This is a genomic window from Lachnospiraceae bacterium (genome assembly GCA_025758065.1).
Taxonomy (GTDB): Bacteria; Bacillota; Clostridia; order Lachnospirales; family Lachnospiraceae; genus Enterocloster.
Genome location: CP107199.1, coordinates 1,797,501 through 1,855,171, shown reverse-complemented (window position 1 = coordinate 1,855,171; position 57,671 = coordinate 1,797,501). Strand labels below are relative to the sequence as shown.

41 protein-coding genes, 9 tRNA genes, 1 rRNA gene and 3 pseudogenes (2 of these 54 cut by a window edge) are annotated in these 57,671 nt (G+C 42.0%); 9 read left to right on the top strand and 45 right to left on the bottom strand.

Annotated features, from left to right (window positions below; all coding sequences use genetic code 11):
- Both OGM16_08690 and OGM16_08685 read left to right on the top strand, forming a co-directional pair.
- On the top strand, positions 1–56 hold the 3' end of the coding sequence (locus OGM16_08690; GenBank protein ID UYJ48271.1) for a transglycosylase domain-containing protein. 2,761 nt of this gene lie to the left of the window's left edge; 56 of the gene's 2,817 nt are visible here — the last part of the coding sequence; its start codon lies off the left edge, out of view; it ends in the stop codon at positions 54–56.
- Positions 46–426: a hypothetical protein gene (locus OGM16_08685; GenBank protein ID UYJ48270.1), complete on the top strand. Its 381-nt coding sequence runs from the start codon at positions 46–48 to the stop codon at positions 424–426. Before OGM16_08690 ends, OGM16_08685 begins: the two co-directional genes overlap by 11 nt.
- A 710-nt stretch (positions 427–1,136) precedes the next feature.
- Here the strand turns inward: OGM16_08685 and OGM16_08680 are convergent.
- The 6 genes from OGM16_08680 to OGM16_08655 all read right to left on the bottom strand — a co-directional run bounded on the left by OGM16_08680 (position 1,137) and on the right by OGM16_08655 (position 8,657).
- On the bottom strand, positions 1,137–1,772 hold the full coding sequence (locus OGM16_08680; protein ID UYJ48269.1) for a shikimate kinase: 636 nt from the start codon (positions 1,770–1,772) through the stop codon (positions 1,137–1,139).
- Positions 1,769–2,365, bottom strand: a complete 597-nt coding sequence (locus tag OGM16_08675; GenBank protein ID UYJ48268.1) for a flavin reductase family protein — start codon at positions 2,363–2,365, stop codon at positions 1,769–1,771. The genes OGM16_08680 and OGM16_08675 overlap by 4 nt, the downstream gene beginning before the upstream one ends.
- Before the next feature lie 57 nt (positions 2,366–2,422).
- Positions 2,423–4,099, bottom strand: a complete 1,677-nt coding sequence (locus OGM16_08670; protein ID UYJ48267.1) for a putative manganese-dependent inorganic diphosphatase — start codon at positions 4,097–4,099, stop codon at positions 2,423–2,425.
- Positions 4,100–4,466: 367 nt separating this feature from the next.
- Complete coding sequence (locus OGM16_08665) at positions 4,467–5,954, bottom strand: cell wall-binding protein (GenBank protein UYJ48266.1); 1,488 nt, start codon at positions 5,952–5,954, stop codon at positions 4,467–4,469.
- A gap of 166 nt (positions 5,955–6,120) precedes the next feature.
- Complete coding sequence (malQ, locus tag OGM16_08660) at positions 6,121–7,668, bottom strand: 4-alpha-glucanotransferase (protein ID UYJ48265.1); 1,548 nt, start codon at positions 7,666–7,668, stop codon at positions 6,121–6,123.
- Between the two features lie 47 nt (positions 7,669–7,715).
- Entirely contained in the window at positions 7,716–8,657 is a 942-nt protein-coding gene (locus OGM16_08655) for an AraC family transcriptional regulator (GenBank protein ID UYJ48419.1), read from the bottom strand.
- A gap of 232 nt (positions 8,658–8,889) precedes the next feature.
- Between OGM16_08655 and glgP the strand changes: the two genes are divergently transcribed.
- The gene (glgP, locus tag OGM16_08650; GenBank protein ID UYJ48418.1) at positions 8,890–11,163 is read left to right on the top strand and encodes a glycogen/starch/alpha-glucan family phosphorylase; all 2,274 of its coding nucleotides are present in this window, start codon (positions 8,890–8,892) and stop codon (positions 11,161–11,163) included.
- Between the two features lie 336 nt (positions 11,164–11,499).
- Here the strand turns inward: glgP and OGM16_08645 are convergent, their stop codons facing one another.
- From OGM16_08645 to OGM16_08600, 10 genes and pseudogenes are all read right to left on the bottom strand, one after another.
- Positions 11,500–14,439, bottom strand: a complete 2,940-nt coding sequence (locus OGM16_08645) for a response regulator (GenBank protein ID UYJ48264.1) — start codon at positions 14,437–14,439, stop codon at positions 11,500–11,502.
- 5 nt (positions 14,440–14,444) lie between these two features.
- Positions 14,445–16,295, bottom strand: coding sequence for an ABC transporter substrate-binding protein (locus tag OGM16_08640; protein ID UYJ48263.1), 1,851 nt, complete (start codon positions 16,293–16,295; stop codon positions 14,445–14,447).
- The gene (locus OGM16_08635) at positions 16,273–18,483 is read right to left on the bottom strand and encodes a response regulator (GenBank protein UYJ48262.1); all 2,211 of its coding nucleotides are present in this window, start codon (positions 18,481–18,483) and stop codon (positions 16,273–16,275) included. Before OGM16_08635 ends, OGM16_08640 begins: the two co-directional genes overlap by 23 nt.
- Entirely contained in the window at positions 18,470–19,252 is a 783-nt protein-coding gene (locus tag OGM16_08630; GenBank protein UYJ48417.1) for an ABC transporter substrate-binding protein, read from the bottom strand. Before OGM16_08630 ends, OGM16_08635 begins: the two co-directional genes overlap by 14 nt.
- A 44-nt stretch (positions 19,253–19,296) precedes the next feature.
- Positions 19,297–19,782: pseudogene (locus OGM16_08625) on the bottom strand (response regulator).
- A complete protein-coding gene (locus OGM16_08620; protein UYJ48416.1) occupies positions 19,773–20,327 on the bottom strand; it encodes an extracellular solute-binding protein in 555 nt (184 codons plus the stop codon). Before OGM16_08620 ends, OGM16_08625 begins: the two are co-directional and overlap by 10 nt.
- A 13-nt stretch (positions 20,328–20,340) precedes the next feature.
- The gene (locus OGM16_08615; GenBank protein ID UYJ48261.1) at positions 20,341–20,712 is read right to left on the bottom strand and encodes a hypothetical protein; all 372 of its coding nucleotides are present in this window, start codon (positions 20,710–20,712) and stop codon (positions 20,341–20,343) included.
- A 369-nt stretch (positions 20,713–21,081) separates the two neighbouring features.
- Positions 21,082–21,393, bottom strand: a pseudogene (locus OGM16_08610) (transposase).
- 1,344 nt (positions 21,394–22,737) lie between these two features.
- On the bottom strand, positions 22,738–23,193 hold the full coding sequence (tnpA, locus tag OGM16_08605) for an IS200/IS605 family transposase (protein ID UYJ48260.1): 456 nt from the start codon (positions 23,191–23,193) through the stop codon (positions 22,738–22,740).
- Positions 23,194–23,711: 518 nt separating this feature from the next.
- Positions 23,712–24,095, bottom strand: coding sequence for a DUF1344 domain-containing protein (locus OGM16_08600; protein ID UYJ48259.1), 384 nt, complete (start codon positions 24,093–24,095; stop codon positions 23,712–23,714).
- Positions 24,096–24,367: 272 nt separating this feature from the next.
- On the opposite strand from OGM16_08600, the gene OGM16_08595 reads away from it, so the two are divergent.
- Positions 24,368–25,684, top strand: a complete 1,317-nt coding sequence (locus OGM16_08595; protein ID UYJ48258.1) for an IS4 family transposase — start codon at positions 24,368–24,370, stop codon at positions 25,682–25,684.
- A 226-nt stretch (positions 25,685–25,910) separates the two neighbouring features.
- Complete coding sequence (locus tag OGM16_08590) at positions 25,911–27,125, top strand: IS256 family transposase (GenBank protein UYJ48257.1); 1,215 nt, start codon at positions 25,911–25,913, stop codon at positions 27,123–27,125.
- A 466-nt stretch (positions 27,126–27,591) separates the two neighbouring features.
- Here the strand turns inward: OGM16_08590 and rlmD are convergent, their stop codons facing one another.
- On the bottom strand, positions 27,592–29,049 hold the full coding sequence (rlmD, locus tag OGM16_08585) for a 23S rRNA (uracil(1939)-C(5))-methyltransferase RlmD (protein UYJ48256.1): 1,458 nt from the start codon (positions 29,047–29,049) through the stop codon (positions 27,592–27,594).
- Between the two features lie 93 nt (positions 29,050–29,142).
- On the opposite strand from rlmD, the gene OGM16_08580 reads away from it, so the two are divergent.
- Complete coding sequence (locus tag OGM16_08580) at positions 29,143–29,748, top strand: prolyl-tRNA synthetase associated domain-containing protein (protein UYJ48255.1); 606 nt, start codon at positions 29,143–29,145, stop codon at positions 29,746–29,748.
- Positions 29,749–29,824: 76 nt separating this feature from the next.
- On the opposite strand, the gene OGM16_08575 is transcribed toward OGM16_08580, so the two are convergent.
- Positions 29,825–31,675, bottom strand: a complete 1,851-nt coding sequence (locus OGM16_08575; protein UYJ48415.1) for an aminopeptidase P family protein — start codon at positions 31,673–31,675, stop codon at positions 29,825–29,827.
- A 53-nt stretch (positions 31,676–31,728) separates the two neighbouring features.
- On the bottom strand, positions 31,729–32,541 hold the full coding sequence (locus OGM16_08570) for an HAD family hydrolase (GenBank protein UYJ48254.1): 813 nt from the start codon (positions 32,539–32,541) through the stop codon (positions 31,729–31,731).
- A gap of 243 nt (positions 32,542–32,784) precedes the next feature.
- On the opposite strand from OGM16_08570, the gene OGM16_08565 reads away from it, so the two are divergent.
- Positions 32,785–32,858, top strand: a tRNA-Pro gene (locus OGM16_08565).
- 478 nt (positions 32,859–33,336) lie between these two features.
- Here OGM16_08565 and OGM16_08560 read toward each other — a convergent pair.
- The 3 genes from OGM16_08560 to tnpA (OGM16_08550) form a co-directional block, all read right to left on the bottom strand.
- A complete protein-coding gene (locus OGM16_08560) occupies positions 33,337–34,692 on the bottom strand; it encodes an MATE family efflux transporter (GenBank protein ID UYJ48253.1) in 1,356 nt (451 codons plus the stop codon).
- 205 nt (positions 34,693–34,897) lie between these two features.
- Entirely contained in the window at positions 34,898–36,154 is a 1,257-nt protein-coding gene (locus OGM16_08555) for a transposase (GenBank protein UYJ48252.1), read from the bottom strand.
- Between the two features lie 13 nt (positions 36,155–36,167).
- The gene (gene tnpA / locus OGM16_08550; protein UYJ48251.1) at positions 36,168–36,584 is read right to left on the bottom strand and encodes an IS200/IS605 family transposase; all 417 of its coding nucleotides are present in this window, start codon (positions 36,582–36,584) and stop codon (positions 36,168–36,170) included.
- Between the two features lie 259 nt (positions 36,585–36,843).
- Here tnpA (OGM16_08550) and OGM16_08545 point away from each other — a divergent pair.
- Positions 36,844–37,278: pseudogene (locus tag OGM16_08545) on the top strand (Rrf2 family transcriptional regulator).
- 358 nt (positions 37,279–37,636) lie between these two features.
- Here the strand turns inward: OGM16_08545 and OGM16_08540 are convergent.
- The 13 genes from OGM16_08540 to OGM16_08480 all read right to left on the bottom strand — a co-directional run bounded on the left by OGM16_08540 (position 37,637) and on the right by OGM16_08480 (position 52,504).
- Positions 37,637–38,452 (bottom strand): NPCBM/NEW2 domain-containing protein, encoded by an 816-nt coding sequence (locus OGM16_08540; GenBank protein ID UYJ48250.1) that lies wholly within the window; start codon positions 38,450–38,452, stop codon positions 37,637–37,639.
- 192 nt (positions 38,453–38,644) lie between these two features.
- Positions 38,645–39,157: an anaerobic ribonucleoside-triphosphate reductase activating protein gene (nrdG, locus tag OGM16_08535; GenBank protein UYJ48249.1), complete on the bottom strand. Its 513-nt coding sequence runs from the start codon at positions 39,155–39,157 to the stop codon at positions 38,645–38,647.
- A gap of 271 nt (positions 39,158–39,428) precedes the next feature.
- Complete coding sequence (locus OGM16_08530; GenBank protein UYJ48248.1) at positions 39,429–41,123, bottom strand: [FeFe] hydrogenase, group A; 1,695 nt, start codon at positions 41,121–41,123, stop codon at positions 39,429–39,431.
- Between the two features lie 15 nt (positions 41,124–41,138).
- A complete protein-coding gene (gene nuoF / locus OGM16_08525; GenBank protein UYJ48247.1) occupies positions 41,139–43,007 on the bottom strand; it encodes an NADH-quinone oxidoreductase subunit NuoF in 1,869 nt (622 codons plus the stop codon).
- On the bottom strand, positions 43,004–43,486 hold the full coding sequence (locus OGM16_08520) for an NAD(P)H-dependent oxidoreductase subunit E (GenBank protein UYJ48246.1): 483 nt from the start codon (positions 43,484–43,486) through the stop codon (positions 43,004–43,006). Before OGM16_08520 ends, nuoF begins: the two co-directional genes overlap by 4 nt.
- A gap of 246 nt (positions 43,487–43,732) precedes the next feature.
- Complete coding sequence (nrdD, locus tag OGM16_08515) at positions 43,733–45,922, bottom strand: anaerobic ribonucleoside-triphosphate reductase (protein UYJ48245.1); 2,190 nt, start codon at positions 45,920–45,922, stop codon at positions 43,733–43,735.
- 404 nt (positions 45,923–46,326) lie between these two features.
- Complete coding sequence (locus tag OGM16_08510) at positions 46,327–46,740, bottom strand: PTS sugar transporter subunit IIA (GenBank protein ID UYJ48244.1); 414 nt, start codon at positions 46,738–46,740, stop codon at positions 46,327–46,329.
- Between the two features lie 4 nt (positions 46,741–46,744).
- On the bottom strand, positions 46,745–47,521 hold the full coding sequence (locus OGM16_08505; protein ID UYJ48243.1) for a ChbG/HpnK family deacetylase: 777 nt from the start codon (positions 47,519–47,521) through the stop codon (positions 46,745–46,747).
- 18 nt (positions 47,522–47,539) lie between these two features.
- On the bottom strand, positions 47,540–48,031 hold the full coding sequence (locus OGM16_08500; GenBank protein ID UYJ48242.1) for a PTS sugar transporter subunit IIB: 492 nt from the start codon (positions 48,029–48,031) through the stop codon (positions 47,540–47,542).
- Positions 48,032–48,052: 21 nt separating this feature from the next.
- Entirely contained in the window at positions 48,053–49,237 is a 1,185-nt protein-coding gene (locus OGM16_08495) for an amidohydrolase family protein (protein UYJ48241.1), read from the bottom strand.
- A 21-nt stretch (positions 49,238–49,258) separates the two neighbouring features.
- Positions 49,259–50,077, bottom strand: coding sequence for a PTS system mannose/fructose/sorbose family transporter subunit IID (locus OGM16_08490; protein UYJ48240.1), 819 nt, complete (start codon positions 50,075–50,077; stop codon positions 49,259–49,261).
- Entirely contained in the window at positions 50,077–50,874 is a 798-nt protein-coding gene (locus OGM16_08485) for a PTS sugar transporter subunit IIC (GenBank protein ID UYJ48239.1), read from the bottom strand. The genes OGM16_08490 and OGM16_08485 overlap by 1 nt, the downstream gene beginning before the upstream one ends.
- A 127-nt stretch (positions 50,875–51,001) precedes the next feature.
- Positions 51,002–52,504, bottom strand: a complete 1,503-nt coding sequence (locus OGM16_08480; GenBank protein UYJ48238.1) for a hypothetical protein — start codon at positions 52,502–52,504, stop codon at positions 51,002–51,004.
- A 425-nt stretch (positions 52,505–52,929) separates the two neighbouring features.
- On the opposite strand from OGM16_08480, the gene OGM16_08475 reads away from it, so the two are divergent.
- Positions 52,930–54,246 (top strand): IS4 family transposase, encoded by a 1,317-nt coding sequence (locus OGM16_08475; protein UYJ48237.1) that lies wholly within the window; start codon positions 52,930–52,932, stop codon positions 54,244–54,246.
- A gap of 136 nt (positions 54,247–54,382) precedes the next feature.
- Here OGM16_08475 and OGM16_08470 read toward each other — a convergent pair whose 3' ends face one another.
- The 10 genes from OGM16_08470 to OGM16_08425 all read right to left on the bottom strand — a co-directional run.
- Entirely contained in the window at positions 54,383–54,676 is a 294-nt protein-coding gene (locus tag OGM16_08470) for a helix-turn-helix domain-containing protein (protein UYJ48236.1), read from the bottom strand.
- A gap of 97 nt (positions 54,677–54,773) precedes the next feature.
- Positions 54,774–54,853, bottom strand: a tRNA-Leu gene (locus OGM16_08465).
- Between the two features lie 53 nt (positions 54,854–54,906).
- Positions 54,907–54,991, bottom strand: a tRNA-Leu gene (locus OGM16_08460).
- A 10-nt stretch (positions 54,992–55,001) separates the two neighbouring features.
- Positions 55,002–55,074 (bottom strand) — tRNA-Val (locus OGM16_08455).
- Between the two features lie 34 nt (positions 55,075–55,108).
- A tRNA-Asp gene (locus tag OGM16_08450) sits at positions 55,109–55,182 on the bottom strand.
- A gap of 42 nt (positions 55,183–55,224) precedes the next feature.
- A tRNA-Ile gene (locus OGM16_08445) sits at positions 55,225–55,298 on the bottom strand.
- A gap of 32 nt (positions 55,299–55,330) precedes the next feature.
- Positions 55,331–55,403, bottom strand: a tRNA-Thr gene (locus tag OGM16_08440).
- Between the two features lie 24 nt (positions 55,404–55,427).
- A tRNA-Glu gene (locus OGM16_08435) sits at positions 55,428–55,499 on the bottom strand.
- Between the two features lie 34 nt (positions 55,500–55,533).
- Positions 55,534–55,606: transfer RNA gene (locus OGM16_08430), tRNA-Asn, on the bottom strand.
- 279 nt (positions 55,607–55,885) lie between these two features.
- Positions 55,886–57,671 (bottom strand): 23S ribosomal RNA (locus tag OGM16_08425) (it continues 1,102 nt past the right edge of the window).

Below are 57,671 nucleotides of genomic sequence, written 5' to 3'. Positions count from 1 at the left end.
ACAAATGGAACAATGCAGAAATCTATGGACCAGGAGGCAGAGGCGATGAAAACTAAGAAAATGCTTTGGCCGTGGGCTAAGCGAATGGTAATGGGTGAAACCAAAGCTTCCAGACGGCATACTGCCGGATCAGAAAATACTGACTCCGGTTTTAGGGATGATACAGAACCTTCCTATGATTCCCGCCCCATTGAGATCAATGAATGGTTCCACACCTTCATGTGCATGAATATTCCCATTTACGGCTGGTTCTATCTGAAAAAGCTGGCCCACCAGCATTCGCACAACAAAATGCAGGACTTTGCAAGAGCTTATCTGTACTATAAAATGGTCTTTCTTGCAATATCACTGGTAATTGTGATCTTGCTGCTGATCATAGGTATTTTCAGCATTAATAAATTATTTGCATATATGGAATTACTATGATACCAGTGTACCGGCAAATTGATTTCTAAAGCAATATATTTCCAAGTCTGATCCATTTTTATGAGTCAAACTTTGGATTTAGTTCAATAGGGTCCGAAAGGGCTCCTCCATGTATAAACGCATTCACGGCAATTTTGTTCATTTTGCTCCGCCGCCGATTAGGCAGGTCTCCGGCAAACTCGCTCACTGCGTTCGCTCAAACAGTGCCTCCAACCTGCCAGCTATGCTCACAAAATGAACAAAATTGCCTACCAAATGCTTATTATACATGGGTGAGCCCTTTCTACTGTATTGGATAGGTCACATAAAAAATGCCGTACTTAAATACAATCCCCCACCTACATGAAAACTGCTTATTGGTTTGCTCCTACATTTTTTATTGCCAATAACGTAGAAAGCCGCCGGTACACATGACAGAATAAGCATTTGTTTGAAAATCCGTGAGTGGGCGCGCATAGCGTCAGAACGGAGAACCACTGTTTGAGCACGCAACGCGTGCGAGTTTGGTTCGCAGTTCTGACAATAGGCGACGCAAGCCCACAAACAAAGGATTTTCTCCCAAATGCGCATCTGTCATGTGTACCGGTGGCTTTCGGACCTTAGTCAACAATACATTTTTTGAAGAAAAATGAGCGGATTACGAATGTTTTTAGAATTGTTATAAAAAAAAATAGCCTCTCTGTTTTTCAGGCAGAGGGGCTTATTTTTTATTATCTTCCTTCTAATTCTGCAACCCGCGCTTTCAGCTTACGGATCTCTTCATCTTTTTCCATTAACAGCCGGTCTCTTTCTTCCAGCTTACGCTTCTGTTCATCAATGAACATCTGGATCATTTTCTGGTCCATCATGCCTTCGATGATATTTCTAAGCTCATCTACCGTTTCTCCAGCTGTTTTTCCTTCTTCATCAATGACAATATCTGCATATTTCTCATAATAAGGAACACGTTCATTGTACAGGTCACGCAAGGTAAATCCCGGTTTTAATGCAACACCACGGTCTACTACGTTTCCAATACGCTTTTCCATTTCCTCATAACTCATTTTCAGGTAAACGATCTCACTGATCTCCTTTAAATGAGCCATAGCCTCTTTGCCGTAAATAACACTGCCGCCTGGGGCGATAACGGACATCTTAGCTTCCAGGCCTGCATTAATGCGGTTCTCCACTTCCAGAAAGCCGTCCATGCCTTCATCAGCAATAATTTCCTTTAACAGTCTTCCTTCTTTTTCCTGGATCACAATATCCACGTCAATAAAAGAAAATCCCAGTCTCTTTGCAAGAAGCACGCCTACGGTACTTTTACCAGATGAAGGCATGCCGATCATAGTAATATTCGGCTTCATTTTTTCTTTCCTCCTCTCTTTTTCTTCTTTGCAGGCTTGCGTACAGAATATCCGAAGCTTCCCAGCTTCTTTCCCAGTTCAAAATATTCCCCATGGGAATAAGCAGTCAGTCCGGAAGCATTCAGGTTAAACTTGCCTTTATCATCCATATACTGGTTATCAATGGTCACGCCTACCACCTTTGCCAGGAACATATCATGGCTTCCCAGTTCTTTTACCTCAGTTACCTTACACTCAATATTTACAGGACTTTCCTCAATCCCCGGTGCCTTTACATAGCGGGATGCCTGAGGTGTTAAACGTGTTTCGGCAAATTTATCTACATCACGGCCGGACTTTACACCACAATAGTCCGTAGCCCGCACCAGCCTCTTATTTACCAGATTGATAACAAATTCCCCTGTTTCCTTGATAATATCGTGGGAATAACGCTCTTTCCTTACAGAAATAGAAACCATCGCCGGATCAGAACAGATGGTTCCGGCCCATGCAACAGTAATAATATTCGGTTTTTCCCCTTCTCTTCCACAGCTTACCATAACTGCCGGAACAGGATACAGCATATTTCCCGGCTTCCAGTATTCTTTGCTCATTTTCTCTATCCTTTCTGCCCTCTTTGTAAAATGCATGAGAGACCCCAGGCCTGAACCTTACTCCTGTTCAGCTAACATCAGTTCCGGGATCAGCTGCTTCTTTCTGGAAACAACTCCCGGCAGACAAAGTACCGGCTTCTTTAAACCTTCCTCTTCCAGCAGCTCAATATCCTTGTGGAATGCCTTTCCAGCCAGCTGCAGTGCTCCCTGTCCTTCACAGACCAGATCCGTGGTCTCTGTTAATATGTTGGTCAGCATAAAGAATATCATATCAAGACCATTGTTTTCCAGTGCTTTTTCCATAAATGCTTCCATACGTCCTTTTAACCTGTCCAGTTCATCCCCATTTAAGGAAGTGATCTGTCCCACGCCAATGGTCACTTTTCCAGAAGTAAAGCGCTTGAAATCCTGATAAAAGATCTCTTCGTCACTCTTGTCCTTTAAATTGCTTCCTGCACTGAACATTTCCATTGCATATTTTTCAATATCGATCCCTGCAATATCAGCCAGTGCTCTTGCAGCCATTTCATCCACAGCTGTACAGGTTGGGGAACGGAACAGCAACGTATCAGATACGATGGCGCTGCATAACAATCCGGCGATCTTCGGCTCTACCTTCACTCCTGCTTCCTGATACATCTGATAGATAATGGTGGCAGTACAGCCTAAAGGCTGGTTGCGGAAAAATACCGGTGACATAGTCTGAATGGTTCCCAGACGGTGGTGATCGATGATCTCCAGGATCTCAGCATTTTCAATGCCTGCCACTGCCTGATTCTTCTCATTGTGGTCTACTAAAATAACCTGTTTTCCTTTTGCGCCAAGTAAGTTTCTGCGGGAGATCATACCCAGATAACAGCCATCCTTATCAAGGATCGGGAAATCACGGTGACGTTTACTTGCCATTACCTCACGGATCTCATCAATATAGTCATCACTGTTAAATGTGATCAGATGCTCTCTTGTCATAAAGTAGCTGATAGGCATGCTCTGGTTGATCAGACGGGCTGCTGTATAAGTATCGTAAGTGGTTGCGATAATGGTACAGCCTCTTTCCTGGGCGATCTTTTTAATAGTCATGGAAACCCCTGCGCCTTCACACACGATGATACAATCCGCTCCCATTTCAATAGCACAAAGCTGGGACTCATAACGGTTTCCTAAAATAACCAGATCGTGAGGCTCAATATAAAATTCCATCAGATCCGGGTTAGCTGCTGCGATCAGTACCTTTCCCTGGTCGAAATATGCCTCTGCGCTTCCGATGATCAGGTCTGCTTCCAATGTCTCAATAATATTGGAATACTGGGTATTTGCCTTTGACAGAATACTGCTGTCATAAATATTCATATAGGTCTTGGTAATATCGCCTACTGTGATCAGGCCTTCCAGAGTACCATCTTCTCTTACAGAAGGGATCGTCACCACATTATTCTCCTGCATAATGTTCCATGCTTTCTTTAAGGAAATATTATCTGCTACCCCTTTGGTCTTGCGTATCTCAATATCCCTTACCTGGGTACGCACATCTTCCACCAGCTGAGGCTCCTCTGCCCCAAAATAATCCAGTACAAACTGTGTCTCCCCACTTACATGTCCTGCTCTTGCAGGCATATATTCCTCCCCAGTTACTGCCTGCTTTAAATTTGCATAACAAATGGCTGAACAGATGGAGTCTGTATCTGGATTTCTATGTCCGATCACCATCGTTTTTCTGTTTAATTCCTGTTCCATTTCTCCCTCCCTAAGCTGTATATCCCGCTCATCCTTTTCTCTTTCGTTTTTTCACGCAGCGTTTCTTTTTATGTACAATGATTTATAATCTGTTTACAGTATGTTCACATTTCGTTCATATTTATTTTTTATACTATTTTCATAAGAAAGAGATAATATAAAAACAGGTTATTAGTCAAATTGCACATAGATTTTTCATAATTGCCCCGGTTGGAAACGACCGGGGTCTCCTCATGTTAAGGGGCTTTTTTGTTAATCAAGTATAGCAGACCACCATTCTTTTTTCAAGTATTCCTATGTATACAGTGAAGTGCAAAAATGCTGCAGAGTTCAGCGCCCTGCAGCATTTTATGATATTTTTTCACTTTTATCTCTGATACTGGATCTTCCAGCCTGCATAGGGGAGACTGAGACCGGTTGCCTCACTCTTTTTCTCCCCGTCTTTATCTAAGGTAAACACCTTTCCATTTTCAATGATATAGGCAGCTTTTCCATTAGAAGAATACTTCTTTTCCTCTGTCTGCACCTTTCCATTCTCATTTACCAGATAGATCTGGCCTGCAACCTTAAAAGGCCCATAGGAACTTCCCTCTTTAGCACTGACTAAAAGACCATTATTATAGAGGAAACCGTCCTTTTCACCTGTAACACCGCATCCCTTTTCAGAACCGGATGTACCGGAACAGAAGGTATAAACCTTATCTTTCTTATCCACTGCATTGGTATTACGCCCAATGCTCATGGCACCGCCTGCTTCCGGATCAAAGTAAGCAGTCTCCGTCTTGCCTCCCGAAGTGAATTTGATCAGTCCGGACTGGCAGACACCGTAGGAATCAAAGAAATAATATTTTCCATCTATTTTTACGGCTCCGTCCTTCACCCCGGTGGCATCTGCTGATAAAAACAACGGACTTCCATTATTTTCCAGATAAAACCATCGGGAACCATCCTTCTTCATAAGAGCTGTTTCCTCAGCATTGGTCTTTCTCACTGCCTGGACATTCAGTGCAGTGCTCCATGCCTTTGTATCCCATGGTCTTTCAGAAGTTTCAAGCCACTGCCCCTTTAACATTCCATCTTCTTTTCCGCCAAGATATACAAAACGGCTGATGCCTGTTCCGTCTCCCGGCTCTGCCTTTTCTTTTACACACTGCCAGCCGGTGAGCATAACACCGTTTTCATCAAAATAATATTTCCTTCCGTCAATAGCCGCTTCTTTTGGAACGCCGTTTTCACCTTTTCTTGCCTTGCCGTTAGACTGGAAATAGTACCATTTTCCATTTTCGGAATCAGGGACAAGATCCTTTGAAATACTTCCCTCTGCCGGACGTTTCTTTCCATTGCTTTCCAGGAAGTACCAGCCGCTTCTGGTATAACCCTCAGAACCATTTCCCAGATAATAAATATCCCCGTTTTCATAATGCCAGCCGGTACGCATCCTGCCGTCACTGTCAAAACAATACTTTGCCTTTTCTATAGTCTTCCAGTCATTTTTCTCAACTTTTCCGTTCCGGCCAAGATAATACCAGCCGGATTTCATAGAACCCTCATTTTCATCCACATAGATCCAGGATTCTTTTGTCATGCTGCCATCTTCCCCGGCATAGTAAGTTCCATCGATCCAGGTATTCTTTGCCAGATTGCCTTCTCCATCCAGATAATAGGACACTCCCTGGGAAGTTTTCCACTCATTCTTTGCATAAGAACCATTGCTGTCCACAAAATGAACTGCTCCATTTTCATTGACCCAGCCTTTTTCCGCTGCCATAACAGAAAGCGGAACTGTCCCGGCGATCAAAGTTCCAACAACCAGTGCCCTGATCCAGTTTGTCATCCAACGTTTCTGATCTTTCATATTCTATCCCTCCTAAAAATGGCTGCTTACTCATGTTTTTGCAAATTCTCCCAATATCATTTTATCAGAAAAATCAGGCAAATACATGAATTAATTTTGAATATTTACATAACAATTCCTTAAACGCTACTTTTGATGTCTGAGACAAAGACTCCGTGAGGACATCTTACATATTTATTTCCGGGAGACGTCCATACAATTTCGCCATTCTCCTGCACTGCTTTAAAACATCACTGTTCAGCTCTCCCGGCAGCAGCCTCCATTTCCAGTTTTTTCCAAGTGTAGACGGTTCGTTAATACGCGCCTCTGCTCCCAGTCCCAGATAATCCTGCACCGGTATTACTGCCAGCTTCGCCGGGCTTGCCATAGCCAGACGTATAAACTCCCAGTGCATCTCCTTCTTCGGGGTATGGCGGCAGCCCATGTATTCCCTTGCAAAGGACTTATCTTTCCGGCTCATGGTCTCGTACCATCCCACCAGGGTATCATTATCATGGGTTCCTGTATACACAATACTGTTTTCTGTGAATTTGTGAGGCAGATAATCACTGTTTTCTGTGTCATCAAAAGCAAATTCCAGTACCTTCATTCCCGGGAATCCGCTTTCCTTTAACATCTCATGGACTTCCGGTGTCAGAAAGCCCAGATCCTCTGCAATGATGGGCAGCTTCTCTTTTTTCAGGCTTTTCTTCAGCTGGTCAAACAGCTCCAGTCCCGGTCCCTTTTCCCAATGGCCAAACTCAGCGGTAAGATCCCCATAAGGAATGGAATAATATGCTTCAAAACCCCTGAAATGATCCACACGCACTACATCATACAGCTTCAGACAGTACTCCATACGTTTGATCCACCAGCTGTAATGATCCTTCTTATGATATCCCCAGTCATACAGCGGATTTCCCCAAAGCTGACCTGTTGCTGAAAATGCATCTGGCGGACAGCCGGCCACTGCCTTTGGCAGACATTCCCCATCAAACTGGAACAGCTCCGGATGAGCCCAGCTGTCAGCCCCGTCAAAAGCCACATAGATGGGGATATCCCCAATGATCTGGATACCATTTTCATTGGCATAGGCTTTTAAACGGCTCCACTGTTCATTAAACTGAAACTGTTGGAATTCATAAAATCCCATCTCATCTTCCAGCATTTTTTTGTATTTCTCTACTGCCGCAGTCTTGCGAAGCCGGATGTCCTCATCCCATTTATTCCAGCTGGCACTTTTAAAATGATCCTTTACTGCCATATAAAAGCAATATTCTCTGGTTTCAGGATCCAGCTTAGACTTAAGGAACTGACGATGATCCATCTTTTCAGCCTTTGTCCCTGCTTTTTCCACATTTTCTGTCCATTTAGCCTCTTTTTTCCACCGTTCATAAGCCTTTTTCAGTACCTTAAACCGTGCTTTGTATATTTTATCGTAAGCAATAAACCGGTCATCATCACCAAAATCAGCTTCTTCACATTCATTTTCTGTAAGAAGGCCTTCCTGGATCAGCTGCTCCAGATCAATAAAATAAGGATTTCCTGCAAAAGCAGAAAATGCCTGATAAGGCGAATCCCCAAAACCCGTAGGGCCCAATGGAAGGATCTGCCAGAAGCCCTGTCCGCCTTCCTTTAACTGATCTACAAATTCATAAGCTTCTTTTGAAAAACAGCCAATGCCATACTTAGATGGCAGACTGGCGATTGGAAGAAGCATGCCGCATTCTCTCATATTATTGATTCCCTTCTTTTTGCTGTGAAAGTATTGTCATTTATATCTTAGTGTAGCACATTTCTTATTCCCCTACAACAAAAGTGAACGCTCTCCTGACGTTCGGGCTGCTCCCAACTACCTGACTGCTCTTTCTCTCCCCGATACTGCCCCGGCGTCACCCCAAACTTTCGTCTAAACAGCCGGTTAAAATAAGAAAGATTTTCAAATCCACATTTCAATGCGATCTGGGTCACACTTTCCTCTGTATTCTGCAGAAATTCCCCAGCCCTGGTCAGCCGGTAATCATTGAGATACTGGATAAAAGACATCCCCGCATACTGCTTAAAATACTTCATAAAATGTGACTCACTGTAAAAGCACAGCTCTGCCGCCTGCTTAATACTGATCTCTTCCCCAAAATGTTCCCGGATGTAGTCCAATATCCCCTTGATCTTCTCCCTTGCATGCCCCGGCTTCTTTTCAGCAAATAGAATCCCTCTGCCATAAGCATAATACAAAAACAGGAACAACTGTCCCTTAACCGCCAGCTGGTACCCATTTCCCCGCTGCTGCGAAAATTTATCCAACTCCCGTATCACGTTCCCAAACACCTCATAGTCCGGCTGTCCTTTTTGTATCAGAACCGGCTTTTTTGCCTGTCCTTCCTGCAGGGGACTAAGAAAATGCACCGTGCAGCCGTCTCCATTATCTCCCATAAGCATAGAAATACGGAAAATGATATTTTCGTACTCCATTCTTTCCCCGCTCCCACAGGAGATTGCATGAAGCTGACCTGGAAAAACAGCCAGAATATCTCCTTCTGACACAGGATAAGATACTGTGTCCACCGTGATCCGCCCATTTCCCTTCTTAACCGCGATAATTTCCATTTCCTCATGCCAGTGAAGAGCCACATGTGTGAAATCCACCGGGATAGAGCAGGGATAAATGTTAAAAGGGAACCCTCTTTTTCCATGCTCTTTTATTTCATGATAGCCCTGGTTCATCTTCCTCACCCATTCCTTTCTCCCGTCTTCTTTCAGCCACTTTTCATTCAACTGTTATTTTCTTATCCTATTTTTCATTTTTTGATAGTATTGTACTATAATATACTGGCATTCTGCAAGACAGAAAGAAATTTGTTTTTTATAATGTTCCCATAAGCATCTGAAAAATGCATACGGATACACGTTGACATATTACCACAGAAAGGAAATGAATTTCATGGTTGAACATACAATGACAAAAGAAATATTAAAAAACAGACTGACTGCTCTCTGCAAAAAGGAAATCTCTGACTGCTCTGAAAAAGAGCTTTATACAGGACTTTTATCTCTGGTACAGGAAATGGCAAAAGACAAAGAATCCAATCAGGGAAAGAAAAAGCTTTACTATATCTCCGCTGAGTTTCTGATCGGCAAACTGCTTTCCAACAACATGATCAATCTTGGGATCTATGATACAGTAAAGAACCTTCTGGAAGAAAATGGAAAATCCTTAAGTGCAGTAGAGGAGACCGAGCCTGAGCCATCTCTTGGAAACGGTGGTCTTGGACGTCTGGCTGCATGTTTTCTGGACTCTATTGCCACTTTAGGCTTAAATGGTGACGGCGTTGGTTTAAATTACCATTTCGGTCTTTTCAAGCAGCTGTTTAAAGACAACAAACAGGCAGAAGAACCAAATCCTTGGATTGAGAATACTTCCTGGCTGACAAAAACAGATGTAACCTATAAAATTCCATACAAGAACTTCACCCTTACATCCCGTATGTATGACATTGAAGTTACCGGCTACAACAACCGAACCAATAAGCTCCACCTGTTTGATGTGGAAACAGTAGATGAAAGCATTGTAGAGGACGGTATTTCCTTTGACAAGACCGATATTGCCAAAAACCTGACTCTTTTCCTCTATCCGGACGACAGTGATAAAGAAGGACGTATCCTTCGTATCTACCAGCAGTATTTCATGGTCAGCAATGCTGCCAGACTGATCTTAGACGAAGCCATTGCCAAAGGTTCCACTCTTTATGACCTTGCCGACTACGCTGTGATCCAGATCAATGACACCCATCCAACTATGGTCATCCCGGAACTGATCCGCCTGCTGACTACAGAACACGGCATGGAAATGGACGATGCCATTGAGATCGTAAGCCACTGCTGCGCATACACCAACCATACGATACTGGCAGAGGCACTGGAAAAGTGGCCGGTAGAATTCTTCAAAGAGGCCGTTCCACAGCTCCTTCCTATTATGGAGGTCCTGGATGATAAGGTACGCCGCAAATTCGATGATCCATCTGTTTATATCATCGATAAAAATGATCTGGTGCACATGGCCCACATTGACATCCACTATGGCTTCAGCGTAAACGGTGTTGCCTCCCTTCACACTGATATTTTAAAAGAGACTGAATTAAACAACTTCTACAAGCTTTATCCTGAGAAGTTTAATAATAAGACCAATGGCATTACCTTCCGCCGCTGGCTGCTGCACAGCAATCCGGAACTGACTGACTTCATCACCAGTTTTATTGGGGACGGATTTAAGAAAGATGCAGAAGAATTAAAGAAATTAAATACACCTGTTATCACAAAGAATTTGAAACAGCTTTACCGCCTGTTAGACATCAAGGCCCAGAAAAAGGCAGCGCTGGCTGACTATCTGGAAAAGACCCAGGGCATCACCATTAACCCGGACTCCATTTTCGATATCCAGATCAAACGTCTTCATGAGTACAAGAGACAGCAGATGAATGCCCTTTATCTCATCCATAAATACCTGGAGATCAAAAAGGGTAAAAAACCAACTACACCGATCACTGCCATCTTCGGGGCAAAGGCTGCACCTGCCTATATCATTGCCAAGGATATTATCCATATGATCCTCTGCCTGCAGCAGATCATTGAAAAGGACCCTGAGGTAAAACCATACTTAAATGTAGTTATGGTAAGCAACTACAATGTTACTCTGGCTGAAAAGCTGATCCCGGCCTGCGATATTTCCGAGCAGATCTCCCTTGCTTCCAAGGAAGCCAGCGGAACCGGAAACATGAAATTCATGTTAAATGGTGCTGTAACCCTTGGAACCGATGACGGCGCTAACGTAGAGATCCATGAGCTGGTAGGCGATGACAATATCTACATCTTCGGTGATTCCAGTGAGACTGTCATTGAACGCTACAAAAACGCCAGCTACTGCTCCAAAGACTACTACGATGCAGACCCGGCTATTAAAGAAGCCGTAGACTTCATCATCAGCAAGAAAATGTTAGCCGTAGGCGATAAAGAGAACCTGGAACGCCTGTACAAAGAACTGTTAAACAAAGACTGGTTTATGACCTTCCCGGATTTCAAAGCTTACTGCGAAGCAAAAGAAAAGGCCTTCGCTGACTACGAAGACCGCACCTCATGGGCAAGAAAAATGTTAGTCAATATCAGCCAGGCCGGATATTTCTCCTCTGACAGAACGATCGGGGAGTATGACCGGGATATCTGGAAATTAAGATGATCCTGGATTCAAAAATACTATGTTCAAAAGGTCAGAAAAACCTCCTGCAAGCAAGTTTGCAGGAGGCTTTTTTACTTCAGACCCGCCAAAAACATGGGTAAATGGCTGTGATCTGGCTCATTTCATATTATGATGTGAGTGTCAAAAGTAAATTTTGCCACTCACTGATGTAACCGGATTGCTCCATTGCTATGCAATTCCCGCAATCCTCGAACACCTCAAACTCCCATAAAATGGCGTGTTCACACCATTTTATTTCGTTTTCGGTGTTCGGCGTGTCAATAAGTATAAATTGCTTATTTGTGCGAGCACAAACGCAATTTATACTTTTGACACTTACATCATATTATTTTGTAATGTACGGATCAATTCTTCCATTACGATCGGCTTGGACAAAAATCCATCCATACCACATTTCAGTGCTTGCTTTCTGTCTTCGTCAAAAGCATTGGCAGTCATTGCAAGGATCCTGATCTTTGCCAGTGCCGGATCCTCCAGTGCACGGATCTGCTCCGTGGCCTCATATCCGTTCATTACAGGCATCTGAATATCCATAAGCACCAGATCATAAGTGCCTGGTGCTGAATTCTTCACTTTCTCCACTGCCTCTGCTCCATTTTCCGCTATATCAACCAGGAATCCATATTGTTTAAGAAGCTCCTCAGCAATTTCACGGTTTAACTCATTGTCTTCCACAAGCAATATACATCTACCTCTGAAATCAGGACCTGCTTCCGGAAGGATACGGTCCTCTGCCCCGGTCTGCTTCTGACCGATAGCAGCCATCAGTGTCTCTCTGATATCTGACATAAACAGCGGTTTTGCACAAAATGCATTTACTCCTGCTGCTCTGGCTTCTACTTCAATATCTGACCAGTCATAAGCAGTCAGGATAATGATCGGTGTATCATCACCCATACTGCGGATCTGCCGGGTGACTTCAATACCATTCATATCCGGCAGACGCCAGTCGATGATATAAGCATGGAATGCATCCCCCAGTTCCATAGACTGCCGTGCACGAAGAACGGCTTCCTTACCTGAAAGTGTCCATTCTGAACGCATTCCAACCTTTACAAGCATCTTTGTCACACTGTCACAGGTATTAAAATCATCGTCTACAACCAATGCCTTAAGGTCTTCCAGCTCTGCAATCTTCTCTATACTGCGCTGCTCTGACTGGATCCGCAATGGAAGACGGACTATAAATTCAGTTCCTTTGCCCTGCTCTGTCCGAACCTCAATGGTTCCCCCCATCATATCCACAATATTCTTGGTAATGGCCATACCAAGCCCGGTGCCCTGAGTCCTGCTGACCGTGGATGTCCGCTCCCGTTCAAAAGGAGAAAATATCTTCTGTACAAATTCCTGGCTCATACCGATCCCGCTATCCTTTACCCGGATCTCGTACAGCCCACTGCCCTTTTTCGCCCCAGGAAACTGCTTCAGCCGGACAGAAACGGTTCCCCCTGCAGGAGTAAACTTGATCGCATTAGACAAAAGATTTAACAGCACCTGGTTCAGTCTCGTTTTATCACAATAAACATCCTCATCTGTAATATCCATGGCATCCATATAAAGCTCTAGCTGCTTCGCATAGATATGTCCACTGATGATCGTCTTCAGATCATGGAGCATATCAGACAGACTGACCTCTGTTTCTTCCAGATGTATCTTCCCGCTCTCTATACGGCTCATATCCAGTACATCATTGATCAGTGAAAGCAGATGGTTGCTGGATGAAAGGATCTTTCCCAGATAATCCCTGACTTTTTCCTTATTGTCAATGTTGCTTACAGCCAGTGTAGTAAAACCGATAACAGCATTCATTGGCGTGCGGATATCATGGGACATGTTGGAAAGGAATGTACTCTTTGCCCGGTTGGCAGTCTCCGCAGCGCGGACTGCCTCATAAAGGGCCTGGTTCATTTTCTTATCAACGGTACGGTCAGACATAACCAGGATATATTTCTTTTTTCCGTTTACCTCACTGCCCATTGCAATAATATGAAACCAGCGTTGTTCCCCTGTTTTCTGGTGAACATATTCAAAATCCCATTCCTGCTGCTCATTTACCTGAATCTCTTTCAGATAATTCTTCTTTGGATCTTCAAAATGCAGTTTTCCCAAAACACCAATATCCTTCTGGATCTGTTCTACTGTAATACCCAGCAGTTTTTCCACATTGGGACTTACATAATCTGCCTTATATGTTTTTGCATCCAGCATCAGAAAAACGTCATCTACATTCATTGACAGCTTTTGAAACAGCTCATCCCTATAGAGGATCTCAATATCCCTTCTTTTCAGGCTTATCCTGTTCTTTTGGAGGATCAGTTCAATAATAAAAACAGCAATACCGAACACTATGGCCCCTCCAAGGAGCATAGTCCGAAGCTGCAGAGAATTCATGCTGGCATTGACTATATCAGCCTGGACAAGTCCCAGAAATATCCAGTCCTGATATTTCGATCTTCCATAAATCAGATAGTAGTTACTTCCATCCAGGTTCACCAGCATCGCATCTGTACGTCCCTCTTTAAATTTCCCTGAAAGTTCAAGGATCTTTTCTTCGGACATATTGGAATGCTCTCTTAAAACACCAAAGAAATTATACACGGTTCCCCATGCCTCAAAGGAATGATCGATGACAACACGGCCATCTGGATGAACCACATAACTCTTGGCATTTCCATTAAAAGCAGAGATATCCAGTACATCTACTATATCAGCGTTTTCATATGCAATGGCAATTGCGTCATATTCAAATCCCTGATAGCTTCCATGATACTGGGGGCTGGCAAATACAAGCATCTGTGGTTTTCCGGGAACTACTGCATTTGTTATGATATCCTCCCCCTGTGCTATCTTATCTTCAAGATCTTCCTGCAATCCAAGATAGCCGGTTTCACCTGTTAACATCTTATAGTTGCCGTCAGCTGACAGAAAATAGAAATATAAAAAACCGGCTTCATCCTGGGCTTTATCTACATAATCACGGATCTCGCTTTCATCAGAAGTCTTCTGCAGATACTCCCCCCACATATGAAGATAGGTCAGATTCTTATTTGTCAGTTCATTTAACACATTATTTGACTGACGAAAAACCTCAGTCAAATGAGAAACACTTTCCTCATAAACCGTTTTCGACACAAACTCAAAATACCGGAAAACAGTCAAAACGATCCCAATGAAGAAAACAATAAAGACAGCTATCCTTAATCGTTTTCTTATGAAAAAGTTCTCTCTGTCTGTATTACGATTTCCAATATCCATTCTTCTCACCTCAGGGTAATGTAGTCTTCAGGCTCTGCAAGAATAACATTACCCTCCGAAATATGTCCTGTCCAGGTATCTTTCACAGAAATATCTCCACTGTCAAATACAATATTTTTACCTGCAGGATCAGCTTCCATGTGTCGCGGTATTGCCAGACAGGTTACAGTAAACCTGTCATTGTCCCCAACTACTTTTCCATTCTTTGTAACTTTATCCAGCGTATAGCCATCGTCATTTTCCCTGACCTTCACAGAAATGCCGCTGACTACAGGCAGAGAGCCCCTGTTAAAAGGAATGAAACCTCCCTCATAGCCTTCTACAAAGTTTCTGACTGTCTCCTTCAGTTCAGACCCGCTCATCGTACACTTGTAAGCCCAAAGACCATTTGGCATGATCATTCTGCCTGCCATTTTTTCACTGTACTTTGCCTTAAGTACATTTCCTGTAAAGCTGTTTCCTGATGCGATCAGCACATCTGTGCCATAAATACCCCGCAAAGTGTTTGCCATAACAGAATACGCTTCATTCCCCCCATCGGTATGAAAAATATTAGAATAAGTTTTCTGTGGCTCCAGCACGATATTCTCAGAAGTGGTGCTTTCCTCAAGAAGCTGGGTATTAAATGACTGATAAGCCTGCTCTGCATCGTATTCCCCTGAGATCATCCTGGAAACCACATCCTTAGAAATGGCAAAAAAGTCATTTGACGCAATACGGATATACATATGGTTTTCTTCGATCACAGGCTTTACATCTTTCAGGTATTCTGTAAGACGGATATCTACATTCTGACTATAGCTTAATATATCCTGTCCCTCATAAACGATCTGGTTCTGTGCCTCCTCTGAAAGCATTGTATTCAGCACCTTCATTGCCTTCTGCCGGCGCGTTTCATCCTGTGTCAGATCACGGTTTAATGCCACCTGGAAATAGGGTGTAGTCATCAGCCACTTTTCGCCGTTCTCTTGAAAAAATGGCAGAAATGTTGTGTTGATCCCCTGGTCCTGAAATATTTTTACACCGAAAGAACTGCCAAAATACATGGCAACCTTACCGTTTTTGTACAATTCAGTCACATCATCATAATTCATATCCAAATCGTCCCGGCTCAATCCTGTATCCTTTATGAATTGCTCCATACGTTCAAAGACCTCCGGCCAGACTGTACTGTCCAGACCTTCTCTTTTTGTATTTTCCGGATCACTGTAGATGGTACGCCATTTGCGTCCGGCTGCTGAAGAAAGCTCTGAAGCAGACAGTCCCTGCAGCGTTTCCATACATGTATAATCATAATAATAGTCTGCAGCAAAACCACGGATACCTGCTTTTTTAAATTCCCTGCATGCAGAAACAAAGCTTTCGTAATCTGTTGGCAGAGGAATATCATACTTTTCAAAAAGATCCCTGTTCACTACAAAGCCATGGGCATCTGCACACACAGGAAGCCAGTTTACGCTGCCATCCCGGTTCGTAAAACTGTTAATGTATGTATTATAGACAGCACCTGCCTCATTGGTTGTGGAAAGATCCATCAGGCTGTCTTTAAGTGGGCTTGCATCATGAAGTGAAAAACGGCAGCAGGTTATAACATCCGGCAATCCACCGTTTTCCTTCAGGAACCGGTAGAAATCCAGGTCATTATTACCTACCACAAATTCAATATTAATATCCGGAAGCTGTTTCTGGATGTATGGGGCATATTTTTCATACAGCTGCGTGGACCACAAATATACTGTGATCGTTTCTGCATCTTCTTTTTCTGCACGCTTTCTGCCACAGCCTGACAGAAGTGATATAACTGTCACCATCACAAAAAGTACAGAAAACAATCTATTCCATTTTTTCTTTTTCATTACGGATCCCCCCAAAACTATTTTCCACTAATCCGCTGATCACTTTTACCAGTAATTTCACATCAACCGGTTTTGCAATATGTTCATCCATCCCTGCTTCTTTTGCTTTCAGCTTATCCTCGGTAAAGGCATTTGCTGTCATTGCAATGATGGGGACCACCTTTGCATCTTTCCTGTCCAGAGACCTGATTATCTTTGCTGCTTCATAGCCATTCATGACCGGCATCATAATATCCATAAGGATGACATCAAATCCACCAGGTCTGCTTTTTTCGAATATCTCAACCGCTTCCTGTCCATTCCATGCTTTCGTCACCTGGGCGCCCTCATTCTGGAGCAAAAATTCAGCAATTTCCATATTCAGCTCATTATCTTCTACCAGAAGGATATTCAGATCCTTTATGGATCTTTCCGATACATTCTTCTGTTCTTTATGTTTATCCGCATCCAGGTCTATTTTAAATGGGATCCGGAGCACAAAGGTCGTACCTTTGTCCCTCTCGCTTTCAAAGGTGATCGTTCCGCCCATTTTTTCTGCCAGGTTCTTGGTGATGGTCATCCCTAAACCTGTTCCCCCAAATTTAGAAGCTCCGCCCTTTTGCTCCCTGGCAAAGGATTCAAAAACATGCTCTTTAAATCCGCTGCTCATGCCAATACCTGTATCCCGGCATGTAAATTCCAGCATTGTACTTTCTGTACTGTGTGACGGGATTTCTTTGCAGCTTAGATCTATGTTTCCATAATCCTTATTGTATTTCACAGCATTACTCAGGATATTCATTAGCATACGTTTCAGATAAAGGGAGCTTCCCAGTAATTTCCGGTTCTTAATCTCTATTGTCTGTTCAACCTTTATTCCCCTTTCATCTGCCTGTCTGCTAACCAAGTCCATTACATCATTTATTGTCTTATAAACATCAAAAGGCTTTTCTTCCAGCAAAATTTCCCCTGATTCCAGCTTGCTCATATCAAGGACTTCATTGATCAGCTCTAAAAGAATATTTGAGGCTTCACGGATCTTTTTCCTGCAATCTGCCTGTTTCTGCAGATTATTGCTGTAATGATCCCCCACATCGACCATTCCGCAGATCCCATTAATCGGTGTACGGATATCATGACTCATCCTCTGGAGAAATTCTGTCTTCGCCCGATTGGCCGCCTCTGCCTTTTCAGCTGCTTCCAGAAGTTTTCTCTGATACTCCTGTTCTCTTTCCTTTTCTATTTTAATGCTGTTCTCCCTGGATTTTTTAAGAAGCAGCCATACCAGTGTCACCACCACCATATAAATAAACATGACCATTATCACATTTTGGGGCAACGTATGAAATACGGTACGCTCCGGAATATATGCATAAATGTAATAATCCCTTTGTTTCATCATCAGTCCATAATAGGAATCGTCAGCCACATTTAAATGCATTAAATGTCTGCTGTCTGCATTTTTCTTTAAAGCCTGGATCACCTCCTGTTTTTTCGCATCCTGACCGATAAGGCTGGTATCGTTGGAAGCAATGACCACACCATTATCCACGATCATGATCGTTCCGTCACTAAAGGTCTGATATCCATTTAACAGGCTCTGTATGGTCAGCTTATAATTTTGTAAAAACTCAGCAGATGTGTAATAATAAGTAATTACAATACCAGGTTCATCTCTCCTGGCACAGGCAGCTACATCTATATGCCCTCCATCATCACAGCTGATCTGCTGGGAATACACCTTTTCCTCATGGTCTGCAATATCCAGTATGGTTTCTTTATTAACATGTTCCTGTATTTTTGCAAAACGGCTTCTATCCCTACTCCCGCTCTCACTATATTCACCTACCGTGTTTCCATTTGCATCCAGTACTATAGCACCTGTCAGCCATAACTGGTCTGTACATTCTTCTAAAAGCTGATTGTTAAATTCTTTTCCGTCCTGTGTTTTTGCATCTATGACAACACTAACCTGTCTTGCACTGTCAATCGCACGTATCAGGCATTTACATTCTGATACCTCATTATAACGTGTATACACAGAACATTGTACCTTCACATAATTTACTATATTCAAAAGCCGGGATTCCTCACGGGCTTTACTAAAATAGAAAAAATACAGAACTGTAAAACAGATCAGGCACATACCCAGGACTGCACTGACAGTCCAGAATTTTATTTTTATCCAGTCCTGTTTATTCTTCTCCAATTTTATCTACCTCCAGATATTTCTCCGGATCATCAAGATACTTCCCGATGATTTTGGCGGCTGTTCCATCTTCTTTCATGTCAGCTAATGTCTGTTCTAATTTCTGGCAAATACCTCTGGTGTCATCCTTTGCAAAAGCAACTCCGAGCCCCACTGTCATAAGTGGTTCATCCAGGATACGCAGTTCCATATTATAATCCTTCATATATTGGATAATAGATTCCTCATGGGCTCCCAGAGCATCAACATAGCCTTTTCCTAAAAAAGTATATATCAATTCCCTGTTTTCCAGACTGATCAGATTACCCAGCTTAGGAATCCTTTCATCTGTCCGATGCAGAAATATCTCTTCCGGTTTTGTTGTTGACTGGACAGCAAGTTTTTTTCCCTTCAGATCACTTAATTTATAGATATCACTGCCAGGATTGACTGCAACAACCTGCCTGCTTATCATATACGGACCTGCCCACTGATAATCATCCAGTCGTCCTTTCATGGAAAAACAGCCCATAATACAGTCTATTTCTCCATTTTCTAACAGTTTCTTTTTCTGTTCCCAGCTGATGGGAATGATCTCTATCTTATATCCCATTCTTCCAAATGCTTCCGTCGCCAGATCAACATCTATTCCCGTCGGCATGCCATCCTCGTTTAGAAAATTATAGGGAGGATAATTATCACTTCCGATTTTTATAGCAGGATTTTTCGTTGTGTCAGTTATTTTATCTGTCTTATTGCATCCTGTGAGAGCTGTCATTAATACTGTCATTAATATAAGAAATATCAATCCAGCCGTAACTTTTTTCCCTTTTTTCACCTTAAAAACCTCATTTCCATATCCTGTCGGTACAATTTACTAATCGGTATTTGCGCCCCCCCATTGATTTTTATGCTTTTTATAGTCTTTTTCAGCACCTCCATCTCAACTGGCTTTGAAATATGGGCATTCATGCCTGCTGCCAGAGAATGTTGGATATCCTCTGAAAATGCATTGGCAGTCATGGCAATGACCGGGATCATCTTTGCCAGTTCATGTGAACTTTGGCGGATCGCCTTTGTTGCCTCATAACCATTCATAACAGGCATCTGCACATCCATCAGGATCATGTCATACTCCCCTGGCACAGACTGTCCAAAGGTCTCCACAAGCTTTTTACCGTTTTCACAGATCGTACACTCTGCACCCTCGATCTTTAACAGCTCTGTCAAGATCTCCGCATTTAGCTCATTATCTTCTGCACACAGGAACCTCATGCCTTTCAGGATATTGCCATCCGGCTCATCTTTTTCTATCTGTGATACCTTTTACTCAGACCATAAAAACGTTCCATATTCAAAATGTATACATTCTGGCTTCCATCCTCTGAAAGATATGGCATTAGACCAAACTTATCCCCTGTATCATCTGTTTCCCCAATACCCTTTTTACTTCCCAGCAAAAATAAAGTATTTCCTTCCATAAATTCTTTTCTGGTCTCCTCATCGCTTCGAGAATTCTTTTCATTCGCAGTAAACATACCCATATCTTTCCATTTCTGAATATATTCCATACAATCTTTCATTCCCTGAGCATCCCTTACATTTGCCTTTCCTGTCAGATGATCCTTCTGCCACTGCTTACCCTGGAAAGTGCCTGAAAATGCGGTATCCGCAATGTTGCACATATATTGAAAACCATAACCCGGATATTCGGTCTGTGCCAGGCACAGCTGTACTCCAGCCTCTTTCGCTTCTGCTGCCAGATTTTCCAGATCAGTAAATGATTTTGGAAGAGACCATCCATGCTCTTCCAATAAAGTCTTATTATAAGTGATGCCTATGCAGCTATAGGCTGACGGAAGCATATAAATAGCTCCATCATCTGAGATATCCTGCAGTCTGGCTTCTATAATAATTATCCATAAAATCATAACTGGAAAGATCGATCATTTTATCGCTCACGTCATTGATGTCCGGATCATAGATTGTCTGCGTACAAATATCCGGCAGATCATCTGCAGCTAACCTATTCTGTAAGTAAGCTGTTGTATTTGCACCAGAATAAGAAAGGATCTCCAGGTTTACTTCCGGATACCTTTCATATACCAGTGCAGCCAGACGATCGCAATCTAAAAAAGGAGCCAGGATCGTGACCGCTTCATGTTCACCAGATCCATTTTTATCTGCACAGCCGGTAAGACAAAACAATACCGCTGCAACAGATACCCACAGTATTTTTCTTAATTTCATAATTTTACTTTTCCTGTCTTCTCCTGTTTTCTTCTGCTGACCATTCAAGTTGTCTCAAAATTCAGAAAACTAATTTTATTATACGCCCACGCCCCATCGTACACAAGAAAAATATCACTTCTTTACTGTTTAAAATCGAAAAAAGCACCTGCCACTATTCAGTAGTCCAGTGCTTTGGGGTATAAGATCCAGAAAAGGACACTCATCCTGAATTATTCATAGAGCAATTTCTAATCTAAAGACTGCTCTGCGAATCCCAAAATGATCCGTTGCAGCCATAACTTTTTCAAAACCAGCCGAAAAAGGGTATAAAATCCCTATGCTCAGTTTTGAAACAATTATTGGGCTGTTGTGGTTCGTTAATAGTTGTTATTCCAGCTGTACATTTAGCTTTCCTATTGATGAAAGAGTATCATAGAATTCTTCCTTATAAGGGCAGCTACTGCACAGCTTGAATATGATATATCTTGCTGAATGCACTGCCCTTGCGGCAATCTTCAGCAACTTTAAACGTATGGTATCAATACGTTGTTTCCGCATTTTTGCGGATAATACCAGTCGTCTAAACCAGTTAAATATGTTATACGCAAGAGCATGTACCTGAACCCTGTTTGCATTTACAATCCGGTTATGGCTGCTTACAGCAGCAAAATCAAAACCAGACTTGCTTTCTTTAATGAAGATTTCTTCTTGTTCGAGACATAATAATGATCCTTCTTTCTGTAGTGTTTACAGTATATCAGATTCATTAAGAAATGTCTCTTGAAGTGTCTTAAATTACGATACCATTATATTGTTTTGTGGGTAACATAATTATACAATAAAAGGTGTCCTTTTTGATTGCTTATGCAGAAAAAACAGTAACTTTTTATTCAATATGAGAATTCCCCGTTCTGCCAGATGAATCCCTGGCAAAACGGGGAACTTTTTATCTTAAAAGCGAAATCCCTGAGGAAAATGTATAATTCCTGGCAGTCCTTAATTTTAAAGGGATTTATTGAATTCTAATTTTTCTTTATGAAACACCCCTGGCATCATGAGGGATATTGCCATATTTTCTGCTTAATAATACCGCCTCATATTCGAAAAAGAGTAGTGTAGATAAATTATATGATGTAAGTGTCAAAAGTATAAATTGCGTTTGTGCTCGCACAAATAAGCAATTTATACTTATTGACACGCCGAACACCGAAAACGAAATAAAATGGTGTGAACACGCCATTTTATGGGAGTTTGAGGTGTTCGAGGATTGCGGGAATTGCATAGCAATGGAGCAATCCGGTTACATCAGTGAGTGGCAAAATTTACTTTTGACACTCACATCATTATATGCATTTAATTTCGCCATATGCAATTCCAAACCCCAACTTCCTTCTCTCCCACTATTTTCCTGACCTCTCGAAAAAATATTTCTCCACTAGTGTACTGTATCATTCACTTTCAGCAAAATGACGCAGAATGAATTTTCAATCTGCAAGGCGAAGGAATGAGGCGATGCGGTGGCATCGTCGATTGACGACAACACAGCAGATGGAAATTCAGGCAAGTCATTATGCGAAATGTGAATGATACAGTACACTAGTATAATCCACAATAATTATCCGCCCCTTTCACTTGTCTAAATTTCCATCTGCCGCGTCAGCTTCAATCGACGATGCTACCGGCATCGCCTCATTCAGCTTCCTTGCACATGAAAATTTATCCTGCGTGTAAGGGATCGGTAATTATCGTGGATTATACCAGGTTCCCCTAATTTGTTCGCTCGCCGTCAGGCGTTTGCCGCCATCAGGCGGCGCATTCAATGAATAAATAGAAAGATAAATGGAAAAGAAAATCATAACCACCCGTCCAACGGGTGGTTTGCACTAGGGCTATAAGCCCTTGTTACTAGGCCAGCGTCTCAAGGCGCTGGCTTTCTCTTTAGACTGTGGGAATTCTGTTTACACAGCCTTCCCACAGCTCCGTTCAAGCCATATTGCTCTTGACTCGTCGCTACCCCTTAAAGGGTATTGTTACTACTTGGCATTAACCCTTAAAAGGGTCTTCATATTCCTTTACACTTAGCTTATCCATTGCTATATCATGCTTTTCCTGCTCTTGGATATATTTTTTTATTGTAGCCTCATTTAATCCTACTGTGCTAACATAATATCCTTCTGCCCAGAAATGACGATTTCCAAATTTATACTTTAAATTTGCGTGTTTATCGAATATCATAAGCGCACTTTTCCCTTTTAAATATCCCATGAATGATGATACACTTATCTTTGGCGGAATACTTACTAACATATGGATATGATCTGGCATTAGATGACCCTCAATAATTTCAACACCTTTATAACTACACAATTGTTTTATAATATCTCTTATATCCGCTTTGTATTGATTGTAAATTATTTTTCGTCTATACTTAGGTGTGAAGACGATATGATATTTGCACATCCATTTCATATGCGCAAGTGAATTTTCTTTCTTCGCCATAAATTACCTTTCCTTTCTGCAATACAGCCTGAACAACTCTATTGTAAACGGAAAGGTGATTTTTTGTATAACAATCGACGCGCACCCGCATAGCGGGTGGTTTATTGTTTCGCCCATCTCCATTTTTCGGAACAACGAAAAACTCCAATGGGCTCAACAGACTAAAGTCCATAATAAAAACGGCGCTGATGCGCCGGCAATCAAGGAATTTATACAACCAATGCACTTTTTTATTCAATGAAAAAGCCGAGGGAGCAATGAAAATTTAGAAATATCTACTTGCATATGGCGAAAATAAATACATATAATTATCTCAACATTCATACACATCCTATATATTTTAGTGCAGAACATTATCGGCCATATAAAAAACGGTCAAAAACCCGCTGTTGCATGATTTCCATATAGCAGCGGGTTTTTGGCCGTAATTCTTTGCTAAAAATCTTCAATACATATCCCAGCCGGGCCTATGAATATTCCTGGCATCCAGTGATAAATTTAAGCGTTTTCTCATCACATTAATTTGCTTTCTCCACAGAAATAATGGTTCCTGTAAACGCATCCACTTCGCTGAGCTCTCCCGTATAGGTTACCGTTACCTCATCTCCTTCTTTAACATCTGATAAGCCTTCCGGTGCGGTATCGAATGTCATTGCATAGATACCCTTATCGCTCTCGATCGTGAACATAAAATCCTTGATCTCCTCAATCTTTCCTGTCACAGATTCCGTTTTTTCCTCTGTTTTCTGCGATTCAGACTGAATTGTCTCGCTCTGGGTAGTTTCTGCCTGGGTCGTTTCCGCCTGGGTAGGCGCTGCTGTGGTTGTATCAGCCTTGGCACCGCATCCAGCAGCCAAAGCCGCGGTCATCATCAAAACTGCAATAAGATTTCTTTTTTTCATAATAAAGCCTCCAAACTAAATAATATTTGATTTTTTTAATTACACTAATTAGACGTATTGAAACCCTGAAAAGTTTCAAAAGCTCTAAAAATTTTTCATTAATTTTTTTAATGGCTATCTGACGTATGAATAAGGTCGTAAAATCGCAATGTCATTAACTTAAAAGCAGAAGATATTTATTCCTAAAAGGATTAGATATCTCCTGCTTTTTTTGATATGCTTATATTGTAAAAAGAAGCCATGAACCTGCTCAAAAAAGGATGTGATTATACATGAAACATTCTCAGAAACGTACATTCATGGATATAGAAAAAATGAGTTCTGATGAATTTAAGGCATTTTGCCGATCAGGTAATAAAAATCATTTTACCAGAATTCGAAAAATGCCTCTTCAGGATCTTCTTTTCACAATGATAAACAGAAAGGGGCTGACGTTGGCATTGGAACTGAGAAATTATATGAAACTTGCTCATCCTGGTGTGTCTATTTCAAAACCAGGATATCTGAAACAGCGTATGAAACTTAATCCAGATGCTTTTTTAGAATTATATAAATATCATAACCGTAACTTTTATGCAGATTCCATCTTTTCAACTTACAAAGATCATTTAATATTAGCCGCTGACGGCTCAGATATTAATATTCCTACCACTGCTGAAACACTGAAACTGTACGGTTCTGCAAGCCGAAAAAATACAAAGCCCCAAGCTCAAATAGGATTAGGCTGTATTTATGATGTAATGAATCGTATGATACTGGAGAGTGACTGTAATAAGGTGAAATTTAATGAAATGCGCCTGGCCAAAAAACAGATGGAGCGAATACCGGAAACAATAGGCAACATTCCCTACATTATTATCATGGACAGAGGCTATCCTTCTACGCCAGCGTTTATACATATGATGGATAAGGATATTAAATTTATCGTACGTTTAAAAAGCAGTGATTACAAAAAAGAGCAAAGCAGTTTAGCAGAAAATGACCAGCTAGTTAAAATAAAACTTGATAAGTCAAGGATCAGACACTACGAGGGGACACCGGATGGAGAACGTATGAAAGAACTCGGTGAAATTTCATTGCGTATGGTAAAAATCCTATTAGAAAACGGAAGTTTAGAAGTTTTAGCTACAAATCTTCCACAAACTGAATTTCATACAGAAGAAATCAAAGAATTATATCATATGAGGTGGGGAATAGAGACTGCGTATGAAACACTAAAGAGTCGGTTGCAGTTAGAAAATTTTACAGGTACAAAACCCATTCTGTTATTACAAGATATATACAGCACTATATATCTGAGCAATTTAGCCGAAGATATCATATTAGACACAGAGCGTGAACTGGATCAGAAAGAAGCAAACAGAAAACATAAAATGATGATCAATCAGATTGTCAGTATTGGAATCTTAAAAAATGATCTGATTTATATACTTCTTGAAACGGATGATCAAAAGAGAAATATATTATTTCAGCAAATATACGAAGATATCAGTAAGAATCTTGTTCCTATTCGTCCTGATCGGCATTATATCAGAACGAATGGGCGGTTAGCAGGAAAATATTCGAATACCCATAAAAGAGCGTACTGAGCTGAAAAATACGCATATAGAGAAGGGGGATACGTATGCTCATATAAAAAACAAAAAGCAGGAATCATAGTTTTATAAAGGCTTACGATTTCTGCTTTTTGCTAAAGTTAATGACATTGCGTAAAATCGTCGGGTAGTGTAAAATAGTTTGTGTTTTTGGTAAAAAATAACTCCTTTTTGGTAAGAATTCAGATATGACAATTCTTATCGAAAAGGAGTATTTTTTATGGCAGTTGCAAAAGAACAAATTCGACAGATCATCTCAGAAAACAACATTAATAGCGTTGCAGATATATACACGCTTCTGAAAGACAGTTTCAAGGATATCCTGCAGGAGCTGATGGAGGCAGAACTGGATGCAACTCTTGGCTGCGAGAAAAACCATAAGGGAGATCTACAGACAGACAATAAAAGAAATGGTCATTCTACAAAAAACTTAAAGAGTCAATACGGTGAATTTCAAATCGACGTACCAAGAGACCGTAACGGTGAGTTTGAACCAAAACTCATCCCTAAATACCAGAGAGATATTTCCGGGATTGAGGAAAAAGTGATATCTTTATATGCCCGTGGTATGAGTACACGTGACATCCACGACCAGCTCCAGGATCTTTATGGAATTGAGCTATCAGCTGAAATGGTCAGCAAGATCACAGACAAAATACTTCCTCAGGTTAAGGAATGGCAGTCCCGTCCTCTGAACCCGGTTTATCCGTTTGTCTTTATGGACTGTATTCATTATAAAGTACGTGAGGATGGCAGAATCCTGAGTCGTGCTGCGTATGTAGTTCTTGGCGTTACAGTGGAGGGATACAAAGATATCCTCAGCATCACAGTAGGCGCAAATGAAACCAGCAAATTCTGGCTTGGGATGCTTAATGATCTTAAGAACCGCGGAGTAAAAGATGTCCTTTTCTTCTGCGTGGATGGTCTTCCGGGTTTTAAAGAAGCTATTCAGGCAGTTTATCCGCAGGCAGAGATCCAGAGATGTGTGATCCATATGCTACGCAATTCTTTCAAATATGTAAATTATAATGATCTGAAAAAGTTTTCCTCGGATTTCAAAGAAGTGTACAATGCTCCGAACGAAACAGCCGCTTTAACAGAGCTGGAAAACATGAAAGAAAAATGGGGGAAGAAATATCCGTACGCGATCAGTAACTGGGAAAATAATTGGGAAGATGTAAGTTCCTTTTTTCAGTTTTCTAATGATATCAGACGCATTATGTACACGACAAATATCATAGAAGGATTGAACCGCCAGTATCGGAAAGTCACGAAAACGAAAAGCGTATTCCCAAGCGATTCTGCATTGGAAAAGATGCTGTATCTTGCCAGCGAGAACGTAGTCAAAAAGTGGACGCAGAGATACCGGAACTGGGATCAGGTATTGAATCAGCTGATAGTCCTTTACGGAGAACGGCTTACTGCTTATCTGTAAGAGAAAAGAAAAGCAGGAATGGGGAAGCTCTTTTAAGCCCCTTATTCCTGCTCTCTGTCTATTCCTTCGGCATTTATAATATTGCCAGAAATTTCCGATCCTATTCCAGAGGTCGGGTGTGGGCAGAGCCCACAAAAGGCAATAATCATGATGCCTTACTTGTCATGCAAAAAAATCGAAAATGATGTATATAATTTTCCTACATGGCAATACTGTAAGTACAAAGATATATTCGACAGCCGCATAATCATTAATTCGACAGCAAAATTTTACATATCTATTTCTTATCAGAAAGATTTACTTTCCATAGACAAAAGAATTTTTACACCCTCTGAAAAAGCACTAAATCCGTCAAAAGTTCAACGGGTTCAATGCTTTTCTTGTGTTCAGTGAAGTTTTTTAGAATTAGAGTGGCAAATGGGTGGCAAACCGCCCTTTTCCACACTTCAAAAAGCCTTGGAAATGCTTATTTTATGCGGGTTAAACTGCAAATTGTTTCCACATGCTCCGTAGCCGGAAACATATCAAATCCTACTGCTTCCTTCGCCTTATACCCCAGCTTCTTCATATAAGCCAGATCTCTTGCCAATGTCTCTGGGTTGCAGGAAACATAAACTACTTTTTTCGCTCCCATCTTTGCAATGGAATCCATGAACTCTTCGGTACTTCCGCTTCTCGGGGGATCCATGATGACTACGTCGGCTTTTTCACCAGCCTCTGCCATATTGACCAGGAAACGGCCGGCATCATTGCAGAAGAAACGGATATTGGATATCTGGTTCATTTTGGCGTTGTTGATGGCATCCCGGACTGCATCCTGGTTTAATTCCACGCCAATCACATTTTGGGCCTTTTTGCTTGCAATAATACCAATAGTTCCTATACCACAATACGCATCCACAACCGTCTCTTTTCCAGTCAGTCCAGCCAGCTCCAGAGCCTTTGTATACAATTTCTCCGTCTGGACCGGATTTACCTGATAGAAAGAACGGGAAGAAATACGGAAGCTACAGCCGCACAGCGTATCCACAATATATCCTTTTCCATACAGCACATGCTCCTTTTCCCCCAGTACCATGCTGGTTCCCCGTCCATTGATATTCTGGACAATGGTGGTGATCTCCGGATGTTTCTCTCTTAATGCCTTTACGAAATTATTCTTTGACGGAAATACAGGGGAAGCTGTTACCAGTACCACCATGATCTCCCCACTTTCAAAGCCTCTGCGGATCAGCACATGGCGCAGCAAGCCATAACCAGTATCTTCATCAAATGTACGGATCTTAAAGGACTTTAACATACCGCGAATAGTGCCAATGATCTCATCTGCCTTCTGGTCCTCGATCATGCACTTCTCCACAGGTACTACATTATGGGTATTTTCCTGATAAATACCGGAAATAATATTGCCCCTTCTATCCCTATCAAATACAGCATGAACTTTGTTTCTATAATAAAACGGATCTTCCATTCCTATCATGTCTTTTACAGGACAGATTCCCTTCAACAATGTTTCCAGACGCTTTCTTTTCGTCTTTAACTGCTCTGCATAAGGCATATCCAGCATCTGACATCCGCCACACTGACGCATAACAGGACACATGCTCTTTTTAGCGTTCTTCTTTCCCTTTTCCACGTTCTGGCCAGACTGCTGTTTCAGAACCGGCTTTCCAAACTTTGCCGCCTTCTGTTTCTGCTCTGACCTTTGCTTCTGCTCTGTTCTCTGCTTCTGCTCTGACCTTTGCTTCTGCTCTGGCTTTACCCCTTTCACAGCTCTGCTTTCCGGTCTTTTATTTTCCCTTTTGGGGCTTCCCTGTTTTTTTCCTTCCTGTACTCGTTTTCCCTGTATTCTATTTTCCTGGGATCTATTCCCTTGAACTTTCTTTTCCTGTTTTTTCTTTCCCTGCACGTTTTTTTCCTGCATTTTTACACCTTTTTTATTCATATCCTATCGACAATTTATTTCTTCGCTCTTATAATCGTACTTATTAACATCCAAACATCCTAAAACAACGAGGTGACATTTATGAGCGAAACATCCACATCACAAGATCCTGTTTCTTACTATATTGACCATACTATATACACTGGCCGCCCGGCAGATACTACCAGCCGTCTTCCAAAGGAGATACGCACCTATGACCTGTTAGACTCCCTTGGAATCGCCTATGCCCGTGCAGACCATGACACACTTCCCACTATGGAAGCATGCCAGGAAGTAGGTAATCTTTTAGGCATTGAAATCTGCAAAAACCTGTTTCTTCGCAATACCCAGAAAACTGCCTTCTATCTGCTGATCCTTCCAGGCCGCAAAAAGTTCAAAACAGCCGCTCTCTCCAAGCAGATCGGCAGCGCCCGCCTTTCCTTTGCCGAACCGGAATTTATGGAACAGTACCTTAACATCACTCCCGGTTCTGTCAGTGTTCTCGGTCTGATGAACGATCCAGAAAACAAAGTCCGGCTGCTCATAGACAAAGATATCCTAAAGAATCATCCTTACTTCGGATGTCATCCATGCATCAACACCTCCAGCCTGAAATTCCGCACAGAAGACCTGTTAAACAAGATCCTCCCTGCTATCCACCATGACTATACCATGGTAGATCTTCCATACGCAGAATAATCCAGCAAACTTAGCAGATACATCTTTAATGCATTCCCAACCTGCACAGATACCTGAAGCTGGCCGCAATGGTCCCTTAAATCGGGGCCGTTGCCTTTCTTAACCACTCTTTCTCCTGGTCATCCATATATGGACTGATCTTCTCAAACACATCTTTGTGATATGCGTTAAAAAGAGCAATATCTCTCTCTGTCATCAGCTCCTTCACTACCGCATCCTTATCAACCGGTACAAAGGTAAGAAACTCAAACTTCATAAACTGGCCATACTGGTTCTTCTCATCCTTTACGCAAAGGATCAGGTTCTCTGTACGGATACCATGGCTTCCTTCAATATAAAGTCCCGGTTCATCAGAAGTGATCATTCCAGCTTCCAGAACACCATTATCATGTCGCTCCGGCACCATACGGAAGCGGATACCATTTGGTCTTTCATGAACATTTAACAGATAGCCCACGCCATGACCAGTTCCATGGTCAAAATTCAGTCCTCTGCTCCAAAATGGCTCTCTTGCCACATAATCAAGGCTTAAGCCTCTGCACCCATATAAAAATTTCACTTCTTTTAATCGCAGCATGCTTATAAGGACCAGAGTAAAATGCTCTTTTTCTTCCTCTGTCAGCTCTCCTAACGCAATGGTACGGGTAATATCTGTCGTTCCCTCATAATACTGGCCACCGGAATCTACCAGATAAAATCCATGATCTTCCAGTACCGTATCACTTTCCTTTGTTGCAGAATAGTGACACATAGCCGCATTCGCCCCATAAGCAGAGATCGTAGCAAAGCTTGGCTCAATATAGCCTTCCTGCTCCTTCCTGAATTCCTCTAACTTATCCTGGACACCCAGCTCTGTAAGACGTTCTTTTCCAATATGGTGCTTTAACCAGTAGATAAAACGGGTAACAGCTACACCGTCCTTAATATGAGCCCTCTTCTCATTTTCAATCTCAACCGCATTCTTCACTGCTTTCGCATCAGAAGTGGGATTCATCTTATCAACCAGTTCATTCTTATCCTTTAGCACGTTATACAACGCATAATTGATATGCTGCTTCTCCATAAGAATCTTATGTCCGGTAATATCTGTTGCCATTTTATAAATATCATCATAAGGCAGTATTTCTGTTCCTAAATTTTTCAGGTATTTAACCATATCTATATCATGATAATTATCCATATATGGATATGCTTCTCCGTGAAGCACTTTTTCATTTACAAACAGATACAATTTATCCTCTGTTACGATCACGTAGGAAAGCACTACCGGATTATAAGCAATATCATTTCCCCTGATATTTAACAGCCATGCAATATCATCCAGCGATGTCAGGACATACATATCCGTATGTTCCTTCTTCATTTTTGCACGAAGCTCTTTTAATTTTTCTTCTGCTGTCTTTCCTGCATATTTCTCATGTAATGCCCATGCCGGCTCCATGGACAGCGCCGGACGGTCTTCCCAGATCTCACCCACCAGATCATCACTGCAAAGGATCCTTGCATTCTTTTCTTTCAGGCGCTTTTCCAGATCAATGCCGGTCAATGCATTGACTACTCTTCCGTCAAAACCCAGACAGCCATTTTCCGGCACTTCTGCTTCCAGATATCCGGCTACAGAAGGCACGCCTTCCTGCCCCATTTTCATCATTTTTACAGAAGTTCCCTGAAGCTGTACTGCCGCCTGGACAAAATATCTTCCATCTACCCACAGGCATGCTTCCTTCATGGTCACTACTGCAATTCCCGCAGAACCGGTAAAACCTGTCAGGAACTGTCTGCATTTAAAATGATCTCCCACATATTCAGACTCATGAAAATCAGCAGTAGGCACCATATAGGCATCCATGCCACGTTCCTTCATCTTTGTTCTGAGCAATTCTAATTTCTGATCCACGGTCATTTTTTCCGCTGATCCGCCATTCATTGTATTCATATTCTATCTCCTTCTCCTGTACTCACATGGCTGCATATTTTCATCTATATCCATCCAAAGTGTCTGCATGCCTTCCATACTCCATCCCGGGCAATATCATCTGTCACATAATCAGCCGCATCTTTCAGCTTCTGGACTGAATTTCCCATGGCAATCCCGGTTCCTGCTGCCTGAACAATCTCATAATCATTCATGCTGTCTCCAAATGCCACCGTCTGGCTTATATCCATTCCATAGTATTCACATAAACGTACCAGTCCATTTGCCTTGGATGCTTGTATTTCTATAATATCTGCCCCTAACCGGCTGGAAAATAATGGAAATTTAAGTTCCGGAAAATGTGCCTCCAGATCAGACACCGGACCAGCTTCTCCAATATAAGCTAACGTGCGTACCGGCAGTTCCAGCATTTTCCAGGGATCCTGAAAATCACGCATGCTCTCTCCCCAGCGGATCTTGTCGATCCGTTCTACCTCTGCCGGATTCACAAAGTAATCCTTATCATCGATCGTCAGCCCCACGGCAATTTCCCTTTCTTCCCCATAGGAAAGCAGGCGTTTTAAAAGCTCTTTATCCATAAAATGCTCATACAGCAGTTCATCCCCGGCAACCACACGGGTTCCATTCATATGGATCACTGCATCTGGCCTTATCTGTTCTTTGTAGCCCACACTGACCATTCCATCCATATTTCTGCCGCTGGCGATGACGATAATACTGTCTTTTCGCAGCATCTCCACCGCTTCTATGGCACTGTCCGGTATCTTCCATGTAGCCTGATCTAAAAGTGTCATATCCAGATCAAAACTTACGATCCTTTTCTTATCTGTTTTGCTGCCTGTCTTTTTATTGATCATCTGAAAAACTCCTCATTGCGGTATACATTAAAAAACGTAACTGTTCAGAGCCAACCTCCAAAATGCTACGCATTTCGTCGGTGTGGCGTATCCGCCAAATAAAATTTCAAAAACAGTTTTAAAAATGCAAGCATTTTATACCTGTTTTTTGAAATTTTGCTTGGCTCTGAACAGTTACAAAAAAACAAAATCGGGGCTTTTCAAACAGCCTCTTTTCTGTTATACTATAATAGTTATGAACATCGGAGTATGGCGTAGCTTGGTAGCGCGCTCGGCTGGGGGCCGAGAGGTCGCAGGTTCAAATCCTGTTACTCCGATTTTCTTTTTTTATTAAGGGTTTTTGATGATTTTAGTCATCAGAAGCTCTTATTTTTTTGATCACCGTTCCAGATGATACCGAATTGCTGTATGCTTTGCACTTCCGCAATTCTAAAAACATCCCTAATCCGCTTATTTTTCTTTAAATACTGGCTTCTTACTCATGTTTTTAGCAGGTCCCAAGTCCAAAAATCCTCCTGCTGGCAAGCCTGTTCCGGATTTCCACTCTTTTGCCCCTGGCATCATCATATAGATTCTATCGAAAAAATATTAAATTATCAATATTTTTCACCTGCAAATCCAAAAACTTCTTAAATGTTTTCTCGGAATCTTTCTGTACCTGATTTTGCGAAAAGATTTTTTGTCAGCCGCAAAGGCAGGTGCATGAAAGACTCCGAGAGAACCTATAACATAAAAGGAGTGAGCATACCATTTCATATACTCACTCCCAAATCCTGTCTTACTTATTTGTACCTTTTATTCCTCAACGCTCTCATTTCTATGCTCCATATTCCTGAACAAATGGGTACAGATCAGGATCGCTACCACAATAGACAGATAGTCTGCTGCAGGCTGTGCATAGATAACGCCTTCCAGTCCAAACATATGATTTAAAATAAAGATCAGCGGGATAAAGATCAATCCCTGACGACAGACAGTCAGGACCAGCGACGGGATCGCTTTTCCCATTCCCTGGATCGTATTGATACACAGGAACAAGATCCCCAAAAACGGTGCTGACAGCTGCAATGCAATGACCATCTGGATACCATAGGCAATAACCTGGGCATCATTGATAAATACCTGTACCAGTGTTTTTCTTGCTGCCATCATAAGCAGTGTCAGGATCGTTCCCATGACCACAGACACAATACCTGTAAATTTAAATACCTGCATCAGACGTTTCTTATTTCCTGCGCCATAATTATATCCGATCAGCGGCTGGATACCTACGCAAAGCCCGATCTGTAATAACACTACCAGCATATTCGATTTCATGGCAACGCCCATTGCCGCTACCGGCGTATCTCCATATCCTACTAATGCCTGATTCAGGACAATGTTTGCAAAACTCATTAAAATATTATTTAAGGAAGCAGGAATACCAATTGCTACAACTCCCCTTGCGATTCCTCCGCCTATCTTAAAATACTTTAAACTAATGGTCAAAGTAGACTTTTTCCTAAGAAAATACTGCAGATAAAACAGGCATGCTGCAATATTTCCAATGATCGTAGCCAATGCTGCGCCTGTTACTCCCCAGCCTAACATCAGGATCATAACCGGATCCAGCACAATATTTACAATAGTTCCAAGCAGGTTTCCCACCATAGACTCTCTGGCCGCGCCTTCTCCTCTTAAGATATTGGCAAATGCAGTGGAAAACAGGATCGTTGGCGCACCAATGGAAATGATCAGCAGATATTTTCTGGCAAAACCAATGGTATTTTCACTGGCTCCGATCAGTCTCAAAATCACTTCCATCCCAAGTACAGAAAAAATTGCCACGATCACGCCCAGTCCCAGTGCACCATAGCAGCAGAATGAACTGATATGCCAGGCACGCTCCTTATGCTTTTCTCCCAGTGCCCTGGAAATAGCCGAACTTCCACCGATGCCAAACAGGTTTCCAAGTGCCATAAAAATCATAAATACCGGTGTTGCTAAAGATACAGCAGCAACCTGCAGCGGATCCTGGGTCTGACCAATAAAAAAGGTATCTGCCATGTTATAAATGACAACTACCAGCATAGATATCATGGTAGGAACAGCCATAGTAGCCACTGCTTTAGGTACCGGAACTTTTTCAAACAGATCCGTATTGGTTTTCATTCATTTCTCCTTTCTTTTTCCCACATTTTCTCCATTGTATGCTTTTTACATTTTGTCTTATTTTTAACGTATTTAAGCCATTTTTCATAAGCATTCTGCCATTGTGAACTACATCGGCAATTGAATTACCGAGCATCTGATTACGAAGCATAGCTCCGTAGTTCCAGAGGTGCGTCCATGACACCCTTACTGCTACCCAGATGGGTTACACAGCTACTTTTATTATTTTTGTACTGCTCAGCCCGGTTACGGGCATATCAATTTCTTTGCCGGATACGGCATGATATTTTCTCAAAATGTTATAAGCTCCTACTGCATCTGCATTGTAGATCACGGTATCTACAATGTAGATGCCACGTTTTTTTCGATTCCTTTTCTCTGCATAAATGCACGATACTTCTTCTGACTGTGGCGGACATTGACTGGAATAACTTTCTTCCTGTCTTATCAGGCGAATCCCTTTCATTTTAAACTTATACTCTAACTGCATATAGATACGGGCATATGGCAGACTGTGAATCTTCTGGTTGTTTTTCCTTCCCAGGTTTTTCTCTTTACGAATCCCCTTTATATCTCCAATTACAACCGTATGAATATCATTCTTTACACAATAGTTCGTGATATATCGTGTCATCTTATGAATATAATCTTTGATACAGTCATTTTTCTTTCGATAGAGTTTCTGCAGATGCTTAGATGTTTTCAGATCCTCCATTTCCCTTGCAGCCTGGATCCGGCCCCATTGTGACTGGACTCTCGCGATTTCCTTGTTATAAAAATAAGAAAGAGAAAGATATTCCCTTCCAATAATAAAAGTTTTCCCTACATTATCATAACAAGTCATAAGATTATGCAAGCCCAGATCAATCGACAGATAATGTCCATTATCCTCTTCTGGCAAAACATCTTCCACCTCATAAATAACAAGGATCCTGCTGGTTCCGTCATTTGCCGGAGGATATATTTTTATCTGTTTTATGATATCCATGTTTGAAAAAACAGGATTTTTCAAATAAAGGTATGCAGCACGAATATCATAGGTATGAGCCATATACTCCTTCAGCTTTTTCGGTAAAGAAAGTCTTACATTGAAAGAGCCTTTTTCATGTTGAATGCCATTTTGCATATACGTAATCGGCATTTTATCTTTCTTATATCTTGGTGTTCCCGGATTCTCGATACCTCCACTTTCTTTTAACTGGTAAAAGGATTTCCATGACTTGTCCAAAAGCTTGCAGATTTCCTGTGCAGTCTGTGACGGGAGTGATTTGAACCACAGATCATCTTTATGTTTTGATTTCTGATAATACCAGTCAGGATATTTCTCCAATCCCAGATTTTTGTAGTTGTTTCTCTCATAATTGCAAACATTCCAAAGCTTGTAAGCCGCATAACACATGTGTCCTACAATATTTGCATCATTTTTATTTAATACAATGGTTGTTTCATGTGTTAACAGCATATTTTCCCTCCTTCTAGTAAGATTTGCTCTGATGCTCGATATAGCGTCGGATATTTTCTTCCGACACCGAACCGATTGTTTCTACATAATATGAGTGATTCCAAAGCTGACCTTTCCAAAGTTTCTGACGGATTGCCGGATATTTTTCAAAGAATTTTCTTCCTGTAATTCCTTTTAAATACTTTACAATATCAGTCACTGACAGTTTCGGCGGTGCAGACACAAAGCAATGAATATGATCACCTTCACCAACTTCAAAAAGATGAACCGTAAAACCTTTATCGGATGCTATTTTCTGAACCAGTTCTTTTAGATAAGTTTCAATCTCTGCTGATAAAATTTTCCTGCGATATTTCACTGACCATACCACATGGTAATTAATATTATATACACAAGTTCTTGAATGTATTAAATTCTCTTTCATACACATAGTATACTGTTATATGGAAAGAAACGCAAGTAAAATCGAACATATTTTCGATTTTACTTGCGTTTCAGACGCTTTCATCTCGGCAATTGAATAACCGAGGATTCTCGCTTATTATCCTAAACATAATATACGCATTTGTCAACTGTTATTTTCATTGCTATTAAACTGTTATTTTTCATTACTATTAAACCGCAATTCCCATTGCTCTACCACTAACCTTGCTGTATAATAGGTTTATAACACGAAATGGAGAATGACTATGTTAGTTTCAACAAAAGGGCGTTACGCACTGCGTATTATGATCGACCTGGCAGAGCACTAGAAAGACGGATATACTCCGCTTAAGGAAACAGCCGCACGCCAGGGGATCTCTGAAAAATATCTGGAAGGGATCATTAAAATTCTTGTAAAAGATAAAATGCTTGCCGGAGTCCGCGGAAAAGGCGGCGGATACAAACTTACCAAAACCCCTGACCAGTATACTGTAGGAAGCATCCTGCGTCTGACAGAAGGCTCACTTGCACCTGTATCTTGCCTGGAATCCCCTGAAGCAGTTTCCTGTGACCGGATAGACAGCTGCCGCACTCTTCCCATGTGGAGAGGACTGGACGAACTGATCAACAATTATCTGGACAATATCACTCTCGCCGACCTGGTCCAGCCAGATGAACAATGGAGCAATTATGTGATCTGATAAATCCAAAAAATCTTCAAATGCGCTATTGGTGCATTTTACTATGAAAGTCCCGGACGGCAGCCGCGAATGAGCCATGCTTGCATGAGCGAATTCACGGGTATCGGACGGGCAAGCCGGTATGAGCAAGGAGCGCGATAGCGCGGATTGCGAATGCTGGCGACGATTGCGGGAGCACCAAAGGTGCGGAGCAATCGGCTTTCATGAATGGTGATGCCTGCGTCAGCAGGCATGTCCATTTAGATATCCATGTCAAAACAAGCGCCTGCTATACTATCATGCAGACGCTTGTTTGTTTTATTTCTATTTGTTTGATCCCATTTATTTGATCTTTATTTGATTTCTGGTTGTTTTATTCTTACTTATAAAGTGACAGTCCATCAAATAAAATAACCGGATCATCCCATTCATTATCCTTGATCAGGGATACTTCTACACGGATCTGCTTCTGTCCGGATACATCCACACCAAAATATACATTCTTTTCATTATGATGAATATCCTGTGACGTATACAATACCTGATCTTCATCACCATAAACAGTTATTCTTGCCATATTTGCACTGTCAAACTGTGAAGACGGTCCAAATACACCGGATAACAGCCTGTATTCACCGTTTGTATTGCACTGAACATAGCTGCCTTTACCTTTTAAGCGGATCGCATTGCCCCAACGTGTACCAGCTGCTGTCTTGCCGGAAGAAATAATGGTATAGCCCTTCTTTGAAATTCCTTCCAGATTCTGTACCAGATAACCAGTTTCCAGGTCCATAGTATTCGCTGGCTCTGTATCTCCTTCATTTGGAACCCACACGCCATCTGCTCCAATGGTCCTGCCATCGATCACTGTGTTTACAGCCATAGCACCATTTGGATACAGGAAATACCATTTTCCATCTGTATCCTTAAACCAGCCAGTCTGCATCACACCTGTCTGATCCATGTAATACCACTGATTATTGACCTGCTGCCAGCCGGTCTTCATAATACCGTCGTTGCCAATATAATAATATTTTCCATTATCTTTGATCCACTCATTATATGCAAACTTGTTGGTACCTCTCTGGTATTTCCACTGGTCATTTACATATTTCCATGTTCCCGCATAAGCAGGAACTGTTAAAGCCACACTTAATGCCAGCGCTGCCGCTGCAACCGAAAAACGTCTTCTCATTTCCCATTCTCCTTTCATCTGCAGGCTTTGTTTTTATTCATATCCTGCACTGTCTTAACCGCTCATACTGTCTGTTTTTGTACGCTTTATTATAATTCATCTTTCATTTTTATGCAACATCAGTGGCTGTCTGTTCACAAAATATCCACTATTCAGGGCCATTTTTTAAACACTGACCGCCAAACCTGTCACTTATTTCTGCCACATACCTGCAAATTCCCCATCCTTTAAGCACATGATCCGCTGATTGGAGCTTCCACGAAAGATCAGGGTCAGGTCTTTCTTTGCTTCCACAAATTCTCCGTCTATGAGCACATCGATCTGTTTCAGCATCTCTTTTGTATATTCTGTATACACAGCACCACCGGGCTGCATATCCTTATCCAATAAATATCCACTGTAACACCATATATCTTTTTGTGGATAAGTCTCACGGATCTTCTTTAAAAGGTGGACAAGTACCTGCTGATTTTCCGGTTCAAAGGGTTCTCCCCCAAGAAGTGTAAAGCCCTGGATATATCCCGGCTTTAACAGCTCCAGGATCTTATCCTGTGTTTCCTCTGTAAAAGGAACGCCATATTGAAAATCCCAGGTTTCTGAATTAAAACAGCCTTTACAATGGTGGCGGCAGCCGGAAACAAATAAAGACACTCTTACGCCTGGACCATCTGCAATATCACATTCCTTTATATTTCCATAATTCATCTGTCATTCCCCCACTTACTGAACAATAATTTTATGATACCAGGATCAAAAGACCTCAAATCCCATACAAACTTGCGTTTTTATCTTTAATGTACTCTCGGAATCTTTTTGTACTTGATTTTGCGAGAAGATTTTTTGTCAGTCGCAAAGGCAAGTGCATGAAAGGCTCCGAAAGTACATCTTATAGTATACACCAGACCATTCCCCCATACAAGCAAAAACAGAGCCCGGAAAATACTTCCGGACTCTGCTTATCCACACTTACATGCTCTTATTTCCCTGAAAAGTTTCTATGCAGCAATTCATGCTCCTTGCCCTTTAACAGAGTATCATACAATGAAAGGATCATCGGGTTCTCATTTGACTTCTTGATCTGGGTATTTATATCTGTATCATACAGGCCCTTCATTCTGGCCTTTCTGGTTCTCGGTCCTGCATTTACAGGCTGGCCGCCGCCCATGATACAGCCTCTGCGGCACGCCATTATTTCCACAAAATCATACTCCTCTTCATGGTTCTTGATCTTCTGCAGCAGCTTATCTGCATTTGCCAGACCATTTACCACAGCTGCCCGGATCTCCCTTCCATTATAGTCATATGTCAATGTCTTAATACCTTCGTCGCCCCGGACACCGCTTTTTTTAATAGCTTCCATATCTACTCTACTGTGTCCCTGCTGCAGTCTGCGAAGTACCGCCTCTGTAACACCGCCTGTAACACCAAAGATAACACCGCTTCCGGAACCGATGCCAAATGGTACATCCGCAGCCTCGATCTCCACCCGGTCAAATACAATACCGGACTTACGGATCATCCTTACCACTTCCGTTGTAGTCAGCACATAATCCACATCCTGCTTGCCATTTGTAAAGGACTCCGGCCGCAGGATTTCCTCCTTCTTTGCCGTACACGGCATAATGGAAACGGATACGATCTTCTTTCCTTCGTTCTTCTCCGGATCCTTATAATATTCACGGACCACAGCTCCAAACATCTGCTGTGGAGAGCGGCAGGTAGAAAGATTTGGCACAAATTCCGGATATTTTGTTTCACAATATTTCACCCATGCAGGACAGCAGGATGTAAACAATGGCATTTTCTGACCGGAAGTAAACCGTTCAATAAACTCCTTGGACTCTTCCACAACTGTCAGGTCTGCACCGTAAGAAGTATCATAAACCTCATCAAAGCCCAGTCTGTGAAGCACACCTACCAGCTTACCCATTACATTTTCGCCCTTTGCATAGCCAAAATGATCTCCAATAGCCACACGTACCGCAGGAGCGATCTGTGCGATCACCTTTGTATTTTTGTCAGCCAGTGCTTCCCATACTTCATCTATATTGGTGCGGATACTGATCGCACCTGTAGGACAGACAACACGGCACTGTCCACAGCCAACACAGTCTGTTTCTGCAATCTTTTTATTAAAAGCAGGCATTACCTGGGCTTCTGTTCCGCGGTATGCAAAATCAATGGCATTGATATTCTGCACATTGTCACACATTCTTACACAGTCACCGCAAAGGATACATTTATTCGGATCCCTGATAATGGCATGTGAACTGGTATCAATAGGCTGCTGCTCCCTTACATTCTCAAAGCGTATCTCATGAACACCCATACGGTGAGCCAGCTCCTGTAAATGACATTCACCGCTCTTAATACAGGTAGTACAGTCTCTGCAGTGGGCTGCCAAAAGCAGCTCCAGGATCAGCTTGCGGTAACGCATCAGTCTTGGTGTATTAGTATAGACTACCATTCCGTCCTTTGGTTTTTCAGAACAGGAAGCAAATGTTTTCCCCCTGTCATTTTCCACTGTACAAAGACGGCAGGCACCGTATATAGATAATTCTGAATGATAGCACAATGTAGGGATATCGATCCCGGCTTTTCTTATTACTGACAATACATTGGGTTCATCTGTAAATTCAATGGATTGTCCGTCAATCGTCATAATTCCCATAAATTTCCGTCCTCCCTACTCTGTATAGATAGCGCCAAAAGCACAGTTGTCCATACAGCTTCCGCACTTAATACATTTTTCATTATCAATCACAAATGGTGATTTCACCTTTCCGGAAATAGCACTTACCGGACAATTTCTTGCACACTTTGAGCAGCCCTTACACTTATCAGGATCGATCTTAAATACCCGGAGCCCGGAACAGACATGAGCCCGGCATTTCTTATCCACAATGTGTTCCTCATATTCTTTGCGGAACGCATGAATGGTACTGATTACCGGTTTCGGCGCACTCTTTCCCAGACCGCAAAGGGCAGTATTTTCGATCATGTCAGCCAGCTCTTCCAGTTCATCTAAATCGCTCAATTCCCCGTTTCCAGCAACAATGCGCTCTAAGATTTCCAGCATTCTCTTTGTTCCCTCACGGCATGGAACACATTTTCCGCAGCTTTCTCTCTGGGTAAAATTCATAAAGAACCGGGCAACTTCTACCATACAGGTATCTTCGTCCATAACAACCAGACCACCTGATCCGATCATGGCATCGATCTTTGAAAGGGAATCAAAATCCATTTTGCTGTCAAGCTGTGACTCTACCAGACAGCCGCCGGAAGGACCACCGATCTGCACAGCTTTAAACTTTTTATTATCCTTAATGCCGCCGCCAATATCAAAAATGATCTCTCTCAGGCTGATTCCCATAGGAACTTCAATAAGACCTGTATTCTTAACATTACCGGTAAGGGCAAATGCCTTAGTTCCCGGGCTTTGCGGAGTACCAATACGACTGTACCAGTTTGCTCCATTTTTAATGATCATAGGTACATTGGCATAGGTTTCCACATTATTTAATACAGTTGGTTTGCCCCATAAGCCCTGTTCTACAGTTCTTGGCGGCTTTACTCTTGGCATACCCCGCTTACCTTCAATAGAAGCTGTCAGGGCAGATCCTTCACCGCATACAAAGGCTCCTGCGCCCCGGTTGATATGCAGTTTGAAATTAAAGCCTGTTCCAAGGATATTATCACCTAACAATCCTTTTTCTTCTGCCTGGGCAATGGCGATCTGCAGTCTGCGCACAGCCAGCGGATATTCTGCACGGACATAAATATAACCTTCCTGGGCCCGTACTGCATAAGCTGCCAGCATCATTCCTTCGATCATACGGTGCGGGTCGCCTTCCATAACACTTCGATCCATAAATGCACCCGGATCGCCCTCATCACCATTGCAGACCACATAACGTACTGTTTCCTTCTGGCCTGCCACCTGGGACCATTTCTTTCCTGCCGGGAAACCTGCTCCGCCTCGTCCGCGAAGTCCGGCATCTGTCACAGTCTTTATCACTGCTTCCGGTGTCATTTCAAAAACAGCTTTTTCAAAGGCTTCATATGCCCCCACTGCTATGGCATCCTCAATATGCTCTGCATCAATATGTCCGCAGTTTTTAAGCACCAGACGGGTCTGTTTTGCATAAAACGGGATTTCTTCCTGAGTTTCATATACACGGCCATTATCCTCATACATCAGCCGTTTGACCGGCTCGCCGTGAAGAACTGTCTTCTCAAATATTTCCTCGCAGTCTTCTAACTTTACCTTCAAATACAGGTAATTATACGGCTCAATACGTACCAATGGTCCCATTTCACAGAAACCATGGCATCCGCTCATCTTAAGTCCCACATGGGCAATCTCTTCCCCGATCTTAACAGATACATTATCCATATGAGCCGTCATTTCCTTCAGACGGGCATAAATCTTATCAGAACCGCCTGCCAGACATCCCGTTCCGCCGCAGATCAGGATCCTGCAGGTCTCCTTCTGGTGTTTTTCCTTACATTCTTCTCTCCATAACTTGAGCTGCATCCTGTTTTCTATCCTCATACCTTCTCATCCTCCCGCAACTTTGCGATCAGTTCACTCATTTTCTCCGGTGTCATTTTCGGATGTACTTCATCATTGACCATTACGGCAGGTGCCAGTCCACATGCTCCCAGACATGAAACTGTTTCCACAGTAAACAGCTGGTCATCTGTAGTATGCTTCTTCTTTCCAAGCCCCAGTTCCTTGTAAAGTCCTTCTAAAATAGGAATAGACTTACGCACATGACAGGCCGTTCCGTCACATACCTTGATCACATACTTCCCCTTTGCCTCAAAAGAGAAATTCTCGTAAAAGCTTGCCACACTGTAAGCCTTTGCCTCTGAGATTCCCAGTTTCCCCGCAACATAGGTCAGAAGCTCCGGCGGCAGATAACGATATTCCTCCTGGATCCCCTGGATAATAGGAATCAGGGATTTTTCTTCACAGCTATACTGTGCAATGATCTGGTCTGTCTTCTCATAATAAGATGTATCTAACATTGTACCCCTCCTTTTGTGCATTTCATGTATAATCAATTATACATGAGAAAATGTTTTGTGCATAGTGCTAATTGATATTTTTTTGACAAAATTCTCAATAAAAATAATAACGCAAGAAAAAAGAAGCCCCGGAATTTCTTCTGAGACTTCTCTTTAAAAATTATAGCTTTCGGATTATGTGAAAAGATTTGCTTATTTCCCGGAAAAAATTTCGGGATAAGATGTTACATGACTCAAAATTCAATTTTACAGATGCAGCACTCTGTCCCGGATCTCCTGTGTCCTTCCCTGATTCCAGAACTGTGTTCCAATATATCCGCAGGTTCTTCTGGCTACGAACATCTTATTCTGATCTTTGTTTCCGCAATTCGGGCACTCCCAGACCAGTTTTCCGGACTCATCATCTTTGATGATCATTTCCCCATCATAACCGCAGCATTCGCAGTAATCGCTCTTTGTATTTAGCTCCGCATACATGATATTATTATAAATAAACTTCATAACAGAGAGCACCGCCGGAATATTGTTCTGCATATTTGGAACTTCCACGTAACTTACAGCACCACCTGGTGACAGCTTCTGGAAATCAGACTCAAATTTCAGCTTGCTGAACGCATCGATCTGCTCAGATACATGTACATGGTAGCTATTGGTGATATAGTTCTTATCTGTCACTCCCGGTATAATGCCAAAACGCTTCTGCAGACATTTTGCAAACTTATAAGTAGTGGATTCCATAGGAGTTCCGTATACAGAATAGCTGATGTTCTCAGCTGCTTTCCACTCTTTACACTTATCATTTAAGTGCTGCATTACTTTTAATGCAAATGGGCGTGCCTCCGGATCTGTATGGGATTTTCCGAGCATTCTCATACACATTTCATAGAGTCCTGCATATCCCAGTGAAATAGTAGAATATCCGTTAAACAGAAGTTTATCTATCTTCTCTCCCTTTTTCAGTCTTGCCAGGGCACCATTCTGCCACAGGATCGGTGCAACGTCGGAAATCGTGCCTAAAAGGCGCTCATGACGGCATCTAAGAGCTTCATGGCATAATTCCAGGCGTTCATCTAATATCGCCCAGAAACGGTCCATATCGCCCTCAGAAGAACATGCCACGTCCACCAGATTGATAGTAACCACGCCCTGATTGAAACGTCCATAATATTTATGGCTGCCATCAGCATTTCTCTGGGAATCTTCTACTGTCAGGAAAGACCGGCATCCCATACATGGATAAACGTCCCCCTGCTTTAACTCTTTCATGATCTTTGCGGAAATATAATCCGGCACCATACGCTTTGCAGTACATTTAGCAGCTAATTCTGTCAAATACCAGTATGGAGCATCCTCGGAAATATTATCCTCATCCAGCACATAAATCAGCTTCGGAAATGCTGGTGTGATCCATACACCTTTTTCGTTCTTTACTCCCTGCATACGCTGTACCATGACTTCCTCGATGATCATAGCAAGATCCTTACGTGTCTGTCCTTCCGGCACCTCATCCAGGTACATAAATACAGTTACAAACGGTGCCTGTCCATTACAGGTCATCAATGTGATCAGCTGGTACTGTATGGTCTGGATACCGCTCTTTACTTCCTCTCTCAGTCTGCGCTCTGTCACCTTATCAATGATCGCCTCATCCATTGATTCGCCGCATTCTTTTCTCTCTTCGATCACATTTTTGCGGATCTTCTTTCTGCTGATGTCCACAAATGGCGCCAGATGAGCCAGAGTAAAGGACTGTCCGCCATACTGGTTGCTGGCAACCTGGGCAACGATCTGGGTAGTTACATTACATGCAGTAAAGAAGCTGTGTGGCTTCTCGATCAGTGTCTCACTGATAACAGTACCATTCTGAAGCATATCTTCCAGGTTGATCAGATCACAGTTATGCTCTCTCTGGGCAAAATAATCTGTATCGTGGAAATGGATAATGCCTTCCTCATGGGCTCTTACGATTTTCTCAGGGAGAAGTACACGGCGGGAAAGATCCTTGCTCACCTCACCTGCCATATAATCACGCTGAGTAGAGTTGATCACCGGGTTTTTATTGGAATTTTCCTGGTTTACCTCTTCATTAATATTGTCAAGAAGTGACAGAATTCCATTGTCCGTTGTATTTGACTTACGTGTCAGTTCCCTCTTGTAACGATAACGCACATATTTCTGCGCTACTTCATATCCTCTCATGGCCATGATGCCGGTTTCCACCATATCCTGAATATCTTCTACATTTACAGCATGAGTTGACTCCTGAACCTTATGGGCAATGCTGTCTGCAATTGCTCTGATCTGATAGTCATTCATCTGATGCAGTCTGTCCACTTCTTCATTCGCCTTATGCACTGCATTTACGATCTTCTGTGAATTAAAATGGACCTCTTCACCATTTCTTTTAATTACATTCGTTTTTACTTCAACATTCATTACTATCCCTCACTCATGCACAAAATATTGTTGTTTTTTTAACCACACTCACTATATCTAGTGCCAAGTACTATACTACTACAAAAATCAGTTCTTGAAAAGGGAAAAATAGAAAATAAAAGAATTCAGACAACGGCAACTATTGCCCGTTATTTTAATCATTTGTTTATTAGAGTATCTTATAGAATATCTTTGTCTTATTACCCGGTATCTGCCGACCGCCCAGCTATTATCCCACTAAATCCCGGGAATGTAAAGCACTATTTTAACGAGAATTTGAACATTAAAAAAGCAGAACGGATCATAAAATGGACCGTCATAGTACTGACAGTCCATTTTATGATCCATGTTATTATTCTTTGGATTTTACCTGTTATTTGATTTTATCTACTATCTGCAGATTCTCAAAACAGGTCGTCTTCTTGTGTTGTTTCGCTTTCTTCCAGATTTACGATCCGAATCGCATCTTTTGACTGCTCAATCACAGATTCCAGCATTTCACGGCTGATATCGCCTTCCAAAATCGTCAGACCGATCACCAACGCCAGGTTTACACCTGCTATCAGCGTAGTATTTGGGTGTTCCAGATAGGTATACATTGTGCTGTTGACACTTCCTCCATACATATCTGAAAGAAGAATCACCTGATCATCTTCCCCTACAGTCTGGAAAAAAGCATCCAATGCATCATTTAAAGATTTCTCATCCACATAAGCATCAAATACGGTTACTTTATCATGGCCTCCTAACAGAATATCCAAAGAACTTGCTAAACCACTTGCAAGATGTCCATGAGAAGACAGAAAAAATTTTGTCATACTATTACATTCCTTTCAGATCCCGATAGCTGATCAGTTCAATATTATTTTCCTGAATCCATTGTTTAAACCGTTCACTGGTAACAGCTGCCAGATCCTGATTACGAATCAGAGTATAAGTACTTACCTGGAAAAGTTCATGATCTACGTAACCACAGTGCGTTCCCAAAAAGCTAATCGGATTGTTCAGAAATTCCTGATCTCCAATCACACATTCTGTCAAATCTGCCTTGATCTGATCCTCCAGTGGAAATGGCTTTTTATTCCAGTTTCTAGAAGGTCTTATGATTCCAAATCGTTTGTGCATCTCCTTCACCAAGGGGATACTGTATTTTCTTCCTATTGCTTCCATTGCAGCCCAGGTTGCCGGAGTACTGTAGGAATGTCCATGGAGATATTCCGGAAACTTTCCTGTCAATTCCTTAAACCTTAGAACCTGTGCCTCTGTTTCTGTCAGACAATCTTCATATTTAACATGGTTCTGATCACCATCTTTCTGATCAATGGCCCAGTGCATGCCAGAAGTCAGAAATAAACCATTTTTCTGTACCAGAGATGGTACTTTTTCTGGATCTGCACAAGGGCGCCCTGCAACCAGATTAATATCCTCCCCCAGGCAGATCTGCGGATAAGGCTTCATCAGTTCTACTGCAAATGGTGCTGCAGGCATATTAGAAAACAATCCTGTACAGGTAATTGCTCCCTCTCTTGCTGCACGGGCAATGCCACAGCTGACAGCTTCTGTGATTCCAAGGTCATCTGACTGAATAATAAGTTTCATTGCAATACACCCCCATCTTTACTGAATCAGTTTCTTTAACGGAATTGCAATCTCTTCCGGGGTAGTCTGACAAATGCATTCCAGCCCTGTCGCCATCAGTTCACGGAATGTTGCTTCTTCATCTGTATCGCAATACAGATTGTTGTCAAAGCGTTTTCTTTCTTTTCCCTCTTTTTTCGGCGCCACTCTGCCATAATTTCCTACATTAATAAATGGAATGCCTTTTACCTGTTTTGCCATTTTAAGTGCATCTTCCGGACTGTTTACCAGTACAAGTACCTTTAATGGCTCACATCTTGGATCATTTAAAGTCTTGATTGCGTCATCAATTGATTTAATAACTGTCTTGATTCCTGGAGGTGCTGCCATTTTTAATGATTTCTGAATCATTACATTGGCAGCTGCATGATCATTTGCTACTACTATGCTGTCTACACCTGTGTGACGGGACCATTTAATCGCAATCTGACCATGGATCAGACGTTCATCAATACGAAATAATTTGATCATAAAAACATATCCTTCCTTTTTCTAATTTACCTTTGCCTTCAGCGCCTCTGTGTTGAATATTTTATCCGGTGTATCTACGTTTTTATTATAAACTTCCTTACCGCCTACAAAAGTACGTTCACAAACAAAATCATCATTTACAAAGATCATATCGGCACGTTTTCCAGACTGCAGGGAACCTGTCTCCCCATCAATTCCCAAATACCGGGCCGGATTAATCGATGCCATGTAAAATGCCTGTTCCACAGGAACTCCAACTTTTGTTACCAACTGTTTAATATTTCGCAGTACCCAGCTTCCGCTTCCACAGATACGGCCATCTGAATTTAAGATCAGTCCTTTTTCATCTGCATAATTTTCACGTCCATACCGGATATATGTACCCGTTGGAAGCCCTGCGATAAAATTAGAATCCGAAATTAAACAGAACTTGCTGTATGGCTGCAGTTTAAACATGATCCTTAACATATCTGGACATATATGGTTTAGATCGGTAATGACTTCATAATAAATATTGTCTAATAACAGCAGTGCACCCAATGCACCTACATTTCTATGATGAATTCCCCTCATTCCATTGCCAAGATGGGTCGCAATATCAAATCCGGCCACTCTCTTGGCTTCATAAATATCTTCCGCATACGCTGCTGTATGGCAGCATGCTACTTTAATCTGATGCTCATGGAGACATCGAATGACATCATATGCTCCCGGAAGTTCTGGCGCAATCGCCATCACTTTCATTTTTCCATGAGTTTTTTGGATCAGACGTTCTGTTTCTTCCACATCCGGTGCCGGCCAGGTCAGACCTACTGTTTTTTCACCGCCCCGCGCCCAGAAAGGACCTTCGCTGTGAATACCATAGATCACTGCTCCCTCATAAACCTGATCCATTACACGGACAATTGCTTCAAAAGCATCTTCTTTTGCTGTTGGAAGAATCCCGGTAATACCGATAGATGCAAGTGCTTTTACATATCCTAATACATCTTCATCTGTACATGGATCTGTCATGGACCATCCACCAAATCCATGATTGTGAACATCTATAATACCAGGAAAAATATCCACCTTTCCAAGATCTTCGTATTCTCCGTCCCATTCCGTTGTAATCTTTTCAATCTTATCATCGCAAATAGTGATATAGCCGTTTACGAATCCGTTTTCTGTTAGTATCCGTTCTGACTTCCATGTTTTTCTACTCATTACGCGGCCTCCAAGCTTTCTTTAGAAAATTCCTAAAAATGCTAATACAATAGAGAGGATCAGAATGCCAAACACCAGAGTAAGCGGCTTGTATCCCTTTTTAATCAGTTTCATAAGCACAAATACCAGAACGATGGATAAAAGACCCGGGATAATGGAATCCAGGATATCCAGTACAACTACAGATGCCTCACCAACATTGATCGTCCAGGCCAGCTTTACGTTTACAGAAGAAGCTACCATAGCGCCTACCATGGTAATACCCATAACACCTGCGGCTTTTGTTAAAGACTGCATCAGACCGGAATTAAATACCGTATCAATAAAAGATGTTCCATACTTATAGCCAGCTCTCAAAAGATACCAACGTGCTGCGATCTGGGAGCATCCATAAATCAGGATAAATAACAGAACACCCAGGAAATTAGCCTGACTGCAAAGACCGATTGCAATACCTGCTGCAATAACTCTTAAGCAGTTAAAGAAAAATGCATCTCCAATACCTGCTGTTGGTCCCATAAGAGCTACTTTAATGCTTTCAATGGTATCATCATCCACTGCGCCTGTCTCTTTTTTCTGACGTTCCAATGCATAAGAAATACCTGCAATCAAAGATAAAAATACTGCATGGGTATTAAAAAAGCCATTGTGACGGCGCATTGCCTCTGCTTTTTCTTTCTTATCGTCATACAATTCATCTAATGCCGGTTCCATGGTCAGGGCAAATGCATTGCCTTCCATCTTTACCATATTAAATCCACAGAAAACCAGGCCTGAATTCCAGAACATTTTTCTTAATGTTTTTTTCTCTTGTGGTGTATAATTTGTTTCTTTAGCCATTAGAATAAGTCCTCCTCTCCTACAGATGAAGATGCACCGCTCTTTTCTGCAATCTTAAGAACATCGTTAATCTTTTTCTCATTGCAGAAATAGGTGATTGCAATCACAGCTGCGATAATTGCGATTGCAACGGTTGGAAGTGACATATATTTGCTTAATACATATCCCAGGAAGAAGAAACAGCCGATTTCTTTATTCCAGATCATAGAAAGCAGGATTGCAAATCCAATACCAGTCATCATAGAACTGGACGCTGATAAACCTGACATGATAAATGCAGGCATATTATTCATTACATGTTCCAGGCTGCTTACGCCAAAAGCAATTGCTGCAAACATGATGATCGCCTGAGGCAGACGATCCACAAAATATCCACACAACATAACCTGTGTACGATAAGATTTTTCTTTGCCGCTTCCAGCCATTTTCTCCCAATATGGAGCAAGTGCTGCAAGAACCGGCTTCCACATTTCATTTGCTGACCCCATTAATGTACCAATTGGCATTGCCAGAGCAAGTCCTGTTTCAACATCTGCTCCTGTCAGGATCGTATACGCAACTGCTATAATACTGCTGGCACAGGCATCTGAAGGAATAGAACCACCGATAGCAGAAATTCCCATAAAGATTGCCTCCAGAGAAGCTGCCATAATCATACCGGTTCTAATATCTCCTAGAAGAAAACCAGTCACTGTTGCTGTTACGATCGGACGTTGTAAAGTCTGCCATCCTAAGAGACGGTCGGTACCCTGCATCAGGATCCATACTAACGCACAAATCAAACCACTTTGTATCATATAACTCCCTCCTTAGTTTTGATATAGTATTATTATATATCCCATCGGGAAATCTTCCATTTTCATTTGTGCATTATAACATGAGAAAAGTTCGTTTTTGCCCTTACATTCATGCAGATTGTGGTATCTATAGTCTTTTACGGACACCATCTATTAACACTTCCATCACAGATGCAGTCGTCAGTTTTGGTGACAATTGTTCAAAATCATCCTGGAGATACCGGATCCCATTTTCCAAAAAACGCATTGAAACAATTGATTCCTGAAAATCAATGGCAATAAATAAAACTGCCCGTACCATTTCTTCTTCATATTCCAATCCTTTTTTTAAGAAATACAGATCAAATATCCGTTTTTCTGTATATTCAGACGGAACAATCACACAAAGAAGCTGATTGCGGACTCTTAAATGTCTGGGATCCATAAAAAACTGGTTCAATACTGCTTTAGAATTTATATCTTTGCCCCATTGGTATGAAAGCAGCTGAAAAATACTCTGAATCCCATAAATAGAGAAATCTCTATGAACAGCCAGTTCATCCCACTTTAATTGTTGGGCACTATAGAACAGATCATACCCACTTAACAGTACCTGCCTACGTACCTGCTCTATATCTTCCGGAGTCATCATTGCATGTACATGCAGATACGACCACGTATAATGATATGCATAACTATTAAAGCTGCCGATCACCCAGTCATAATTTTCCACAGGCAGCTTTCTTGCATCGTAAAAAGGATATATCTCCATTTTCCCGATCCACCAGTCTCCCAACCGTCGTACTATATCTTTTGCAATAATCTGCGCACTGGATTTCCCATTTCTAGCACAAAGCAATATTTTTCTTGGAACATAAGGATAATCAATAACATTGAGTATTTTATATAAACTGACACCTAAAAGCTGTGTATTATACTCATTGATCTTTAAATCTGCTTTATGGCTCAGAAACTCCCCAATACTGTCTGCCAATGCGAGCACAAAGGGGGATCTTTTAATCGCATTTTCCGAAATACTGTTGCCAAGCATAAAGCAATCTGCATACCCAAAGTTTTTCTGAAACAGCAATCGAAGCATATCTGGAATCAAAGCAGTTACTAATTGAGAGTTTGATATTTCATCCGGAACCTTCCACTGTTCTTTTAAGTTTTCTACCACCTGCTCTGTAAGATTTTTTGCTTTCGTATAAAAAATAGAAAAACGCTTTTTCAGTTCTGGCATCTGCTCCCAGTCTCCCCACATTAAGAACAAGGATGCCAGTGCTGCAATTTCACCTTCCACATTTGAAATATCCTGTAAATATCCTGAAATATTTTTCAGATTTTCAAGCAACTTCACGGCCAGTGTCCATTCTTTTGATAAAGGCAGCTTTTTTCTGTAAACTGACCACCGCTCAGAATCCGCTTCAATCAGATTTCCTGACTGTATCCGATTTCTCAACAAAAGCACATAATCTACTAAACGGTTGATATATGTATCAAACAATTCATTTTCAGATGCACGTATCGTATCCAGCACTGTTTTGCGTACTTTATCCTTATCTCCACGATCTCTAAAAGCGCGCTCATACACCTGATCATTAAATGCTACTACGCGGATCCGAAAATGATTTTCATACAATTCCAGCATACAAAGCCTCTGGCTAAATTCATCACCGCACAGTTTCATCCCATGACTAGGGCGGCTTATCAGAGAAATTCCAAATGATTTAAGAAATTCCCTGACCCATGTCATTTTCTTCTTTACTGTGCTGGAAGAACAATATAACTGCGCTGCCAATTCATCCAATAAAAAATACCCATCCTCATCTGTAGCCTGACGGCACATGATTGCTCTTGCCAGTTGATAAGAAAGTCTCTCCCTTGTACAATGTCATTAAGTTAGTATGACGCATAAAGATCTCTATATCTGAAATGGTATAGGGGTCTTTTTATTTTTCGAAAACAGTTGACATTTATATTAATGTGCGCGGCCGATTTCGCTACGGATTGATAATAAAGGCAGCGAAATCGGCCCTTGTAATTAAGAAAAACTTAATTACAGGGAGGTATCATATGAAACCGAAACACATTAAAAAAGTTTTGATGTCAGAAATCAATAAAGTTGCAAACAATCCGAAGGACTATTGCTTTCATCCTGATACGGACTTTACCCGAAAACGGAAAATTTCTATGAAAGCAGTGTTAACAGGAATTATCGGTATGGGAAGCGGCAGTCTTACAAATGAATTAATAGACTTTTTTCACGCTTCCCCTCAAATGCCCACACCATCTGCTTTTTTACAGCAGAGAAGTAAGATTAAGCCTGAAGCTTTCCGTTCCATATTGGACGGCTTTAACGAAACAATTACGAAAGGTTTTTCAGAAAAGATGCCTATATTTGCTGTTGACGGTTCAGACATTCAAATTGCTACAAACCCTGGGGATACTGGATCATATTATCCTGGAAGCAACGGACAAAAAGGATATAATCTTTTACATTTAAATGCACTGTATGAGATTGATTATCATATTTATGCAGATTCAATTATCCAGAAAAGCAAAAATTGTAATGAACATAAGGCTCTTCAGGAAATGGTTGATCGATCGACCATACCAGAAGCTCTTATTATAGCAGACCGGGGTTATGAATCTTATAATAGTATGGCACATATTCAGGAAAAGGGCTGGTACTTCTTGATACGTATTAAAGATGGACATGGAAGTATAAAAAGCAACCTGGAACTTCCAAAAGAAAAGCTTTTTGATCTGAAGATAAATCTTAACATTACAAGGAAACAGTCAAAAGAAGTAAAGGAACTGCTAAAGGATAAGAACCATTATCGGTATCTTCCTTCCAATGTGAATTTCGACTATTTACCTGCAAAAAGTAATTATAAAGATCCAGCCTCGTTTTATGGATTGTCTTTTAGAATTGCAAGATTCCAAATTTCAGAAGATACTTATGAAACCGTCCTTACAAATTTGGATAAGGAACAATACCCTCTTGAAAAATTAAAACAGCTTTATGCTTTAAGATGGGGAATTGAAACATCTTTCAGAGATTTAAAATATACTATTGGAATGTTGGATTTTCATTCAAAAAAGGTGATGTGTATCCAACAGGAAATCTATGCACATCTAATCATGTATAATTTTGCAGAAATGATTACCTCGCACGTAGTCATTGAAAAAAAGCAAAGAAAATATACATATAAAGCCAACTTCTCAGTTGCGTCGCACTTGTGCCGATTATTTTATCGTGGGAAAACGACATCACCTGATTTAGAAACCATTATCGCAAAGAATGTGATTCCCATACGCCCCGATCGTCATGGGGAACGGAAAGCAACTACTAAGATATTTCATGGTTTCTTATATAGAGTAGCATAAATTTGAATAAGTGAATATAGTTTTTTGAGGCAGATGAAAATCTGTCTATTTGTGTTTGGCAAAGATAGAAAACAGGCTGAAGAAAACTCCTCAGCCTGTTTCTGGGCAAACGCCAAATCAGCTTGCCTATGATAACTTAATGACATTGCTCCCTTGTATTGTTTTCTACATTATTGAATAAAATATTCAGCCATTCCCTAATCTTCGCAAACTGATCTGGTTCATCAATCTGCAAAATATACCCTTTACCGCGAACAGAATCCAAGGTGCAGCCACATTCTTTTAGAAAAACTCTCAAATGTTCTATATCATTTTTTATTGTACGCTCAGATAAATTTAATTCTCTAGCAAGGTCTCCTGCTTTTAAGTATCCGTTTGACTGCAAAAGTAGATAGGCCATTTTCAAAATTCTCTTTTCTTCCGTTGCCATTTGTCAATGTCCTTTCTTAAATATGTTTAACATACATTTCTACTATAAAAAAATAAGACCTTTCAAAGAGTCAATCCCCTTGAAAAGCCTTATTTAATGCGGGTAACAGGACTTGAACCTGCACTCTCTCGAACCAGAACCTAAATCTGGCGCGTCTGCCAATTCCGCCATACCCGCATAATTTAGAAAAAACCGTTCCCTTAAGTTAAGAGATCGGTTTTTATTTTAAATGCGGGTGGCCGGACTTGAACCGGCACGGATGATAAGTCCGAGGGATTTTAAGTCCCTTGTGTCTGCCTATTCCACCACACCCGCATATAACAAATGGGGCCTACAGGGCTCGAACCTGTGCCCCTCTGCTTGTAAGGCAGATGCTCTCCCAGCTGAGCTAAGACCCCAACTTGTATAAATTGTATTGCATATAAATGCAAACGACCCGGAACGGGTTCGAACCGTCGACCTCCGCCGTGACAGGGCGGCGCTCTAACCAGCTGAGCCACCGGGCCATATGATAAATATAGTTTTTTTAAACCTCAGCTTAGGAAGAGTGGACCTTCGGGGACTTGAACCCAGGACCGACCGGTTATGAGCCGGTTGCTCTAACCAACTGAGCTAAAGGTCCGAACTATATTCGTACCTGCTGTTAAGCAGTAAAGCCGATGATCGGACTCGAACCGATAACCTGCTGATTACAAATCAGCTGCTCTGCCAATTGAGCCACATCGGCATGATGTGTGAACCTTAGTTCAAATGACCCCAACGAGATTCGAACTCGTGTTACCGCCGTGAAAGGGCGATGTCTTAACCGCTTGACCATGGGGCCATATTTTATAGTGGTCGCCATGACTTCCACTAAACTCCCCGAGTAGGACTCGAACCTACGACCCAACGGTTAACAGCCGTTTGCTCTACCGACTGAGCTATCGAGGAATATCAACTGCACTGACTGGTATAGTATACAATACTTTTTCCATTTTTGCAAGCACAATTTTTATTTTTTTTGATACATACCTTCAAAACCACATATTGAACTACCGAATATCAACCACAACTTATTTTATTCCACAACTTAGCGACTCATTCATAAAACCTGACGGTTTTATTCATGTCATTGGCTTCGCCAATGACTGAAGCTTTTCGGATCCAGCCTTATGAAAGCAAGCTTTCAACGGCTTCCTCCGCAAATCTTGTGTCGCTCTCTCAGACCTTTTGGTCAAGCCCTCGACCGATTAGTATCAGTCAGCTCCATGTGTCACCACACTTCCACCTCTGACCTATCTACCTTGTCGTCTTCAAGGGGTCTTACTACCTGCGTATGGGATATCTCATCTTGAGGGGGGCTTCACGCTTAGATGCCTTCAGCGTTTATCCCGTCCGGGCTTGGCTACCCTGCCATGGAGTTGGCACTCCAACAGGTACACCAGCGGCCCGTCCATCCCGGTCCTCTCGTACTAAGGACAGCTCCTCTCAAATATCCTACGCCCACGCCGGATAGGGACCGAACTGTCTCACGACGTTCTGAACCCAGCTCGCGTACCGCTTTAATGGGCGAACAGCCCAACCCTTGGGACCTGCTACAGCCCCAGGATGCGATGAGCCGACATCGAGGTGCCAAACCACTCCGTCGATGTGAACTCTTGGGAGTGATAAGCCTGTTATCCCCAGGGTAGCTTTTATCCGTTGAGCGATGGCAATCCCACTTTCATACCACCGGATCACTAAGTCCTAGTTTCCTACCTGCTCCACCCGTCGGTGTCGCAGTCAAGCTCCCTTATGCCTTTGCACTCTTCTAATGGTTTCCAACCATTATGAGGGAACCTTTGAGCGCCTCCGATACCCTTTCGGAGGCGACCGCCCCAGTCAAACTCCCCGCCTGACATTGTCCCCCAGCCGGTTCACGGCTGCAGGTTAGAAATCCAATACCGCAGGGGTGGTATCCCAACAGCGACTCATCTCAGACTGGCGTCCAAGTTTCTCAGTCTCCCACCTATCCTGTACATGCAGTACCGAATCCCAGTATCAAGCTGGAGTAAAGCTCCATGGGGTCTTTCCGTCCTGGCGCGGGTAACCAGCATCTTCACTGGTATTTCAATTTTACCGGGTGCATTGTCGAGACAGCGCTCAAATCATTACGCCTTTCGTGCGGGTCGGAACTTACCCGACAAGGAATTTCGCTACCTTAGGACCGTTATAGTTACGGCCGCCGTTTACTGGGGCTTCAATTCAGAGCTTCGCTTGCGCTAACCCCTCCTCTTAACCTTCCAGCACCGGGCAGGCGTCAGCCCATATACCTCACCTTACGGTTTTGCATAGACCTGTGTTTTTGCTAAACAGTTGCTTGAGCCTATTCTCTGCGGCCTGGTTTCCCAGGCACCCTTTCTCCCGAAGTTACAGGGTCATTTTGCCGAGTTCCTTAACAATGCTTCTCCCGCCGGCCTTAGGATTCTCTCCTCATCTACCTGTGTCGGTTTACGGTACGGGCACGTATCACACGATAGCGGCTTTTCTTGACAGCCGGAATCACACACTTCGCTACTTTAATTCGCTCCGCATCACAGCTTCGGATCGTCAAGCGGATTTGCCAGCTTGACTCCTACCCTGCTTGCCCCGGTCTTTCCATTCCCGGGCTGTGCTGTCCTTCTGTGTCCCCACAGTTCTGATGATACGCGGTACAGGAATCTCAACCTGTTGTCCATCGGCTACGCTTCTCAGCCTTACCTTAGGCCCCGACTTACCCAGAGCAGATCAGCTTTACTCTGGAAACCTTGGATATTCGGCCTGGAGGATTCCCACCTCCATCTCGCTACTCATTCCGGCATTCTCTCTTCTTAAAAGTCCACAGCTCCTTGTCGGTACTGCTTCTTCCCTTTAAGAATGCTCCTCTACCAATGTATTTCTACATTCCTAAGCTTCGGTGTTGTGTTTCAGCCCCGGACATTTTCGGCGCAGGACCTCTCGACTAGTGAGCTATTACGCACTCTTTGAATGTGTGGCT

Bases quoted from the DNA above. Each gene is read 5' to 3' on its own strand.
- OGM16_08590 (UYJ48257.1), top strand. From the start codon at position 25,911: ATGGCAGTTGCAAAAGAACAAATTCGACAGATCATCTCAGAAAACAAC.
- OGM16_08500 (UYJ48242.1), bottom strand. From the start codon at position 48,031: ATGATCAAATTATTTCGTATTGATGAACGTCTGATCCATGGTCAGATT.
- tnpA (UYJ48260.1), bottom strand. From the start codon at position 23,193: ATGGCGAAGAAAGAAAATTCACTTGCGCATATGAAATGGATGTGCAAA.
- malQ (UYJ48265.1), bottom strand. From the start codon at position 7,668: ATGAGAGAATGCGGCATGCTTCTTCCAATCGCCAGTCTGCCATCTAAG.
- rlmD (UYJ48256.1), bottom strand. From the start codon at position 29,049: ATGCAGGAAAAAAACGTGCAGGGAAAGAAAAAACAGGAAAAGAAAGTT.
- OGM16_08575 (UYJ48415.1), bottom strand. From the start codon at position 31,675: ATGAATGGCGGATCAGCGGAAAAAATGACCGTGGATCAGAAATTAGAA.
- OGM16_08685 (UYJ48270.1), top strand. From the start codon at position 46: ATGAAAACTAAGAAAATGCTTTGGCCGTGGGCTAAGCGAATGGTAATG.
- OGM16_08600 (UYJ48259.1), bottom strand. From the start codon at position 24,095: ATGAAAAAAAGAAATCTTATTGCAGTTTTGATGATGACCGCGGCTTTG.
- OGM16_08480 (UYJ48238.1), bottom strand. From the start codon at position 52,504: ATGCTGGAATTGTATGAAAATCATTTTCGGATCCGCGTAGTAGCATTT.
- OGM16_08630 (UYJ48417.1), bottom strand. From the start codon at position 19,252: ATGACAGTATTAATGACAGCTCTCACAGGATGCAATAAGACAGATAAA.
- OGM16_08570 (UYJ48254.1), bottom strand. From the start codon at position 32,541: ATGATCAATAAAAAGACAGGCAGCAAAACAGATAAGAAAAGGATCGTA.
- OGM16_08615 (UYJ48261.1), bottom strand. From the start codon at position 20,712: ATGAAATTAAGAAAAATACTGTGGGTATCTGTTGCAGCGGTATTGTTT.
- OGM16_08560 (UYJ48253.1), bottom strand. From the start codon at position 34,692: ATGAAAACCAATACGGATCTGTTTGAAAAAGTTCCGGTACCTAAAGCA.
- OGM16_08645 (UYJ48264.1), bottom strand. From the start codon at position 14,439: ATGGATATTGGAAATCGTAATACAGACAGAGAGAACTTTTTCATAAGA.
- OGM16_08670 (UYJ48267.1), bottom strand. From the start codon at position 4,099: ATGGAACAGGAATTAAACAGAAAAACGATGGTGATCGGACATAGAAAT.
- nrdG (UYJ48249.1), bottom strand. From the start codon at position 39,157: ATGAATTATGGAAATATAAAGGAATGTGATATTGCAGATGGTCCAGGC.
- OGM16_08475 (UYJ48237.1), top strand. From the start codon at position 52,930: ATGAAACCGAAACACATTAAAAAAGTTTTGATGTCAGAAATCAATAAA.
- OGM16_08555 (UYJ48252.1), bottom strand. From the start codon at position 36,154: ATGCTGTTAACACATGAAACAACCATTGTATTAAATAAAAATGATGCA.
- OGM16_08675 (UYJ48268.1), bottom strand. From the start codon at position 2,365: ATGAGCAAAGAATACTGGAAGCCGGGAAATATGCTGTATCCTGTTCCG.
- OGM16_08490 (UYJ48240.1), bottom strand. From the start codon at position 50,077: ATGGCTAAAGAAACAAATTATACACCACAAGAGAAAAAAACATTAAGA.
- OGM16_08665 (UYJ48266.1), bottom strand. From the start codon at position 5,954: ATGAAAGATCAGAAACGTTGGATGACAAACTGGATCAGGGCACTGGTT.
- glgP (UYJ48418.1), top strand. From the start codon at position 8,890: ATGACAAAAGAAATATTAAAAAACAGACTGACTGCTCTCTGCAAAAAG.
- OGM16_08505 (UYJ48243.1), bottom strand. From the start codon at position 47,521: ATGAAACTTATTATTCAGTCAGATGACCTTGGAATCACAGAAGCTGTC.
- OGM16_08495 (UYJ48241.1), bottom strand. From the start codon at position 49,237: ATGAGTAGAAAAACATGGAAGTCAGAACGGATACTAACAGAAAACGGA.
- OGM16_08620 (UYJ48416.1), bottom strand. From the start codon at position 20,327: ATGCTTCCGTCAGCCTATAGCTGCATAGGCATCACTTATAATAAGACT.
- OGM16_08655 (UYJ48419.1), bottom strand. From the start codon at position 8,657: ATGAACCAGGGCTATCATGAAATAAAAGAGCATGGAAAAAGAGGGTTC.
- tnpA (UYJ48251.1), bottom strand. From the start codon at position 36,584: ATGTGTATGAAAGAGAATTTAATACATTCAAGAACTTGTGTATATAAT.
- OGM16_08640 (UYJ48263.1), bottom strand. From the start codon at position 16,295: ATGAAAAAGAAAAAATGGAATAGATTGTTTTCTGTACTTTTTGTGATG.
- OGM16_08485 (UYJ48239.1), bottom strand. From the start codon at position 50,874: ATGATACAAAGTGGTTTGATTTGTGCGTTAGTATGGATCCTGATGCAG.
- nrdD (UYJ48245.1), bottom strand. From the start codon at position 45,922: ATGAATGTTGAAGTAAAAACGAATGTAATTAAAAGAAATGGTGAAGAG.
- OGM16_08470 (UYJ48236.1), bottom strand. From the start codon at position 54,676: ATGGCAACGGAAGAAAAGAGAATTTTGAAAATGGCCTATCTACTTTTG.
- OGM16_08510 (UYJ48244.1), bottom strand. From the start codon at position 46,740: ATGACAAAATTTTTTCTGTCTTCTCATGGACATCTTGCAAGTGGTTTA.
- OGM16_08530 (UYJ48248.1), bottom strand. From the start codon at position 41,123: ATGGGAATTATGACGATTGACGGACAATCCATTGAATTTACAGATGAA.
- OGM16_08595 (UYJ48258.1), top strand. From the start codon at position 24,368: ATGAAACATTCTCAGAAACGTACATTCATGGATATAGAAAAAATGAGT.
- nuoF (UYJ48247.1), bottom strand. From the start codon at position 43,007: ATGAGGATAGAAAACAGGATGCAGCTCAAGTTATGGAGAGAAGAATGT.
- OGM16_08540 (UYJ48250.1), bottom strand. From the start codon at position 38,452: ATGAGAAGACGTTTTTCGGTTGCAGCGGCAGCGCTGGCATTAAGTGTG.
- OGM16_08680 (UYJ48269.1), bottom strand. From the start codon at position 1,772: ATGAAGCCGAATATTACTATGATCGGCATGCCTTCATCTGGTAAAAGT.
- OGM16_08520 (UYJ48246.1), bottom strand. From the start codon at position 43,486: ATGTTAGATACATCTTATTATGAGAAGACAGACCAGATCATTGCACAG.